55 protein-coding genes (2 of these 55 cut by a window edge) are annotated in these 56497 nt (G+C 64.4%); 24 read left to right on the forward strand and 31 right to left on the reverse strand.

Annotation, left to right across the window (positions count from 1 at the left end):
* Positions 1 to 361, reverse strand: the start of a protein-coding gene (locus QX128_RS18445; RefSeq protein WP_316238165.1) for an AIPR family protein. The gene continues 1463 nt to the left of window position 1, outside the view; 361 of the gene's 1824 nt are visible here — the first part of the coding sequence; its start codon is at positions 359 to 361; its stop codon lies beyond the left edge, outside the window.
* Between the two features lie 1143 nt (positions 362 to 1504).
* Between QX128_RS18445 and QX128_RS18450 the strand changes: the two genes are divergently transcribed.
* Positions 1505 to 3667, forward strand: a complete 2163-nt coding sequence (locus QX128_RS18450) for a malate synthase G (RefSeq protein ID WP_316238166.1) — start codon at positions 1505 to 1507, stop codon at positions 3665 to 3667.
* Between the two features lie 64 nt (positions 3668 to 3731).
* Here the strand turns inward: QX128_RS18450 and QX128_RS18455 are convergent, their stop codons facing one another.
* Positions 3732 to 3887: a Thivi_2564 family membrane protein gene (locus QX128_RS18455; protein WP_315804721.1), complete on the reverse strand. Its 156-nt coding sequence runs from the start codon at positions 3885 to 3887 to the stop codon at positions 3732 to 3734.
* 175 nt (positions 3888 to 4062) lie between these two features.
* On the opposite strand from QX128_RS18455, the gene QX128_RS18460 reads away from it, so the two are divergent.
* Positions 4063 to 6156 carry a methyl-accepting chemotaxis protein gene (locus QX128_RS18460; protein WP_316238167.1) on the forward strand — a complete coding sequence of 698 codons (2094 nt, stop codon included), beginning with the start codon at positions 4063 to 4065 and terminating at the stop codon, positions 6154 to 6156.
* Between the two features lie 13 nt (positions 6157 to 6169).
* Here QX128_RS18460 and QX128_RS18465 read toward each other — a convergent pair whose 3' ends face one another.
* Positions 6170 to 6829: a DUF2865 domain-containing protein gene (locus QX128_RS18465; protein ID WP_316238168.1), complete on the reverse strand. Its 660-nt coding sequence runs from the start codon at positions 6827 to 6829 to the stop codon at positions 6170 to 6172.
* A gap of 15 nt (positions 6830 to 6844) precedes the next feature.
* Positions 6845 to 7597, reverse strand: a complete 753-nt coding sequence (locus QX128_RS18470; protein WP_316238169.1) for a L,D-transpeptidase — start codon at positions 7595 to 7597, stop codon at positions 6845 to 6847.
* 222 nt (positions 7598 to 7819) lie between these two features.
* On the opposite strand from QX128_RS18470, the gene QX128_RS18475 reads away from it, so the two are divergent.
* From QX128_RS18475 to QX128_RS18485, 3 genes are all read left to right on the forward strand, one after another.
* The gene (locus tag QX128_RS18475) at positions 7820 to 8938 is read left to right on the forward strand and encodes an AI-2E family transporter (RefSeq protein WP_316238170.1); all 1119 of its coding nucleotides are present in this window, start codon (positions 7820 to 7822) and stop codon (positions 8936 to 8938) included.
* An 80-nt stretch (positions 8939 to 9018) separates the two neighbouring features.
* Positions 9019 to 9390 carry a YqjD family protein gene (locus tag QX128_RS18480; protein WP_316238171.1) on the forward strand — a complete coding sequence of 124 codons (372 nt, stop codon included), beginning with the start codon at positions 9019 to 9021 and terminating at the stop codon, positions 9388 to 9390.
* 103 nt (positions 9391 to 9493) lie between these two features.
* Positions 9494 to 9937 (forward strand): hypothetical protein, encoded by a 444-nt coding sequence (locus QX128_RS18485; protein ID WP_315804715.1) that lies wholly within the window; start codon positions 9494 to 9496, stop codon positions 9935 to 9937.
* 57 nt (positions 9938 to 9994) lie between these two features.
* Here the strand turns inward: QX128_RS18485 and QX128_RS18490 are convergent, their stop codons facing one another.
* A complete protein-coding gene (locus QX128_RS18490; protein ID WP_316238172.1) occupies positions 9995 to 10435 on the reverse strand; it encodes a hypothetical protein in 441 nt (146 codons plus the stop codon).
* A 200-nt stretch (positions 10436 to 10635) separates the two neighbouring features.
* Between QX128_RS18490 and QX128_RS18495 the strand changes: the two genes are divergently transcribed.
* Positions 10636 to 11265 carry an energy transducer TonB gene (locus tag QX128_RS18495; RefSeq protein WP_316238173.1) on the forward strand — a complete coding sequence of 210 codons (630 nt, stop codon included), beginning with the start codon at positions 10636 to 10638 and terminating at the stop codon, positions 11263 to 11265.
* 81 nt (positions 11266 to 11346) lie between these two features.
* Here QX128_RS18495 and QX128_RS18500 read toward each other — a convergent pair whose 3' ends face one another.
* Complete coding sequence (locus QX128_RS18500; protein ID WP_315713838.1) at positions 11347 to 12150, reverse strand: response regulator; 804 nt, start codon at positions 12148 to 12150, stop codon at positions 11347 to 11349.
* A gap of 195 nt (positions 12151 to 12345) precedes the next feature.
* On the opposite strand from QX128_RS18500, the gene QX128_RS18505 reads away from it, so the two are divergent.
* Positions 12346 to 12582 carry a NepR family anti-sigma factor gene (locus QX128_RS18505; protein ID WP_315713837.1) on the forward strand — a complete coding sequence of 79 codons (237 nt, stop codon included), beginning with the start codon at positions 12346 to 12348 and terminating at the stop codon, positions 12580 to 12582.
* Positions 12583 to 13131 carry a sigma-70 family RNA polymerase sigma factor gene (locus tag QX128_RS18510; protein WP_006612137.1) on the forward strand — a complete coding sequence of 183 codons (549 nt, stop codon included), beginning with the start codon at positions 12583 to 12585 and terminating at the stop codon, positions 13129 to 13131.
* 126 nt (positions 13132 to 13257) lie between these two features.
* On the opposite strand, the gene QX128_RS18515 is transcribed toward QX128_RS18510, so the two are convergent.
* The 15 genes from QX128_RS18515 to urtA all read right to left on the reverse strand — a co-directional run bounded on the left by QX128_RS18515 (position 13258) and on the right by urtA (position 27255).
* Complete coding sequence (locus QX128_RS18515) at positions 13258 to 14913, reverse strand: HWE histidine kinase domain-containing protein (protein WP_316238174.1); 1656 nt, start codon at positions 14911 to 14913, stop codon at positions 13258 to 13260.
* Between the two features lie 293 nt (positions 14914 to 15206).
* Positions 15207 to 15830 (reverse strand): urease accessory protein UreG, encoded by a 624-nt coding sequence (gene ureG, locus QX128_RS18520; protein WP_315804711.1) that lies wholly within the window; start codon positions 15828 to 15830, stop codon positions 15207 to 15209.
* Between the two features lie 69 nt (positions 15831 to 15899).
* Positions 15900 to 16622: an urease accessory protein UreF gene (locus tag QX128_RS18525; protein WP_316216665.1), complete on the reverse strand. Its 723-nt coding sequence runs from the start codon at positions 16620 to 16622 to the stop codon at positions 15900 to 15902.
* Positions 16609 to 17220, reverse strand: a complete 612-nt coding sequence (locus QX128_RS18530) for an urease accessory protein UreE (RefSeq protein WP_316216465.1) — start codon at positions 17218 to 17220, stop codon at positions 16609 to 16611. The genes QX128_RS18525 and QX128_RS18530 overlap by 14 nt, the downstream gene beginning before the upstream one ends.
* Positions 17221 to 17262: 42 nt before the next feature.
* The gene (locus tag QX128_RS18535; protein WP_316177246.1) at positions 17263 to 17562 is read right to left on the reverse strand and encodes a putative quinol monooxygenase; all 300 of its coding nucleotides are present in this window, start codon (positions 17560 to 17562) and stop codon (positions 17263 to 17265) included.
* Positions 17563 to 17609: 47 nt separating this feature from the next.
* Entirely contained in the window at positions 17610 to 19325 is a 1716-nt protein-coding gene (gene ureC, locus QX128_RS18540; protein ID WP_316238175.1) for an urease subunit alpha, read from the reverse strand.
* Positions 19326 to 19379: 54 nt separating this feature from the next.
* Positions 19380 to 19919, reverse strand: a complete 540-nt coding sequence (locus tag QX128_RS18545; RefSeq protein ID WP_315804708.1) for an HD domain-containing protein — start codon at positions 19917 to 19919, stop codon at positions 19380 to 19382.
* A 3-nt stretch (positions 19920 to 19922) separates the two neighbouring features.
* A complete protein-coding gene (locus tag QX128_RS18550) occupies positions 19923 to 20228 on the reverse strand; it encodes an urease subunit beta (protein WP_315804707.1) in 306 nt (101 codons plus the stop codon).
* 131 nt (positions 20229 to 20359) lie between these two features.
* Positions 20360 to 20662, reverse strand: a complete 303-nt coding sequence (locus QX128_RS18555) for an urease subunit gamma (RefSeq protein WP_015669637.1) — start codon at positions 20660 to 20662, stop codon at positions 20360 to 20362.
* 48 nt (positions 20663 to 20710) lie between these two features.
* Positions 20711 to 21547, reverse strand: a complete 837-nt coding sequence (locus QX128_RS18560; protein WP_315804706.1) for an urease accessory protein UreD — start codon at positions 21545 to 21547, stop codon at positions 20711 to 20713.
* Positions 21548 to 21605: 58 nt separating this feature from the next.
* The gene (gene urtE / locus QX128_RS18565) at positions 21606 to 22301 is read right to left on the reverse strand and encodes an urea ABC transporter ATP-binding subunit UrtE (protein ID WP_315804705.1); all 696 of its coding nucleotides are present in this window, start codon (positions 22299 to 22301) and stop codon (positions 21606 to 21608) included.
* A 3-nt stretch (positions 22302 to 22304) separates the two neighbouring features.
* A complete protein-coding gene (urtD, locus tag QX128_RS18570) occupies positions 22305 to 23066 on the reverse strand; it encodes an urea ABC transporter ATP-binding protein UrtD (protein ID WP_316238176.1) in 762 nt (253 codons plus the stop codon).
* Between the two features lie 4 nt (positions 23067 to 23070).
* The gene (gene urtC, locus QX128_RS18575) at positions 23071 to 24234 is read right to left on the reverse strand and encodes an urea ABC transporter permease subunit UrtC (RefSeq protein WP_316238177.1); all 1164 of its coding nucleotides are present in this window, start codon (positions 24232 to 24234) and stop codon (positions 23071 to 23073) included.
* The gene (gene urtB, locus QX128_RS18580) at positions 24231 to 25829 is read right to left on the reverse strand and encodes an urea ABC transporter permease subunit UrtB (RefSeq protein WP_410053161.1); all 1599 of its coding nucleotides are present in this window, start codon (positions 25827 to 25829) and stop codon (positions 24231 to 24233) included. Before urtB ends, urtC begins: the two co-directional genes overlap by 4 nt.
* Positions 25830 to 25932: 103 nt before the next feature.
* Positions 25933 to 27255: an urea ABC transporter substrate-binding protein gene (gene urtA, locus QX128_RS18585; protein ID WP_315804702.1), complete on the reverse strand. Its 1323-nt coding sequence runs from the start codon at positions 27253 to 27255 to the stop codon at positions 25933 to 25935.
* Between the two features lie 508 nt (positions 27256 to 27763).
* Between urtA and QX128_RS18590 the strand changes: the two genes are divergently transcribed.
* From QX128_RS18590 to QX128_RS18600, 3 genes are all read left to right on the forward strand, one after another.
* The gene (locus tag QX128_RS18590; RefSeq protein ID WP_316238217.1) at positions 27764 to 29173 is read left to right on the forward strand and encodes a DEAD/DEAH box helicase; all 1410 of its coding nucleotides are present in this window, start codon (positions 27764 to 27766) and stop codon (positions 29171 to 29173) included.
* A gap of 24 nt (positions 29174 to 29197) precedes the next feature.
* On the forward strand, positions 29198 to 29488 hold the full coding sequence (infA, locus tag QX128_RS18595) for a translation initiation factor IF-1 (RefSeq protein ID WP_315804701.1): 291 nt from the start codon (positions 29198 to 29200) through the stop codon (positions 29486 to 29488).
* 301 nt (positions 29489 to 29789) lie between these two features.
* Entirely contained in the window at positions 29790 to 30002 is a 213-nt protein-coding gene (locus QX128_RS18600) for a cold-shock protein (protein WP_006612155.1), read from the forward strand.
* A gap of 171 nt (positions 30003 to 30173) precedes the next feature.
* Here the strand turns inward: QX128_RS18600 and QX128_RS18605 are convergent, their stop codons facing one another.
* The 4 genes from QX128_RS18605 to QX128_RS18620 all read right to left on the reverse strand — a co-directional run bounded on the left by QX128_RS18605 (position 30174) and on the right by QX128_RS18620 (position 33345).
* Positions 30174 to 30734, reverse strand: coding sequence for a TadE/TadG family type IV pilus assembly protein (locus tag QX128_RS18605; RefSeq protein ID WP_315804700.1), 561 nt, complete (start codon positions 30732 to 30734; stop codon positions 30174 to 30176).
* 68 nt (positions 30735 to 30802) lie between these two features.
* Positions 30803 to 31348: a TadE/TadG family type IV pilus assembly protein gene (locus QX128_RS18610; RefSeq protein ID WP_315804699.1), complete on the reverse strand. Its 546-nt coding sequence runs from the start codon at positions 31346 to 31348 to the stop codon at positions 30803 to 30805.
* Between the two features lie 534 nt (positions 31349 to 31882).
* A complete protein-coding gene (locus tag QX128_RS18615) occupies positions 31883 to 32383 on the reverse strand; it encodes a pilus assembly protein N-terminal domain-containing protein (RefSeq protein ID WP_315804698.1) in 501 nt (166 codons plus the stop codon).
* Between the two features lie 134 nt (positions 32384 to 32517).
* Complete coding sequence (locus tag QX128_RS18620; RefSeq protein WP_315804697.1) at positions 32518 to 33345, reverse strand: sterol desaturase family protein; 828 nt, start codon at positions 33343 to 33345, stop codon at positions 32518 to 32520.
* Between the two features lie 451 nt (positions 33346 to 33796).
* On the opposite strand from QX128_RS18620, the gene QX128_RS18625 reads away from it, so the two are divergent.
* The 10 genes from QX128_RS18625 (at position 33797) to QX128_RS18670 (ending at position 44046) form a co-directional block, all read left to right on the forward strand.
* On the forward strand, positions 33797 to 33961 hold the full coding sequence (locus QX128_RS18625) for a Flp family type IVb pilin (protein WP_231317342.1): 165 nt from the start codon (positions 33797 to 33799) through the stop codon (positions 33959 to 33961).
* 326 nt (positions 33962 to 34287) lie between these two features.
* Positions 34288 to 34812, forward strand: a complete 525-nt coding sequence (locus QX128_RS18630) for a prepilin peptidase (protein WP_315734617.1) — start codon at positions 34288 to 34290, stop codon at positions 34810 to 34812.
* Positions 34813 to 34938: 126 nt separating this feature from the next.
* Entirely contained in the window at positions 34939 to 35739 is an 801-nt protein-coding gene (gene cpaB / locus QX128_RS18635; RefSeq protein ID WP_316177237.1) for a Flp pilus assembly protein CpaB, read from the forward strand.
* 17 nt (positions 35740 to 35756) lie between these two features.
* On the forward strand, positions 35757 to 37238 hold the full coding sequence (locus tag QX128_RS18640) for a type II and III secretion system protein family protein (protein ID WP_315804839.1): 1482 nt from the start codon (positions 35757 to 35759) through the stop codon (positions 37236 to 37238).
* Positions 37239 to 37260: 22 nt separating this feature from the next.
* Entirely contained in the window at positions 37261 to 38001 is a 741-nt protein-coding gene (locus tag QX128_RS18645; RefSeq protein WP_316238178.1) for a CpaD family pilus assembly protein, read from the forward strand.
* Entirely contained in the window at positions 37998 to 39266 is a 1269-nt protein-coding gene (locus tag QX128_RS18650) for a CpaE family protein (RefSeq protein WP_315804695.1), read from the forward strand. Before QX128_RS18645 ends, QX128_RS18650 begins: the two co-directional genes overlap by 4 nt.
* 21 nt (positions 39267 to 39287) lie before the next feature.
* A complete protein-coding gene (locus QX128_RS18655) occupies positions 39288 to 40751 on the forward strand; it encodes a CpaF family protein (RefSeq protein WP_316177231.1) in 1464 nt (487 codons plus the stop codon).
* Positions 40752 to 40762: 11 nt separating this feature from the next.
* On the forward strand, positions 40763 to 41737 hold the full coding sequence (locus tag QX128_RS18660) for a type II secretion system F family protein (RefSeq protein ID WP_316238179.1): 975 nt from the start codon (positions 40763 to 40765) through the stop codon (positions 41735 to 41737).
* Positions 41738 to 41745: 8 nt separating this feature from the next.
* Positions 41746 to 42720: a type II secretion system F family protein gene (locus QX128_RS18665; protein ID WP_315753445.1), complete on the forward strand. Its 975-nt coding sequence runs from the start codon at positions 41746 to 41748 to the stop codon at positions 42718 to 42720.
* An 84-nt stretch (positions 42721 to 42804) separates the two neighbouring features.
* Positions 42805 to 44046: a Zn-dependent hydrolase gene (locus tag QX128_RS18670; protein ID WP_316238180.1), complete on the forward strand. Its 1242-nt coding sequence runs from the start codon at positions 42805 to 42807 to the stop codon at positions 44044 to 44046.
* A 25-nt stretch (positions 44047 to 44071) separates the two neighbouring features.
* On the opposite strand, the gene QX128_RS18675 is transcribed toward QX128_RS18670, so the two are convergent.
* A complete protein-coding gene (locus QX128_RS18675; RefSeq protein WP_315804691.1) occupies positions 44072 to 44878 on the reverse strand; it encodes a tetratricopeptide repeat protein in 807 nt (268 codons plus the stop codon).
* Positions 44879 to 45071: 193 nt separating this feature from the next.
* Here QX128_RS18675 and QX128_RS18680 point away from each other — a divergent pair, with 193 nt between their 5' ends.
* From QX128_RS18680 to QX128_RS18690, 3 genes are all read left to right on the forward strand, one after another.
* Positions 45072 to 46454: a leucyl aminopeptidase family protein gene (locus QX128_RS18680; protein ID WP_316238181.1), complete on the forward strand. Its 1383-nt coding sequence runs from the start codon at positions 45072 to 45074 to the stop codon at positions 46452 to 46454.
* A complete protein-coding gene (locus QX128_RS18685; protein WP_316238182.1) occupies positions 46447 to 47286 on the forward strand; it encodes an NlpC/P60 family protein in 840 nt (279 codons plus the stop codon). The genes QX128_RS18680 and QX128_RS18685 overlap by 8 nt, the downstream gene beginning before the upstream one ends.
* Before the next feature lie 1220 nt (positions 47287 to 48506).
* On the forward strand, positions 48507 to 49523 hold the full coding sequence (locus QX128_RS18690; protein ID WP_316238183.1) for a DUF4268 domain-containing protein: 1017 nt from the start codon (positions 48507 to 48509) through the stop codon (positions 49521 to 49523).
* 219 nt (positions 49524 to 49742) lie between these two features.
* Here QX128_RS18690 and QX128_RS18695 read toward each other — a convergent pair whose 3' ends face one another.
* The 5 genes in view from QX128_RS18695 to QX128_RS18715 are tightly spaced (at most 5 nt apart) and all read right to left on the reverse strand, a layout consistent with a single transcriptional unit that may run on beyond the window.
* Positions 49743 to 51380: an ABC transporter ATP-binding protein gene (locus tag QX128_RS18695; protein WP_315805768.1), complete on the reverse strand. Its 1638-nt coding sequence runs from the start codon at positions 51378 to 51380 to the stop codon at positions 49743 to 49745.
* 5 nt (positions 51381 to 51385) lie between these two features.
* Entirely contained in the window at positions 51386 to 52564 is a 1179-nt protein-coding gene (locus QX128_RS18700; protein WP_315805767.1) for an ABC transporter permease, read from the reverse strand.
* Entirely contained in the window at positions 52564 to 53676 is a 1113-nt protein-coding gene (locus QX128_RS18705) for a microcin C ABC transporter permease YejB (protein WP_315805766.1), read from the reverse strand. Before QX128_RS18705 ends, QX128_RS18700 begins: the two co-directional genes overlap by 1 nt.
* A 3-nt stretch (positions 53677 to 53679) precedes the next feature.
* A complete protein-coding gene (locus QX128_RS18710; RefSeq protein WP_316238184.1) occupies positions 53680 to 55557 on the reverse strand; it encodes an extracellular solute-binding protein in 1878 nt (625 codons plus the stop codon).
* Positions 55554 to 56497, reverse strand: the 3' portion of a protein-coding gene (locus QX128_RS18715; protein WP_316238218.1) for an extracellular solute-binding protein. It continues 901 nt past the right edge of the window; 944 of the gene's 1845 nt are visible here — the last part of the coding sequence; its start codon lies off the right edge, out of view; the stop codon is at positions 55554 to 55556. The genes QX128_RS18710 and QX128_RS18715 overlap by 4 nt, the downstream gene beginning before the upstream one ends.

A 56497-nucleotide genomic window follows, 5' to 3' on the forward strand; every position in this document is an offset into this window, starting at 1 on the left:
GGTTCTGTGCCCCGAAAATTTGCTCCATACCGAAATCAGTCAATCGCTTGAACGAAGACTTAAACTGTTCGTATGATTGCGACCACTTGAACTGGAACAGATAAAAATTCCGCTTCGCCTGGTCAAAGTGGAAGCCGTCTACCCCATAGTCGTTCCCGCCGAACGCCACTTGCTCGATGGCGATTTCCCGATCGAGTCCAAACTCGTTCATTAAATACAGAAGAGCGAAGTAATCATTGCGGTTACCTCCACAAATACGTCTAAGGTCAGAAAAAGCTTGATCAATGTTCTGGTCCGTTATCGCCACCGTAAGGCTCCAAGTCTCTATTGTCTGTTTGATCAAACGGCTGAAGTCGAGCAAGGTCCCCTTATCTTCTATCTCTGATTTTGCGTTCTCATCATTTTTGGCCCGCTCAGGCGCCCCTTAAATGCTGGTCCAAGCAATCGGGCAACAACGTTTGGCCGAGGATCGCCGGCCTATAGAAACCATGCAGCGCCCATGATCGATTTGATTATCTAAAACAAGGCATCCGAAGGCAACTCCCCTGAGTATACTCATCCTTCGAACATCTCTCGGCCGAGCCGTCAGAGCCGACGCGTAAGCTCCGGAGAATCGCCCCGACAAGTCCTTTTGTGAAGCCTTCAAGCGCAGTACCCGAACGGGCCCTCACCACGAACTTTTTTCTTTCTTTTTTTCAGAATTCGTGCTTTACTCTTCCGTATCCCGTCCCACACGAGGGACAGTTCGCGACCGTCACGGACGTCGGGTGCGGGATGCGGTGGGCGTCTTGGGCTGCGGCGTGAGCGATCATGCTGGCGGACAGTCCCAGGCGCACGGCCAAGCCGTGGGGTCCTGGCATCCCGACGCTGATGCCACGCCTGCGATGACGCTCACGCGTCGCGCGGGCAACGGTGACCAGAAAGCCCGGCGCACCGGGGAGACCACGGAGCAACCGTAAATCCATCGCGCGGGGAAGGCCGGATGTCCGGCTCGTACCTGTGGTGACTGCCGCCTGCATTTTTTTCTGCAGGCGGGCCATGGGTGCAGCCTGCACCCGGCCTTCCCTGCGCCTCTCGTTAGCAGAGGCGTTCAACTGGCAAAGCTCGGACGCCAACAGGCGCCGCGAGAACGTTGGCGACTGTTCGCAAGCGCACGATCCAAATGAGCAGCGAGATGCAACCTCAGGCGTCGTTGCGAGCGAAGCGAAGCAATCCAGACCATCTCCGCAGCGACAGTCTGGATTGCGTCGTCGCTTCGCTCCTCGCAACGACGGCGGAGGCCGGAGCAAATGCCGCGGACTTCCGCAACACCGGATCGACAGGATCGGCCCCTCGCCCCCGATCTCGGAACCGACGCCCTCCCCCGACCAACTGCGATACCCCTCCCCCCTTTCGTGACCTCCGCTTTGGCGCTAAATGCACTGCACACGCCGCCTTCGAGGCGGCCATTCAGCATGCCCAATTCGCGCGCAACGTCGCCCTTTTTCGAGAGAAACGTCTCATCATGACCCGTATCGACGCCCATGGACTGAAGATCGCCCCCGTTCTGTTCGACTTCATCGCCAAGGAGGCCGCGCCGAAGACCGGGATCGATCCGGACGCGTTCTGGGCCGGCCTTGCCGCGATCCTGCGCGATCTCGGCCCCCGAAATCGCGAGCTGCTCGCCTTCCGCGACGCCCTGCAGGACAAGATCGACGCCTGGCACCTCGCCAACAAGGGCAAGGCGTTCGACCTCGGCGCCTACACGGCGTTTTTGCAGGAGATCGGCTACCTCTTGCCCGAGCCGGCCACGCACAAGGTCGAGACCGCCAATGTGGACGAGGAGATCGGCAAGATCTGCGGGCCGCAGCTGGTGGTGCCGCTGACCAACGCCCGCTACGCGCTGAACGCGGCCAATGCGCGCTGGGGCTCGCTGTACGACGCCTTCTACGGCACCGACGCCATCCCGCATGACCCGAGCGAAGCGGGCAAGGGCTACAACAAGGCCCGCGGCGACAAGGTGATCGCCAAGGCCAAGGCCTTCCTCGATACGGCCGCGCCGCTCGCCACCGGCAGCCACACCGACGTCACCGCCTACAGCGTCATTGCCGGCCAGCTCTCGGCCAAGCTGAAGAGCGGCAACGCCACCGCGCTGAAGGACGCCGCGCAGTTCGCCGGCTATCAGGGCTCGGCGGAGACGCCGTCCGTGATCCTGCTCGCCAACAACGGCCTGCACGTCGAGGTCGTGATCGACCGCAGCCATGTCATCGGCAAGGACGATCCGGCGGGGGTCTCCGACATGATCCTGGAAGCCGCGGTCTCGACCATCCTCGACATGGAGGATTCGGTCGCCGCCGTCGACGCCGAGGACAAGGTGCTGGTCTACCGCAACACGCTCGGCCTGATGAACGGCACCCTGTCGGCCGATTTCGAGAAGGGCGGCAAGACGCTCACCCGCGCGCTGAACAGCGACCGCAGCTACACCACGCCGTCCGGCGGCAGCCTCACGCTGCACGGCCGCAGCCTGCTGCTGATCCGCAATTGCGGGCACCACATGTTCACCGACGCCGTGCTCGACTCCGAGGGCAAGGAGGTGCCGGAGGGCATTCTCGACGCCGCCGTCACCGGCCTGCTCGCGATCCACGACCTCAAGGGCAACTCCAAGGTCAAGAACAGCCGCACCGGCTCGATCTACATCGTCAAGCCGAAGATGCACGGCCCGGACGAGGTCGCGTTGACGGTCGAGCTGTTCGCGCGCGTCGAGAAGATGCTCGGCCTGCCGGAGAACAGCATGAAGGTCGGCATCATGGACGAGGAGCGCCGCACCACGGTCAACCTCAAGGCCTGCATCCAGCAGGCGTCGAAGCGCATCGTCTTCATCAACACCGGCTTCCTCGACCGCACCGGCGACGAGATCCACACCTCGATGGAAGCGGGTCCGATGATCCGCAAGAACGAGATGAAGGCGCAGCCCTGGATCAAGGCCTATGAGGACTGGAACGTCGACATGGGCCTGATCGACGGTCTCCCCGGCCACGCCCAGATCGGCAAGGGCATGTGGGCGGCGCCCGACAAGATGGCGGACATGCTGGCGCAGAAGATCGGCCATCCCTCCGCCGGCGCCACCACGGCGTGGGTGCCGTCGCCGACCGCGGCCACGCTGCATGCCCTGCACTATCACCAGGTCAACGTGCACGCCCGCCAGGCCGAGCTCACCAAGGGTGGCCCGCGCGCCAAGCTCGGCGACATCCTCACCATCCCCGTGTCGAACTCGAATTGGGCGCCGGACGACGTCCGCCAGGAGATCGACAACAACTGCCAGGGCATTCTCGGCTACGTCGTGCGCTGGATCGACCAGGGCGTCGGCTGCTCCAAGGTGCCGGACATCCACGATGTCGGCCTGATGGAGGACCGCGCGACGTTGCGCATCTCCAGCCAGCATCTCGCCAACTGGCTGCACCATGGCGTGGTCAGCAAGGACCAGGTGATGGACTCGCTGAAGCGCATGGCCGTCGTGGTCGACAAGCAGAATGCTGCCGATGCGCTCTATCAGCCGATGGCGCCGTCGTTCGACGGCGTGGCGTTCAAGGCGGCCTGCGACCTCGTGTTCGAAGGCCGCACCCAGCCGAACGGCTACACCGAATACATTCTCACGGCGCGGCGCCGCGAAGCGAAGGCAAACGCCTGATGCGAAAAGCCCCGGCCATCCGCCGGGGCTTTTTTTGATCAGTCGGAGGTAACATGATGCCGTATCATATCACCGCGATGAAGCGGAGCAGCGAGATCACACCGAGCACGATGACGATCACGCGGCAGATCTGCTTGGCGCGGCCGTCGATCGGCAGCAGGTTGATCAAATAGAGAATGAGGATGACGACGAGAAAGGTGACGAGTGCACTGATCAGCATGAAGAGCCCCTTGGCGAGAAAGATGCGCTGGCGTTGGTCAGCTAACCCGCTCGCGGGCTGGTAGTTCCGCGCCCGGAACCGTGAGCGCCCTGGGCCGTCTCCGTAGTTCCACGGAGCCACCCCTCATCCAGATTTTTACCGGTTTGCGGTCGAATGCGGTGAATCGGAGATCAACATGCTGAACCGCCTGACCATTTCCACGACGTTGAAGGCCATCATCCTGGTGACGGCGTGCCTGTTTGTCGGCCTGTTCGCCTCGCGGGCCTATTATTCGTGGCAGCAGCTCAAGCTCACCGCGCGCATCACCTCGATCGTCGATGCCTCCGGAAGCATGTTCAAGGCGATGGACAAGCTGCGGGCCGACCGCTCCACCTCGAACCGCATGGTGACCGTGGACGAGAAGGTCGAACCGGAGACCGAGCGATACGTCCGCGCCCTGCGTGACGTTGCCATGCCGTCCATGGGCCGCGCGCTCGGCATCCTTCCGGGCATCGAGTTTGCCGACAAGGCGGCGCTGCTCTCGCAATTCCAGCAATTGCTGACGACGCTGAGCGATCAGCAGAAGGAATTCTGGCTGGAGGTCGCCAAGCCGAAGGCGTCGCGCCGATTGGCGCTCGGCAAGGAATACATGCAGACCGAGGACAGGCTGCTGGAGACGCTGGAGAAGATCCAGGCCATCCTCGCCGCCGAGGTCAACCATGCGGACCCGACCATCGATCAACTGCTGCAGATCAAGCAGATCGCATGGCTGCTGCGCAACACCGCCGGCGACGCCTCCTTCCTGGTTTCGAACGGGCTCGCCGCAGGCAAGATCACGCCCGAGGCGCGGCTGAACTATACCAAGGCGGTCGGCGGCGCCGAGGCCGCATGGAAGGCGCTCGAACTGGCGACCACCGGCGCAAAATGGCCGGCCGCGATGACGGCGGCGCTGGAGGCCACGCGCAAGGCCTATTTCGACGCAGAATACACCGCATTGAGGGATCGCCTCGTCAACGCGGTCGCGAGCGGCGAGACGCCGGAGATGGTCGCCAACAAATGGAGCCCGTTCACGGTCGGGCGCCTCAATGCCGCGGTTGCGGTCGCCGAGACCGCGCTTGAAACCGCAAGGACCTATATCGAGGAGCAGCATGCGGCCGCCATGCGGACCCTCGGCATCGAACTCTGCCTCCTCATCGCGGCGACCGGGATCGGCGGCGCCGCGCTGATGCTGGTGAGCCGCCGGGTGATCCAGCCGCTCAACAGAATGCGCGATGCCATGCTGGCGGTTGCGGGCGGCGACCTCAGCGTCGAGACGGGCTACATGCAGCGCCAGGACGAGATCGGGGCGCTGGCGGGCGCGCTCGAAACGTTCAAGCAGCAGGCCAAGGACAAGCTCGCGATCGAGGCCCAGGAGCGCCAACGCAACGAAACGACGGTTGCGCGCCAGCGGGCGATCGAAAGCTATGTGAGCGAATTCGAGGGGCTGGTGCGCGATTCGCTCGAGCAGCTTGGCCGCGCCTCCACCGACATGCAGGCGACGTCCGCCGGCCTGACCAACGTATCGCGGCAGACCAACGCCCGCGCCGAGGAGGCCTCGAAGGCCTCCAGCGATGCGTCGATGAGCGTGCAGACGGTCGCCTCCGCCGCGGAGGAGCTGAATGCCTCGATCGCCGACATCAGCAAGCAGGCGTCGCATGCGGCCGGGATCGCCAGCCGCGCGGTGGAGCAGGCCCGCATGACCGACGGCACCGTGCAGGGGCTGGCGCAGTCGGCGAACCGGATCGGCGAGGTGGTCGGGCTGATCAACAGCATCGCCTCGCAGACCAACCTGCTGGCGCTGAACGCCACCATCGAGGCGGCGCGCGCCGGTGAGGCCGGCAAGGGTTTTGCCGTCGTCGCCTCCGAGGTGAAGACGCTGGCGAGCCAGACCGCAAAGGCGACCGACGATATCTCGGAGCAGATCGCCGACATCCAGCGTGTCGCCAATGACGCGATCGACGCGATCAAGCGCATCGGCGGCATCATCGGCGAGGTCAACGAGGTGGCGACCGCGATCGCCGCGGCGGTGCAGGAGCAAGGGGCGGCGACGCAGGAAATCTCGCGCAGCACCCAGTTCGCGGCCGACGGCACCAAGCACGTCTCCGACAACATCACAGGCGTGAAGTCGGACGCCGATGCGGCTGCGGCGGCCGCCGACAACGTGCGCAATGCCTCAGAGACGCTGGAGAGCCAGAGCAGGAACCTCGGTCATCAGGTCACGGACTTCCTCGGCAAGATCCGCGCGGCCTGACGACCTCGCAGGATCAGTCGGACGCCATCACCGGCGCGCGCTCGTATTTCGCGCGCAGTGCCGCGGGCGCCGGCGAGAAGTTCAGCTCGGCACGCTTGCCGCTGCCGGTCCGGTTGGCGACCTTGAGGCCGTCGTCGCTCGCGACGACGTCGCCCTTGCGCAAGGTGGGGTCGTTGTCGATCGACACCTTGGCAAGGCCGAATTGGTCCTTGCCGTTGCAGGTGCAGCCGTCGACGATCTCGGTGCGATACTTGAAGGCGTTGGGCAGCGCCGAATATGGCTTGCCGCCATCCGTCTCGGCGGCGTCGATCGAGCTGCCGTAGACGATCTCGGTCTTGGACGCCGGGCAGAAGCTGTTGCAGGCGGCTTCCTTGCTCTGGTCGCCGGTGGCTCCGAGCGGGAAGTAGCGCCCGTCGCAGGTGCGCACGCACCAGGCGACGCTGCTGCTGCCGCCGCGATAGCTGACATCGCCCCGCGGGGCCGGCCGTGGCGCCGGTGGCGCCTCGTCGGCGAACGGCATCCGGATGTAGGGCGCCTGGCGCTGCGGCGCGTTGAAGCCGCCGAACAGCGCGGAGAAGAAATCCTGCGCCCCCGCCGAGGTCGGCGCCGCCAACGCACCCGCGGTTGCCATGGTTGCCACTGCGATGGCGGCGAGTGCACGTCGACCCTTCATCGTCCCACTCCCAGATCAGTTGATGGCCGAGACCGGCAGCGACATCGCCTGACGCCCCGACGGCAGCGAGGTCACGCGCGGCGCCCGGGCGGAATTCGCGCTCGCCTGCAGCGATGCGGCCTTCGGCAGCACGACGACCTTCGTCCCCACCTGCACGCGGCTGAACAGGTCGCTCACGTCCTCATTGGTCAGGCGGATGCAGCCCGAGGACACGAACTTGCCGATCGTGGTCGGATCGTTGGTGCCGTGGATGCGATACTCGCTGGAGCCGAGATACATGGCCCGCGCGCCGAGCGGATTGCCGGGACCGCCAGCCATGAAACGCGGCAGATAGGGCTGGCGCGCGATCATCTGCGCCGGCGGATGCCAGTCCGGCCATTCCGCCTTGCGGGTCACCGTCTGCACACCCGACCAGGTGAAGCCCTCGCGCCCGACGCCAACGCCATAGCGCAGCGCGCGACCGCCGCCGAGCACGTAGTACAGGTAGGTATTGGCGGTATCGATGATGATCGTCCCCGGCGCTTCCCGCGTATCCAGATTGACGATCGTGCGACGAAGCCGGTTCGGAAGCTGGCTGTCCTCGTCCTGCTCCACGGCGGGTGCAGTCGCCTGGTCGGGCGGGAAGGCCAGCTGCTGCTCGACCGGCGCATAGCCGAGGCTCTGCGCGTGAGACGCGGCGGGACCCGCGACGAGAAGAACCGCGACGCCGACGATCAGCGAAGCGGTCCGCCGCGAAAGGTTGCGATGGCCGGAAACGAGCTGTGTCATGGAGTGCCCCTGTCAGACGAGCATCGCGGTGCGATGCATGATTGCCTTCCAAACGCCGAACGGCTCGCCGCAGTTCCGGCTCCGCTGTGGTCGCCCTGCGTCAGTCAAGCGTAGCTGCTGTCACGTTCTCGCGACGGAACCCGGCGCCGTCTCGCCAGTTAGGCGAAAGAAGAACGTCATCACGCGAACTGTGCGCGAACGACCCGATCGGGGGGACCTATGGTGCGTGTACTTCCCACCGAGCGGCTGCTCGCGAGCGGGAGCGAAGGCGCGGCGCTGGATGAAAGCCGCCACGAGCTTCCTCCTGTGATCAGGCGGGCCGAAGTCGTCGCCATCGCGCTCGTGATTCTTACCGCGATCTGTGTCACCGGCGTTCTCTACGTCGCCCGCGGGTTCTTTCTGCCGATCGTGATGGCGTTCGTGGTCGGCACCATGCTGTCGCCGGCCGCCAACTTTCTCGAACGCCACCACGTGCCGCGCGGCGTCGGCGCCGTGCTGATCGTGATCGCCGTTGCCGCGGGACTGGCCTTCATCATCGGCCTGATCTCGGCGCCGGTCCTCGACTGGACCAATCGCCTTCCCGAGCTCGCCACGACGCTCAAGGCCAAGCTGCACGTCTTCGATCGGCCGCTGGCGCTGTGGCACGAAATGCAGGCGGCGATCGGCGGTGGAAGCGCGCAGGCCTCAACCAGCCTGGAGCTGCCCAAGTTCGAGTGGGTTCAACCGACGATCGAATTCCTGTCGCCGACCTTCACGGAATTCCTGCTGTTCTTCGCCACGCTGGTGCTGTTCATCGCGAGCTGGCGCGACCTGCGGCGCACCTTGATCATGACCTTCGGTGATCATGAGGCCCGGCTTCGGACGCTGCGCATCCTGAACGAGCTCGAACTGCACCTCGGCAACTATCTGCTGACGGTCACGCTCATCAACACCGGGGTCGGCATCGCCGCAGGCCTCGCCTGCGCCATCGCCGGCATGCCAAACCCCGCCGGGCTCGGCGCGCTCGCAGCGACGCTGAACTTCATCCCCATCATCGGCCCGATCGCAATGTTTGCGGTGCTCGTCCTGGTCGGCGCGGTCGCATTCCCGACCCTGAGCGCCGGCATGGTCGCGCCCGCCATCTTCGCCGTGATCACCTTCATGGAAGGCCATTTCGTCACGCCGACCATCATCGGCAGGCGGCTCGCGCTCAACGCACTCGCGGTGTTCATTGCGCTGGCATTCTGGACCTGGCTGTGGGGCCCGATGGGAGCCTTCCTCGCCTCGCCGCTGCTGATCGTCGCCCTCATCGTCAAAGAGCATCTGCTGCCGGACGATACGCCGCAACTGCCGGCGGACTAATTCGGTTTCCAGCGTCGGAACTTCGGCTGAGACCCCGCGTTTGTCGAGCAGACGCAATCACCTTGCTCCGGGAGCTTGCCATGCCACCGACTGACGGTGAGACCGCCCTGAAAGATCTCGTCGACAAAGCGAACTACGAACGCCTGCAGAAGGATGTCCACGCCGTGAAAAACGATATCGCAGCTCTCACCGAACAGATCACCGACGCGCTGAATGCTTTCGCCGGGCAGGCGAGCAAGCAGGCCCGCAGCGGCTATCGACAGGCGCGCGAGAACGTGGACCAGACGTTCGACGACATGTCCGAGCGCGGCACGGCCATGTTTGGTGCGGCCCAGGAGGCCGCGAACTCGCTGGAGGAGCGCCTCGAGGACGTGATCTCGCAGCGTCCGCTCGCCACCGTGGGTCTCGCGCTCGGACTTGGATTTCTCATCGGCGCCGCCTGGAGACGCTGAGGATTTGGCCCCTGAAATCCAGAGGCTTGTCTCGTTTCGGCGCCGCGTCTTCGGCGCCGATTTGAGTCTGTTGCGCAGATGAATGAGATCGGGAGGGAATGACATGCTGCAGCGCCTGATTGCGGACTTCCAGGAATCGACCGGGCATGCCGTTAGGCTCACGTCGCTCGCAATCGCTGCAGCGGTCGGACTGTTCGTAACCACGAGCTTTCTGTGCGCCGCCGCTTTCGTCGCCGTCCTGGATCGATACGGGCTCGTGGCCGCGTGCCTCACCGGTGCCGCCATCTTCTTCGTGGTGACGTTGATCGCCGCGATCAGCTACATGGCGCGCAAGCGCGCGATCGAGAGCCGTGCCGCGCGAAGCGCGGAAACGGCGCGGTCGGCGGTCCAATCGGCTTTTGCAGACCCGATGCTGCTGGCCAGCGGCTTGCAGATCGTCCGCATGATCGGCATCAAGCGGCTGATTCCCATTCTGGCCGTCGGCGGTCTGGCGCTCGGATTCATGGTCAGCCGCCCAGCGGCGGAGGAGCAAACGCCCGCAGAGTGAGGATCCAAGGCGTTGATCGAGTGCTTAGGCGGCGGATCGGGTGCAAGCTGCTATCAACTAAGTCACACACCGTCCCGGTTGCAGGCGCTTGGCGATCTCCGTCAGCACCGACACCGACGGCTCGCACGCCACCGGATGCTTGACGCCCTGCCGCTCGTTGCCGGTGGTGATGAGCTGCGATCCCTGCGGCGACGGCAACGAGCCCGCGCTCACAGCGGCGGGGTTGACGGGAAGCCGCACCAGGAAGGACGTCTCCGCGAAGGCTGCCAGCTTGATCGACACAGTTTGTGACGGCGCCACAGTACCGCTTTGTTGCGCGCGGTCAGACTTGGCGGCCCGGTTCACGTCGTTCGCGGTCGCGACGATCGTCTCGCGGGCGGAGTTCTGGAGCGGCAGGTTGGCGCCAAGATCATGGCCGGAGGCCAGTTGCATTGCACCCACGAGCATTGCGGAAGCCGCAAGCGAACCCAAAACGATAACCTTCCTGGTCTGCGACATGTCTCTGCTCCCCTCGCCGCAAGGCGATCGGCATACCAACGTAAGTCGCAGGAACTGGGTTCTCGGTCGGGCAAATCACTTAACCGTGTGTAAACTGCGGCGACATTCTTCAAATTCGTGGCGTCAAAAAATTCGATCTCACGCGGAACGACTTTTTGGGTCGCGCGTCATCTTGGCAGCCGGTTATTCCCCCTGCCCCATTGACCGGCGACGCGGGGCACCGCCGTGGTGATGCCGGCGGTGCCCCGCATTCTTTTCTGATCCATCTGCTCGATCGGATCCCAGCCCGACATTCCCGGCGCTTTATCCGCTTTCCCCTGAGGTATATGTGGCAGTGGCGCGGCCACGTTCATCGTCCGCGCATGGGGGCGGGGATGCTGAGCTCGTTGGATGGCGTGCGGAAGGGGCTTGGGCTGGCGCTGGCTCTCCTGTGCCTGTTTCCCGCGATGGGAGCGGCTGAGAGCGCCAAGGATACCTGGATCAAGAATCTCGTCGCACAATTGAAGATTCAGCGCCGTTATCCACTGCGGGCTTCGGATGAGGGCGGGACGGCCAAGGTCCTGTTCCACATCGACCGCGAGGGTCATCTCATCTCGGCGGTGCTGGCGGAAACGACCGGCGATCCCGCGCTTGACCAGGAGGCGCTCGCCATGGTCCGGCGCGCCCAGCCATTCGCCCCACCTCCGCCGGAGCTGGCGGATGGGGATCTGACGTTTCTCGTGCCGATCGTTTTCGCGCCCCGGCGGACGTCGCAAATCTTGCAGACGGACATCGATCCGAGTGACGCGGTCCTGAAGGCACGACTCGGCGGGGTGTGCCGCGGCTGCTGATCTCGCAATTCGATGCTGCAAAAGAAGCCGGCGCGCTCCACGAGGAACGCGCCGGAACAGGATCGTGCACGCGTGGCCTGATCAGGCTGCCGGCTTCGGCATCCGGTTGCGCGAATTGCGCTGGAAGAACAGCGCCTGGCTCGCCACCGCCGACACCATGGCCGGCTGGAACGGCTTGGAGATCAGGAACGCCGGCTCGGGCCGCTCACCGGTGAGGAAGCGCTCCGGATAGGCGGTGATGAAGACCACCGGTACCTCGAAGGTGCGCAGCAGCTCGTTGACAGCGTCCAGGCCGGACGAACCATCGGCGAGCTGAATATCAGCCAGGATCAGACCGGGCTTCTTGTTCTTTGCGAGAGCCACCGCATCGGCATGAGTGCGGGCCACGCCGATGACGTTGTGGCCGAGATTCTTGACGAGGCTCTCGAGGTCCATCGCGATAAAGGTCTCGTCCTCGATGATCAGCACATCGGTAGCGATTTCGGCGGCGAGCTCCCGTCCGGCAGCATCCGCCAGCCGGCGGGTTTCAGCGACGTCGATGTCGAGGATGAAGGCCACTTCCTCCTCGGGAAAACCCTCGAGCGAGAGCAGCAGGAAGGCCTGGCGTGGTAAGGGGGTGATATTCGAGAGCCGCCGTTCCGGCGGCATCGGCAGGGTCGCCACTTCTGCGTCGTCGTTGAGCGCCACCGAATTCCAGATCTGCGTGAACAGGCGGAACAGGGCCGCCCGCGGTCCATAGCGCTCGTCCAGCAGCGCCGGATCCTGAATCAGGGCCTCGAGCATCGCTCCGACATAGGCGTCTCCGGAACCCTGGCTGCCGGTGAGGGCCCTCGCATACCGGCGCAACAGCGGCAAATGTTCAGCAACAAGCTGTGATCGGCTCATCCCCACTCCATTCGGTCATCTGGGCTTCCGCCCGGGTTCCATAATGCGCTGATTACGCCTGAAGCGACGAAAAGTTCCCCAAACGCGTGGAACTTTTATCGCCCCGTCGCATTAGTTCCCGACAGACCCTCTCGGTGGCGAGAATAATTCTTGAAGCTTCAGGGACTTAACTCTCGGGGAAACGTGGAAAAGGTCATGAAAGATGTAAAGTCTCAAGCCAGCAAGAATGCGGCACCGCGCAAGCCCGGCGGACTGAACGCGGAAATTCAATCCAGAATCGGTCATCAACTCCGCGCGATGTACGACGACGTCGTCCGTCAGGGAGTGCCGGACCGCTTCGCGGATCTGGTGCGGAAGCTTGATGCGCCGGCAGCACAGTCCCACGTGGAGAACGGCGGGGGATCCAACGACCAAACCGACGGGAGGGAGTGAATGCCTCTCACTGATTCCTTGCGGGACGATATCCTCGCGGCCGTCCCCAGCCTTCGCGCATTTGCGATTTCCTTGAGTGGTAACAGCGATCGTGCCGACGACCTCGTGCAGGAAACCCTGCTCCGGGCGCTGGCCAACATCGACTCGTTTCAACCGGGATCGAATCTGCCTGCCTGGCTGTTCACGATCCTGCGCAACCTGTTCCGATCCGACTACCGCAAACGTCGGCGCGAAGTGGAAGATGCCGAAGGCAACTACGCCAAGACGCTCAAGACACATCCCTCGCAGGGCGCGCATCTCGAGTTCGAGGAGTTCCGCGCGGCGCTCGAGAAGCTGCCTCAGGACCAGCGCGAGGCACTGATCCTGGTCGGTGCATCGGGCTTTTCCTACGAGGATGCGGCAGCGATCTGCGGCTGCGCGGTGGGCACCATCAAGAGCCGCGTGAACCGCGCGCGCTCGAAGCTGGCAGCGCTGCTCTACGTCGAAGGCGCCGAGGATTTCGGCCCGGACGAGACCGTGCGGGCGGTGATCGGCGGCAGCGGCGGCTGATAAGCCAAGCCGTCGCAAACGAACCAGCAAAGAGGCGGCTCCTCAGCGAGCCGCCTCTTCTTGTTGTTGATCTCTTGTGCCCGGGATCGTACGCCCCGGCAGCCTGTTCGCCGACCAGCGCTGCGGCTATCGCGCCGGATGCAGTGGTGCGGAGAACTGCTCGGTCCGATCGCGCTCGGTCATGTCGATGACCGTCTCCATCGGCGCGCTCAGCTCATAGACATAGCTCGCCTCGGTGAAGAAGCGCTTTGACGTGCCGCCGAGCGCCTCCGGCGCAACGCGATCGAGCAGGATCAGTCCGAAATCGCTGTCCGGCCGCCGCGTTGCTTCACTGGTGTTCAATTCCTCCCAACGGAAGTGGAAGACGGCATTCGGCTCCTCGCCAGTCACCTCCCATTTGGCGGTGATGTGCGGGTGCTTTCCCACCAGCGAGAGGCCTTCGTCCGAGTGCGAGGCGAGTTCAAAGAACAGCAGCGACAGGCTCTGCGCGGCACGCGCGCTCACGGTGATGTCGGGTCCGTTGACCGCAATCCTGTCGGCATGCGGGATGGCGCGAGCTTCGAACAGTCCGCGCAATTGCACGCCCTGCCATTGACTCTCGCTGAGCAGCGTGACGACGTTCGACATCGCATGGATCCGCCCGATCAGCAGCTCGCGCGCGACATCGATGTCGCTGCCATGACGCAGCGTGCGCGTCACAATGGACTGGATCACCGCCAGGATGTTCTTGACCCGGTGGTTCAGCTCGTCGATGACCGCCGTCAGTCGGCGCTCGAAGCCGATCCGCACCTGGATTTCGCGACTCAGGCGCAGATTATTGTAGGCGACGTAGCCGAACAGGCCGCAGATGATACCGGTCAGCGCCATCCCGATGACGCCGACGATCGCCGCGGTCTGTTGCGCACGCCGGACCGCATTGCTCTTGGCGTAATAGACCAGCGACCAGTCGTGATTGCCGAAGGCTACGGTGCGGGTCGACGACGGAGCAGGATCGTCCGGCCCCCGGGTCCGGCTCGTCACCGCGCCCTGATCATTGGCAACCAGCTCGTCCGAGGCGTTGCGCGGATCCTTCAACGCCACCGAGAACAACGACAGATCGTCATTGGTGAGCAGCAGCGGCCCGATCTCGTAGGAAAACGTCACGAAGCCCGCCGGCGCAGTGGCACCTTGCGGGACGACCGGGGCTGCCAGCACGATCCCGATCGGACCGTCGCTCCGCACCAGCGGGGTGGGGTCGGAAGCGACCGGCTTGCCCTCGGCCATGGCGCGCGCAAGCATCGGTCCGACGATCGGCTGCCGGTCGAGTGCGATGCCGGGAAGCCTGGAGGTCTCGGCATTGCGTGGCTCGAGATCCATCAGAACGTCCAACGGACGATCGACGTTCGGCCCCAGCGGCGTGTCGTCGAAATTGCGAATGGTTGGATTCGGGAAGCCAGTCTGGCGCAGCTCGGTTTGCGCGATGGAGAGCTCATCCGGCCGCAGCCGCGCGATCCACGATGCCACCACGAAGTCGGTCTTGAACGCGTAGATCGACGATCGCAGCGGCTCCAGCATATTGGCCTTGATCACCGAGGGAGCGCGGAACAGCCCGGAGGCCACCCGGGCCAGCAGCTCACGTTCGGTCAGCCGGTCCTGGACGAGGCTGGCATGGACGTCGATGGCACGGGCGAGCGCAATGCGATCGAGCGCCAGCTCCTGGTCGTGTACGCGATAGGCGGCCAAGCCGGACAGCGCCGTCCCGACCAGCGCGATCAAACCGATGATGACACCCAGCCGGAGCACTCGTTTACTCTGAAGTAAAGGGTTGGCGAAGGAGGAGACGAGTCATCCAATAACCGGGCCTGCAACTCAAGGACGCACCTCGGGGCGATCGGAAGTGATCGGAGCGATCAGTGGATAGCGATCCCAGGATACCGGTGGATCGGCGCCGAGACGCCTTGGGCAAGGCGCACCCCGGGTCGAGGAAACACCCGAGGGCTCAAGTTGTTCCGGCCGGATGAGGCTTTTTTGCGTCTGTCATTGCAGCAGACGCATCGAGCAACGAAGAACGTTGCGACGCAGATCAGTCCCGGCGCTCAGGCCGACGGCTTCAGACCGCCCTTGGCTTCGATGAAGCCGATAATCCGGTCAAGCCCTTGGCTCTTCTTCAGATTGGTCATGACGAAGGGCCGTGCGCCGCGCATGCGCTTGGCATCCGTCTCCATCTTCTCCAGAGAAGCGCCCACATGGGGTGCCAAGTCAATCTTGTTGATCACCAGAAGGTCGGAGCGGGTGATACCCGGTCCGCCCTTCGACGGGATCTTGTCGCCCGCCGCGACGTCGATGACGTAGATCGTGATATCGGCGAGTTCCGGCGAGAACGTTGCCGCGAGGTTGTCGCCGCCCGACTCGATCAACACCAGGTCGAGTCCGGGAAACTTGGCCCGCATGTCGGCCACTGCGGCGAGGTTCATGGAAGCGTCCTCGCGGATCGCAGTGTGCGGGCAGCCGCCGGTCTCCACGCCGGCGATACGATCCGGGGTGAGCGATCCCGAGCGAACGAGAAACTCCGCGTCCCACTTGGTGTAGATGTCGTTGGTGATCGCGGCGATGTCGTAGCGCTCCCGCATCGATTTGCACAGGAGATCCATCAGCGCAGTCTTGCCGGACCCGACCGGGCCACCGACGCCAACGCGGAGCGGACCGTGAGACGATGCCATGTCATTTACCCTTCTGTCGTACGCGTAACCGCGCGGGGCCGTGATCGGAGCAGCCGTTGCCCCGCTTCATCACGACCGAAACAGCCTTGTATATTGCGTCTCGTGATGAAGGCTTGCGAGATCGGCGCGGAATGTTGCGCCGCCGATGTCGTCGAGCGAGGCGAGCAGGGCGCGGTCCGCCGTCGCAGCGACGACAGGCTCCAACGCGGCGAGCACGCGCTGGCTGTCGGTCTGCCCCAACGGTACGAGACGACTGCCGGCGGAAATCCAGTTCGACGTCAGGGCGTGCAGGAAGCCGTGCAGCAGGGGTCCCAGAGGAACGCCGTGAACAGCGCCGACCAGCCCCACGGCGACCGGATAGACGATGCTCGCACATCGTGCCACCGCCTCGTCGAGGCCTGCGCAGTTCCAGGCGGACCGCGCGATCTCGATGAAGGCACGGCCCTGCGCCGTGGTTTCGAGCTGACGCTCGCGCGACGGCACGAAAGCAGCCGCAAGCTCGGCCACCTCGCGGAGGCTGGCCATATCGTCGAGCTCAACCGCGCGATAGGCGTGCGCGAGGAAAGCCGCGTCGCAGAAGCCGGAACCGTTCGTCAGCATCGTCGCGAGCCAGCCGCGCAGCGCCGCCGCATCGCCGATGTCGCCCGCCTCGACCGCCCATTCGATGCCGCTCGAATAGGAGAAGCCGCCGATCGGAAACGCCGGCGACAGCCACGTCAGCAGCCGATACAGCGCAGCCGGATCCGTGGCGCTGATCGCATCCGGCCGAGCCCCCTCCTCACTTGTGCTCATGAGCATGGGAATGACCGTGATCGTGATGGTCATGGCCGCAGTGCTCGTCATGCACGTGATGATCATGTGCATGGCCGTGGTCGTGATGCGCGTGATCGTGCCCGTCATGATCGTGATGATGATCGTGGCCGTGGTGATCATGATCATCATGGCCATGCGCATGGCTGGGCTCGGCGTACGCACCGCCCTCCGGATCGAACGGCGCCTCGATCTCGATCACGCGGGCGCCGAGGCCCTTGACCATGGCCTCGATCACGTGGTCGCGGCGAATGCGCAGGCTCTTGGGCATGAGCTGCGTCGGCAGGTGCCGGTTGCCGAGATGCCAGGCGAGCCGCACCAGATGATGCGGATCGGAAGCCCGGATCTCGAGCAGCGGCTCGGCCGCCGCCACGACCTCGATCAGCCGGCCGTCCTCCAGCACCAGGGCGTCGCCACCGCGCAAGGCGGTGGCGTGCTCGAGGTCCAACAGAAACTCCAGCCCGCGCGTTCCGGTCATCACCAGCCGCCGCCGGTGCCGGTCATCGAAATCGAGCAGGACGGAATCGGCGGCGGCCTCTTTCCAACGATGCTGCCCGAGCACGCGTGTCGCGCGGATCATGCTGAAACTCTCATTCTCTTATTCCGCTCACTCTTATTCCGCTCAGCGGACATCGACCTTCTCAGGCGTAATGATCTCGATCTTCGGCGGCGCCGCCATGCATTTCACCGCGACGCGCCCGAAGGTCTTCATGTGCTCGGTCGCACGGTGCGGCACCAAGGCCTCGGCGTTCTGCCACTGCTCGACGAAGACCATCTTGCTCGGGTCGGTGACGCTCTCATGCAAATCATAGGCGATATTGCCGGGTTCTTTGCGGGTCCCTGCAATGCAGGCAGTCGCGGCGGCGATGAATTCCGCACGGGTTTCGGGCTTGATGGTCAAGGTGGCAACGACATAGATCACGCAGCAGTCCTCCCGGTACGTTTCTGGTTCTGGGTACCGGGCGGAGCTTAGAACATGAAGTAGCGCTGCGCCATGGGCAGTACCTCGGCCGGCTCGCAGGTCAGGAGCTCGCCATCGGCGCGGACCTCATAGGTCTCCGGATCGACCTCGATCTTCGGCGTCGCGTCGTTGTGGATCATGCTCTTCTTCGAGATCCTGCCGCGGGTGTTCTGCACGGCGTAGAGCTTCTTGGACAGGCCGAGCTTGCGCGCGAGCCCGCCGGTGACGGCAGCCTTCGAGGTGAAGATCACCGAGGAGGCCGTCAGCGACTTGCCGAACGCGCCGAACATCGGCTGGTAATGCACCGGCTGCGGCGTCGGGATCGAGGCGTTGGGATCGCCCATCGGAGCTGCGACGATGGTGCCGCCCTTGATGACGCAGTCGGGCTTGACGCCGAAGAAGGCGGGCGACCACAGCACGAGATCGGCGAGCTTGCCCTTCTCGACCGAGCCGATCAGCTTCGACACGCCATGCGCAATCGCCGGGTTGATCGTGTATTTGGCGATGTAGCGCTTGACGCGAAAATTGTCGTTGTCCTGGCCCTTGTCCTGCGGCAGCGCGCCGCGCTGCTTCTTCATCTTGTCGGCGGTCTGCCATGTGCGGATGATGACCTCGCCGAGCCGGCCCATCGCCTGCGAATCCGATGACATCATCGAGAGCGCGCCGAGATCGTGCAGGATGTCCTCGGCCGCGATCGTCTCCTTGCGGATGCGGCTTTCGGCAAAGGCGAGATCCTCGGCGATCGACGGATCGAGATGGTGACACACCATCAGCATGTCCAGATGCTCATCGATCGTGTTGCGCGTGAACGGCCGCGTCGGATTGGTCGACGACGGCAGCACGTTCTTCAGGCCCGCGACCTTGATGATATCAGGCGCGTGGCCACCGCCGGCGCCTTCGGTGTGGAAGGCGTGGATGGTGCGGCCCTTGAACGCCTTGATGGTGTCCTCGACGAAGCCGGACTCGTTGAGCGTGTCGGAGTGCAGCATCACCTGCACGTCGTAATCATCAGCAACCGACAAGCAGTTGTCGATCGCAGCCGGCGTCGTGCCCCAATCCTCGTGCAGCTTCAGCGCGCAGGCGCCGGCCTTGATCATCTCGACCAGCGCCGCGGGCCGCGAGGCGTTGCCCTTGCCGGAAATACCGAGGTTCACCGGAAAGGCGTCGAACGACTGCATCATCCGCCCGATGTGCCATGGGCCGGGCGTGCAGGTCGTCGCGAAGGTGCCGTGCGACGGACCGGTGCCGCCGCCGAGCAGCGAGGTGACGCCACTCATCAGCGCATGCTCGATCTGCTGCGGGCAGATGAAGTGGATGTGGCTGTCGAAGCCGCCGGCGGTGAGGATCTTGCCTTCGCCCGCGATCACGTCGGTGCCCGGGCCGATCACGATGGTCACGCCAGGCTGGATGTCGGGATTGCCGGCCTTGCCGATCGCTGAGATCATGCCGTCCTTGATCGCGACGTCGGCCTTCACGACCCCCCAATGATCGACGATCAGCGCATTGGTGATGACGGTGTCGGCGGCGCCCTGCTTGTTGGTCGCCTGCGACTGGCCCATGCCGTCGCGGATGACCTTGCCGCCGCCGAACTTCACCTCCTCGCCATAGACGGTGAAGTCCTTCTCGACCTCGATGACCAGGTCCGTGTCGGCGAGCCGGACCTTGTCGCCGGTCGTGGGACCGAACATGTCGGCGTAGACGGAACGCTTGATCTTGACGGACATCGTTGGCCCCCAATTAGCTCTGCTTGTCTTGTTCTCGCAACGCCGACGGTCCGCTCACAGCGTCCCCCGCGCGTTCGCAACGGTCTCGTCGAACAGCGCGTCCAGCGCCACATTCACACCGCGGCAGCCTGCGACGACCTGCTCGGCCCAGCCAAGATACTCCATCAGCTCGAGCTGCTGCTCGAGATCCGGCTCGAACACAATGCGGGCGCGGATGTTGCTGATCTTGTCGGCGATCTTGATCTGCTTGGCGCCATCAGACTTGCCGGGAGCCGCGATGACCTGGACCGCGCGCCGCTCGCTCTTCGGCAGGGTCATGTCGTCGGTGACCTCCTCGACCAGCCCGGCGACGCGCGAGCCGAAACGCTGCATCAGCTCGTCGTGGCTGGTGTCAGTGTCCTCGATGCTGTCGTGGAGCCAGCCGGCCGCGACGAGCTCGGCGTCCTCGCCGTTGCAGGCGACCGCGAGGATGTTGGCGACCTCAGCGAGATGATTGATGTACGGCTCCTCGTCGCGGCCCTTGCGCTGCTGGCCGGCATGACGGCGCGCCGCCAGCTCGGCCGCTTCGGAGACGAGGCGCAATCCGGTCAGCATCGTCTACAGCTTGCCCATCACGTCGCCGCGGAAGCCGTAGACCGTGCGCTTGCCGCCGAGCGCGACCAGCTGCACCTCGCGGGTCTGGCCGGGCTCGAAGCGCACCGCGGTGCCGGCGGCGATATCCAGCCGCATGCCCCTGGCTTTCTTGCGGTCGAACTTCAGCGCCGGATTGGTCTCGAAGAAATGGTAATGCGAGCCGACCTGGATCGGCCGGTCGCCGGTGTTGGCGACCGACAGCGTCACGGTCTTGCGGCCGGCATTGAGCTCGATCTCGCCGTCCTGGATGAAAAATTCGCCGGGGATCATGTGTTACCTCGCCTATGTCAACTGCGTCATAACCGGGCTTGACCCGGCCATCCACGTCTCACCGTTTGGAGCAAGGCGCATGGATGCCCGGGTCAAGCCCGGGCATGACGACCGAAAGAGTCGGGCTCGCCTCACCGGATCGGCTCGTGCACCGTGACCAGCTTGGTGCCGTCCGGAAACGTCGCCTCGACCTGGATGTCGTGGATCATCTCGGGGATGCCCGGCATCACCTGATCGCGGGTCAGGACCTGGGCGCCGGCCTGCATCAGCTCGGCCACGGTGCGGCCGTCACGCGCGCCTTCCAGAATGAAGTCGGAGATGATCGCGACCGCTTCGGGATGGTTCAGCTTGACGCCGCGCTCGAGCCTGCGGCGGGCCACGATGGCGGCCATCGAGATCAGGAGCTTGTCCTTTTCGCGGGGAGACAGGTTCATGCGGACTCTCTGGTGATCGTCTTCTAATGATCGTCAGTTGGTAAACGTCTAGTTGAGCCACAGCCGCGGCAGCGGTCCGGCCGATGCGCAGCCGAGCACCGCCATCATGTCGGCGCGCAGGCTCGCGGCATCTTGGGCACAGAAGCGCGCCATTGCAAATCCATTCCAGGCGGACAGTCCGGCCTCGCCCCGAAACGCCGGCAGGCTCTCCCTGATGCGCTCCACCAGCGCGGCGTCGCCGGGCACGATCAGCGCAGTCCCGATGGCCGCGGCGCCCTTGGCGATCGCGGGCTGCGCCAGCTTGTCGCCGATGTCGCCGTCGAGGCGGACCGTCTCGGCGAACACCAGCTTGCCGCCGCGCTTGAGCCGCCAGCGATCGACGAACTCGCCCTCGCGCATGCGCTCGCCCATGGCCGTGCGGCCGAACACGACGATCTCGCACAACAGGAGAGAGGCGGTGTCGGCGAGGTCGATGTCGATGCGGCGATGAATGCGGGCGCGGTCGAACAGGATGGTCTCCTGCGGCAGCCACGAGATGTGCGCGCCGGCATGAGCCGTCAGCGCGATATCGAGCTCGGCTGGCTTGCCCGGCGCGCGATAGACCTTCTCGGCCGCGGCGCTCGACAGCGTGACTCGGCTGCCTTCGCCGGCCGCGACCTCGATCGCGAAATGGTCGCCGCCGGCGATTCCGCCCGCGGTGTTGACGAACATAGCCGAGAGACCGTCGTCCTCGGGCGAGGGAAAGCGGACGCGCAGCGAGCCGGATTCATGCAGGTGATGGCGCCGCGTCACGTCGTCCTGCAGCCGCACGTCGAAGCGCACCGCGCCGCGGGCGCGGTTGGCCTCGAAGATGTCGGCAGCGGCGTTGGCGGGATCGGCCCGCATCGATCCCCTCCCCTGGGACCAGACGCGGGCGAGACCGCGTCGAGAAGCTACGTGATGATCACAGCGCCATCTGGCGGCTGATCTCGGCCTGGTCGAGATTGGCGCGGGTGCAGGTGAACTTCACCGCGCCGCGATCCATGACGGCGAAGTTGTCGCCGAGTTCGCAGGCAAAGTCGAGATATTGCTCGACCAGGACGATGGCGATGTTGCCGAGATTGCGGAGGTACGAAATCGCCCGGCCGATGTCCTTGATGATCGACGGCTGGATGCCCTCGGTCGGTTCGTCCAGCAGCAAGAGCTTCGGCCGCATCACCATGGCGCGGCCGATCGCAAGCTGCTGCTGCTGGCCGCCGGAAAGATCGCCGCCGCGGCGGCCGAGCATCGATTCCAGCACCGGAAACAGCGAGAATACGTCGTCCGGGATGCTGCGATCGGCCCGCTTCAGCGGCCCGAAGCCGGTCTTGAGATTCTCCTCGACCGTGAGCAGCGGGAAGATCTCGCGGCCCTGCGGCACGAAGCCGATGCCCTTGCGCGCCCGCTCATACGGCTTCAGGCGGGTGATGTCGGCGCCATCGAAGGTGATGCTGCCCGACGCCAGCGGATATTGCCCGACCAGCGCCCTCAGCAGCGAGGTCTTGCCCACGCCGTTGCGGCCGAGCACGCAGGTGACCTTGCCCGGCTCCGCCGCGATCGAGACGCCGCGCAGCGCCTGGGCGGCGCCGTAATAGAGGTTGATGTCCTTGACGTCCAACATCGCCTAGCGTCCCAGATACACTTCGATCACCCGATCGTTCGACGACACCTGATCGATGGTGCCCTCGGCCAGCACCGTGCCTTCGTGCAGGCAAGTGACCTTGACGCCGAGCTCGCGAACGAAAGTCATGTCATGCTCGACGACCATGACGGTATGATCCTTGTTGATCTCTTTGAGTAGCTCAGCCGTCTGATGCGTCTCGACGTCGGTCATGCCGGCGACCGGCTCGTCGACCAGCAGCAGCTTCGGGTCCTGTGCCAGGAGCATGCCGATCTCCAGCCACTGCTTCTGGCCGTGCGAGAGGCTGCCGGCGAGCTTGCGTCGGGCATCCTTGAGCCGCACCGTCTCGAGCACTCGATCGATCTGCTCGGCCTCGCCCGTCGAGCCGCGCCAGAACAGCGTGCCCTTGACGCTGTGATCGACATTGAGCGCAAGCAGCAGATTGTCCTCCACCGACTGGCTCTCGAACACCGTCGGCTTCTGGAACTTGCGGCCGATGCCGAGCTCGGCGATCCGCGTTTCGTCGAGACGGGTCAGGTCGGTCTTGCCGTCGAACAGCACCGTGCCCTCGTCGGGCTTGGTCTTTCCGGTGATGATGTCCATCATCGTGGTCTTGCCGGCACCGTTCGGGCCGATGATGGCGCGCATCTCGCCGGGCTCGAGCGTCAGCGAAAGATTGTTGATGGCGTGGAAGCCGTCGAACGAGACGTGCACGCCGTCGAGATAGAGTAGCGACGACGTCGCGCGGGTGTCCATCACGTTCATGCGCTCACTCCGCCATCTTGGGTTCGGTGACGCCGTCCTCGCGGGCGGCGCTCTCGGCGTTCAGCCTCCTGCTGCCGAGCTGATCCCACCAGGAATTGAAGGTGCCGATAATGCCTTTGGGCAACAGCAGAGTGACGAGCACGAACAATGCGCCGAGCATGAACAGCCAGTAGGGCGCCAGCACGCCCGAAGTGAAGAAGGTCTTGGCGTAGTTCACGACGACGGCGCCAAGCGCAGCCCCGACCAGCGTGCCGCGGCCGCCGACCGCGACCCAGATCACGGCCTCGATCGAATTGCCGGGCGCGAACTCGGAGGGGTTGATGATGCCGACCTGCGGGACGTAGAGCGCGCCGGCGACGCCGGCCATGCAGGCCGACAGCGTGAACACGAACAGCTTGTAGGACTCGACGCGGTAGCCGAGGAAGCGCGTCCGCGACTCGGCGTCGCGGATCGCTATCAGCACCTTGCCGAGCTTCGATGACACGACCGCCCGGCAGATCAGGAACGCCAGAATGAGCGAAAGGCAGCTCAGCGCGAACAGCGCGGCGCGGGTGCCTTCCGCCTGGACGTTGAAGCCGAGAATGTCCTTGAAGTCGGTCAGGCCGTTGTTGCCGCCGAAGCCGAAATCATTGCGGAAGAAGGCGAGCAGCAGCGCGTAGGTCATCGCCTGGGTGATGATCGACAGATACACGCCGGTGACGCGCGAGCGGAAGGCGAGCCAGCCGAAGCAGAAGGCGAGCAGGCCGGGCACCACGAGCACCATCAAAGCTGCAAACCAGAACATGTCGAAGCCGTGCCAGTACCAGGGCAGCTTGGAATAGTTCAGGAACACCATGAAGTCCGGCAGGATCGGGTTGCCATAGACGCCCCGGGTGCCGATCTGGCGCATCAGATACATGCCCATCGCGTAGCCGCCGAGCGCGAAGAACGCGCCATGGCCAAGCGAGAGAATGCCGCAATAGCCCCAGATCAGGTCGATCGAGAGCGCCAGGATCGCGTAGCAGACATATTTGCCCCACAGCGCGACCAGATAGGTCGGCACCTGCAAGGCCGAGCCGGCCGGCAGCAGCAGGTTGGACAGCGGGATCAGCACGCCGCAGGCGGCGACCACGAGCACGAAGATGGTTGCGGCGCGATCGAGCGACCGGGTGAGGACGTGCGGCATCATGCTTCCACCGCCCGGCCCTTGAGCGCGAACAAGCCGCGCGGGCGCTTCTGAATGAACAGGATGATCAGCACCAGGATCGCGATCTTGCCGAGCACGGCGCCGGCGACCGGCTCCAGGAACTTGTTGGCGATGCCCAGCGTGAAGGCGCCGACCAGCGTGCCCCAGAGATTGCCGACGCCGCCGAACACCACGACCATGAAGGAATCGATGATGTAGCTCTGGCCGAGGTTCGGGCTGACATTGTCGATCTGCGACAGCGCCACGCCGGCGATGCCGGCAATGCCTGAGCCGAGCCCGAAGGTGAGCGCATCGACCCGCGAGGTCGCGATGCCCATCGAGGCCGCCATGCGCCGGTTCTGTGTCACCGCGCGCATCTCCAGACCAAGCGCAGTGTAGCGCAGCATCGCCAGCAGGATCGCGAACACGGCCATCGTGAAGCAGAGGATCCAGAGCCGGTTGTAGGTGATGGTGATCTGGCCGAGCTCGAACGCACCGCTCATCCAGGAGGGATTGCCGACCTCGCGGTTGGTCGGACCGAACGCCGTGCGCACCGCCTGCTGCAGGATCAGCGACAGGCCCCAAGTCGCGAGCAAGGTTTCCAACGGACGCCCGTAGAGGAAGCGAATGATGGTGCGCTCGATCAGCACGCCGATGGCGCCGGCGACCAGGAAGGCGAGCGGGACGGCAATCAGCAGCGAATAGTCGAACAGCGCCGGGTACCGCGTGCGGATGACCTCCTGCACGACAAAGGTGGTGTAGGCGCCGAGCATCACCATCTCGCCATGGGCCATGTTGATGACGCCCATCACCCCGAAGGTGATGGCGAGGCCGATGGCGGCGAGCAGCAGCACCGAGCCGAGCGACAGGCCGTACCAGGCGTTCTGCACGCCGGACCAGATTGCGAGCGAGCTCTGGATCGATGAGATCGCGCTGGCAGCAGCCTTGGTGACGGTGGCCGGCTGGTCGCCGCCGCTGATCTCGGTCAGCAGCGCAAGCGCCTCCTGGTCGCCGCGCGACCTGATGGTGGCGACCGCTTCAAGCTTGTCCACCTCGCTCGCGTCGGACTTGAACAGGAGGATGGCAGCCCGCGCCTCGGTCAACGCCTGCTTGACCGCGCGATTGGTTTCCTTGGCGAGCGCCGATTCCACCGTCGGCAGCGTCGCCTCCTCATGCGACTTGAACACCGATTTGGCGGCGGTCAGGCGTGTGTTGGTATCCGGCGACAACAGCGTCAGGCCACCCAGCGCAGCATCCACGCTGCGCCGGAGCCGGTTGTTGAGGCTGACCGCCGCGGCATTGTCCGGAAGCTTGTCGACGGCAGCGCCGGTCGCGGCATCGATGATCTTGCCGTCGGTCTGCTTGACATAGACCTTCTTGGTTTCGGCATCGAACATCAGCCGCTCGTCCTGGAGCGCGCTGATGATCGGAAAAGCCAGCGGGTTGCCCGACACCGCGATCTCGCCGACGGCCTCGTCCGTGTCCGAGAAATCATCGTTCGCGAGCTTCGCGACCGACTCTTCGAAACTGGCTGCGAAGGCGGGAACGGAAACGGCGATCAGGGCGAGCAAAACAAGCAGACGGCGAATGATCGCCAGAAAAACAGCAGGCACTGGACAACCCCGGCAGGAGTTCAGGAGGTCAAGAGAAGGCGGCAACATCGCCGCCTTCTCCTGTCGTCATGGTCGCGTCAGGTCGGGATCAGGAGCCCGAGCCCAGGCACTTGTTGGTCTTGACGTTGAAGTTGCCGCACTTCTTGCCGACCCAGTCGCCGATCAGGTCCTTCGAGCCCTCGAGCTCCTTCGACCAGGCGTCGCCCGGGACGAGATCCTTGGTCTTGTAGACGACGCTGAACTGGCCATCGCCCTTGATCTCGCCGATGAACACCGGCTTGGTGATGTGGTGGTTCGGCAGCATCTTCGACACGCCGCCGGTCAGGTTCGGCGCCTCGATGCCCGGGAGCGCGTCGATGACCTTGTCCGGATCGGTCGACTTCGCCTTCTCGACCGCCTTCACCCACATGTTGAAGCCGATATAGTGGGCTTCCATCGGGTCGTTGGTCACGCGCTTCGGATTCTTGGTGTAGGCCTGCCACTCCTTGATGAACTTCTCGTTCGCCGGGGTCTTGATCGACTCGAAATAGTTCCAGGCAGCGAGATGGCCGACCAGCGGCTTGGTGTCGATGCCGGCGAGCTCTTCCTCACCCACCGAGAACGCGACCACCGGGATGTCCTTGGCCTTGATGCCCTGGTTGCCGAGCTCCTTGTAGAACGGAACGTTGGCGTCGCCGTTGATGGTCGAGACCACGGCGGTCTTCTTGCCGGCCGAGCCGAACTTCTTGATGTCGGCCACGATCGTCTGCCAGTCGGAGTGACCGAACGGCGTGTAGTTGATCATGATGTCGTCCTGAGCCACGCCCTTCGACTTCAGGTAGGCTTCGAGGATCTTGTTGGTGGTGCGCGGATAGACGTAGTCGGTGCCGGCCAGCACCCAGCGCTTCACCTTCTCTTCCTTCATCAGGTAGTCGACCGCCGGGATCGCCTGCTGGTTCGGCGCCGCACCGGTGTAGAACACGTTGCGCTCGCTCTCCTCGCCCTCGTACTGGACCGGGTAGAACAGGATGCTGTTGAGCTCCTTGAACACCGGCAGCACCGACTTGCGCGACACCGAGGTCCAGCAGCCGAACACGACCGCGACCTTGTCCTTGGTGATCAGCTCGCGCGCCTTCTCGGCGAACAGCGGCCAGTTCGAGGCGGGGTCGACCACGACGGCCTCGAGCTTCTTGCCGAGCACACCGCCCTTCTTGTTCTGTTCGTCGATCAGGAACAAGATCGTATCCTTCAGCGTGGTCTCGCTGATGGCCATGGTGCCGGACAGAGAATGCAGAACGCCAATCTTGATGGTGTCGTCAGCGGCCTTGGCCGGGCCAAAGCCGGCTGCGCCGAGCGCCAGGCCGGCAGCAGCAGCCAGCCAGCGACGGCGGCTGAACGGCGCCGTTAATTCCTGAGTGAGTCGAGTAAGCATGAGGTAATATCTCCCTGACGCAGACGTGCTTCGCAGCCAAGGCGGCCGGCGGTCTGCGGCGGAAGAATCGCAAGAAGTGTGCCATGCCGTGCACATCTGGTAAGGCATTGACACAGAAGTGGAACTTCGCGTTCTCGTGGCGCGAGGTCGCAGCCTTCTGCTATCGAATTAAGCAAGCTCGATGATTAATCAGATAGCATGTAGCGCAGGATTTGTGCACTTTGTTTTGAATGGCTAAATTTAAAGCAGCCAGGTACCACCCGGAAAGCCGATCCGTTGCGCAGCGGCCTTGCATGTGCCGTCCACCTGTTCCATATATCCGGTAGATCGAGGCGAATCGGCCGGATCTTTGCAAGCCGCGTGTTCTTTAGCTCGACCTGAGCTTCTGGCTTTGCATTCTCACCCATCCAATCTAGGCGCTCCAAACACGCGGGTGTCTCTCAACCACCCACCCGCGTCCGGCTGCCTGCCGACACGGGCCTTATCCTCTTATGGAAAGCCCAATCTTTTGACATCCTTCCAGGATTTTAACCTCGCCGACGCGCTGACGCGCGCGCTGAAGGAAGAGAACTACACCACCCCCACCCCGATCCAGGCCCAGACCATCCCGCTCGCGCTCGAAGGCCGCGACGTGATCGGCATCGCCCAGACGGGAACCGGCAAGACGGCTTCGTTTGCGCTGCCGATCCTGCACCGCCTGCTGCAGAACCGGATCAAGCCGCAGCCGAAGACGGCACGCGTGCTGGTGCTGAGCCCGACCCGCGAATTGTCGGGTCAGATCCTCGACAGCTTCAACACCTACGGCCGGCACATCCGCCTGAGCTCGGCGCTCGCGATCGGCGGCGTGCCGATGGGACGCCAGGTCCGCGCTGTGATGCCCGGCCTCGAAGTGCTGGTTGCCACCCCTGGCCGTCTGCTCGATCTGGTCCAGAGCAACGCTTTGAAGCTGACCCATGTCGAGTTCCTGGTGCTCGACGAAGCCGACCGCATGCTCGACATGGGCTTCATCAACGACATCCGGAAGATCGTGGCCAAGCTGCCGATCAAGCGCCAGACGCTGTTCTTCTCGGCCACCATGCCTAAGGACATCGCCGAGCTCGCGGACGCCATGCTGCGCGACCCCGCGCGGGTCGCGGTGACCCCCGTCTCCTCGACGGTCGAGCGCATTGCCCAGCGCGTGATCCACGTCGACCACTCGGCCAAGCCGAACCTTCTGGCTCAGTTGCTCAAGCAGGAGCCAGTCAACCGCGCGCTGGTGTTCACCCGGACCAAGCACGGCGCCGACAAGGTCGTGAAGAGCCTGGAAAAGGCCGGCATCCCGTCCCAGGCGATCCACGGCAACAAGTCGCAAAATCACCGCGAGCGCACTCTGGCCGCCTTCCGCTCCGGCGAGATCCGCACCCTCGTCGCGACCGACATCGCGGCGCGCGGCATCGACGTCGACGGCGTCAGCCATGTCGTCAATTTCGACCTGCCGAACGTGCCCGAAACCTACGTCCACCGGATCGGCCGCACGGCGCGCGCCGGTGCCGAGGGCGTTGCGATTTCGCTCGTGGCGGGATCGGACGAGCTGTCCTATCTTCGCGACATCGAACGGCTGATCAAGATCTCGCTGCCGCGCGACGATCGCCGCACGCCCGGCCTCCGCGAAGCTGCAGCACCGGCCAAACCGCCTCAGCGCGGTGGCCGTCCTGGCATGCAGAATGCGCGGACCAACGAGGGTGGCACCGCCGCAAAAGGCCCTCGCCGTCGCCGTCGTTCCAATGCTAAGATGGCGCCTCTGCCAGGCAATCGTCAGGAGCCCCAGCGGCCGTCGCAAGGCGGCGGCAAGGCCGGGTCGATTCAAGGCGTTGCTTTCCTGCATCGCGAGGGCAGACCCAAAAACCACGCTCACAACCGCAACCAACGGCCAAACTAGACGTCTATCGATCTGGAGAAAGACATGGCTAAGGAAGAGCTGATCCAGTTCGAAGGGCTGGTCACCGAAATCCTTCCCGATGCACGCTATCGGGTACAACTCGACGCGGGGCACGAGATCGTTGCCTACACCGCCGGCAAGATGAAAAAGAATCGCATCAAGACGCTCGCGGGAGACCGCGTGACCGTCGAGATGTCGCCCTACGACCTCGAAAAGGGTCGGCTGATCTTCCGCCACAAGGACGAGCGTCCCAGCTCGCCCGGCGGTCCTCCGCGTGGCGCAGCGCAGCGCGGCGGCCAGTTCCGTCGGCGCTAGGGGGATTGGGCGGAGCAATGTTCCGCCCGGCCCGGCGGATTGATCAAGCCTTGCGCAATCAGCGACAATTCAGCGCGTCGGCATCAAGCCGGCGCGTCAAAAAATCATGCACTCTCGCGCAGCTCAGGATTGTTTTGCGCGGGCATTTCCAATAATATATCCCGCAATCGATTTTCGGCCGGACGAGATTAGCTATTACCGGTACAGCCGGTTCAGACGCTGACGACCCTTCCAAAAATTCGATCTAACCAGCCCAGGAGACTGGGTTACGCATTTGGTATCTGAGAAGGGAACTACCCCCGTGAGCATGGGAACCGTGAAGTGGTTTAACGCAACCAAGGGCTATGGCTTCATTCAGCCGGACGACGGCGGCAACGACGTGTTCGTGCACATCAGCGCCGTCGAGCGCGCTGGTCTCGGCACGCTGCGCGAAGGCCAGAAGATCTCCTACGAGATCGTGGCGGACCGCCGTTCGGGCAAGTCGTCGGCCGACAATCTCCGCGCCGCCAATTGAGCGACGCCAGGGCAATCGCCTACGATTGCCCACCTGGACAACGAAAGGCCGCCTTGTGCGGCCTTTTTTATTTGCCGGCTGTTCGCCGTCGGATTGTGATCGCCTGGAACGCGGTCTGTTGCCCGCGCGCAAGCGGACCCGGCGCCGCGCAGGATTAGTCCGGCGCTCAGCTCAGCAGGAGGTCGCCGGGCTATACATCACACAGGTCGACTGCCGCGGCCGGGTATAGGCGACGTCGCTGAGATTGACGCCCGTCTTGCCCATGACGTAGCCGATCGTCGGAACGTATTGGTAGTTCACCTCGCTGAAGATCAGATAGGTGCCGGACACCAGCAATTCAGCCGGCACGCCGACCGTCATGCCCACGGTCCGCGGCGTCGACCCCTTACTCCACTTCACCGTCGCCTGCATGGTGGTGGGATCGACATAGAGTTCGGTGATCGTCGCATTCACCGGCGTGGTCGAGTACGGATACATGATGCCGGTCGAGGCGGCGAAGAAGTTCGACATGTCGCTGTCGCCGACCGTGGTCGACTGCGACGTCAGATCGGACAGGGTGCGCGCCATCAAAGTGACCTTGCGGTCGACGGCGATGGCCGAGCAGAATTCGACCGTGCCGAAGAACATCACCAGCATCAGCGGCACGATGAATGCGAACTCGGTGGCCGCGACACCGCGACAATCGGCAGCGAAGGCGTCGATGCGACGCCACAGGCGCAGGCGCGAAGACATACCCGGCATTCTTCCCAACGGCATGATGAATTCCTGGTGTCCCTCAGAAGCAGCTCGCGAGGTCCGTGTTATGAATACGGCTCGTTCTTGAATGCGGCCGTACCCACCAGCAGCCGCTTGCTGCCGCTCAGGTTGGCGATATTGTAGCCGAGGCCGGTCACGAAGATCGGCCACTGATAGAACAGCCTGACGACGACAATGTCTCCGGCGGCGCCCGGACTGTAGGTCATGTTGTTGACGAAGTTGCCGCTGTTGTCGATCTGGTTGCTGATCGAGACGCTCCCGAACGAGGAGTAGCTCTTCACGTCGATATAGATCTTGTTGCAGTCGAACAGCGCGGGAACCTGGGTGCAGACGTAGCTCGCGAATTGCGACTGCGTATAGGAGCCCTGTTGCGCCTGTCCGGTCAGGATCATGCGCGCCGAGTCCTGCGTGATGGTCTCGAGCACCTGGCCGGCAAAGAACATCAGCGCCGTTTCGATGATCGCGAACAGCAGCGCAAAGAAGACCGGCGCGACCAGCGCGAATTCGAGCGCGGCCGATGCCCGCCTGTTGCGCCGGAAGCGGCGCAGCAGCCGGCGCATCGAAGCGGTCGAGGAGACGGAGGCTTGCATGGGGTCATCCGGACTGGAAAGGCACATCAACCTGAGTGAAACGAATAGCGGAAACTCCTTGGGAAAGAGTTTCCTACGATACGGACAGTATGGCCCGCCGCATCAACCTCCCGCTAACCATGCTTGGGCAGGGCGATCGCATATGGTGAAAGAGGCTGGGCGCGCAGTCTTTTCGCGACCATCCTTCGAGACGCCCGCCTTCGGCGGGCTCCTCAGGATGAGGGCCTTTCTCCGCCGCAAAGCTGTTGATCCTCATGGTGAGGAGCGTCGCTCTTGCGACGCGTCTCGAACCACGAGGCCATGAAAGTTCCGCCCGGGAAAACCATATGCGATCGCCCTGCATGCTTGGGGGTGGCTCGCAGTCAGCCCTTCGAGGCAGCGCGCCACCTGTCCGACCCGATCATCGAAACCAAACGAATCGGGCTATCGAGCCGCAGCGCCAGCGGCAAGGCTCACCGCATCGTCGGTGCGGACGCGCGTGGAGAAGCGGTCAGACGTCGCCATCGACCCGGCCAGGCATGGCCAAGCCAGCGCTCAGTTGGTCTTCGACGCCGCTGCCGCGTTGCCGCTCGCCGTGCTGGACATCGTTCCAGCCTGGTCGAGCACCGATTTGAAGTAGTTGTCGCCGTCACCCAGGGTCACCCGGCGCTGGCAGATCGGCATGCAGCTATAGGTCTCGCGATCGACGCCGCGATACACCGTCACGAGCTGGTCGGTGGGCCCGGCGACCTGGATCTGGCGATCGATCAGCACCTGTCCGCCGCGATCCATCGCAATGAAGTTGGTGGCACCGTAGCTCTTGCCGGTGACGACGATGATGCCGCCGCTCTGCAAGGTCACATCGGCGATCATCGGATTGCCGACGACGAGGGTCGCGACCCGGTCGGGCAATTTGACCAGCTTGGCCTGGTCGACATTCACGGCGATGGCAGGATCGGGTTCCGCCGAGGCGGCAGCCGGCCACAGCAGCACGGCGGCGACAGCCGCCCGCAATGCGAAGGAAACAGAAGGACGACGTGATACACAGAACGACATACTCAACCCCGGGACCTTGACGAGCCGTCTCAAGCGATACGCAGCGGTGACGGCGCCCGACGCGGCAAATCTGCGCTCAATTGGTGAACGTTCTGCAAACGCCGCCATCTCAGCTCGGGCGGTTGCAGAACACGTCATCTTCGGAACGGAAACGCGAGCTGACCGCCGAACTCACCGGGCATCGTCGCCTCGTCCTTGCCGTAGGCCATGGGCAACTGCCCCTCCGGCATCCGGAACGTGCCGAACAGGATGTCCCAGATCGGGAACGTGCCGGCGAAATTGGTGTTGCCGCCCTGCTCCATCGACGTGTGGTGCCAGCGATGGAAGACGGGCGTGGCGAGGACATATTTCAGCGGGCCCAGCGTCCAGTTGAGATTGGCGTGGACGAAGGCCGAATGGAACGTCGTGAACGGTCCAACCCAGATCATGACATTGGGCGAGATGCCGGCCATCAGGAGGATGACGTCGACCGCGATCGTGCCGAGGATCAGGTTGATGGGATGGAAGCGGGCCGCCGAAATCCACTCCAGATCTTCCGAGGAGTGGTGGACCGCGTGGTATTTCCAGAACTCGCCGCCATGGAACAGACGATGCGTCCAGTACAGCATGAAGTCGGAGAGCACGAGAAAGAGCAGCCCCTGCAGCCATTCCGGAAGCTGCGCCAGCGGGCCGTGCCCGTTCTCATAGAAGGCGATCAACTCGTCGGCGTCGCGGATCTTGAAGAGAACGCTGGCGCCGAGCACGAGAAAGCCGATGCGGAGCACCCGCGCGAACACCGGCACGAAGAACCAGTAGACCACGTCGGTGACGAGCTCGCGCTTCTGCCACCACGGCTTGCCGGGATTGCAGGCCCAGAAGTGGCTGAGCACCGAGAACACCACTGCCAGCACCAAGGTGATCGGCAGCACCTTCTCGATGGTCTGGCCGAGCATCAGCGCGACTTCCCATGGCAGACCGGACATCACATTCCTCATCTCATGAACTGTTCCGAGGGGTACTCCTTGGCGCTTAAGGAGCCGTGAACCTCGTGGCCGGCCGAGCTGGGCTGCCGATCGGTCCAGCACGATCGACGCGGAGCCAAGGGCTCGCCGGCCAGGTCGACGGGACCATATGCCTATGGTGCGGAATGCGGCGCAGGCTCCTGCGCTGGAAACATTGGGCGCGGCAGTGGAAGCTCGCGCTCATCTTTTCAGCGAGATTGGCACGGCGCGTGCCGTGGATCATTTAGAATGATCACGGTCCGCTTCATCCTACGTTTACTCTGCACAATAACAGCCATTTGTCGCCGGGTTTCGGCGACCGAATTAACTACGCCGAAATTCCTGCCCCCTAGGGTGGCCGCATGGTCACGGTGCTGAGAACGCCGCAACGACCAGAGTTTGTTCGACCAGCCACGTGTACATGGAGTTACCTATGAAGAATCTTCTTGCTCGCTTCGTGAAGGATGAATCCGGCGCGACCGCGATCGAATACGGTCTGATCGCCGCCGGCATCTCGCTCGCGATCATTGCCGCGGTGAACGGTCTCGGCTCCAGCCTGAGCTCCAAGTTCGGCGCGATCAACACCTCGCTGAAGTAAGCGGTCGTCACGGCCGAGCAAAGAAGGCCCCGGACATCCGGGGCCTTTATCATTTCCACCTTCAGCTCCGCGGCGTTCAGTGATGCGTAACCACGTTTTGTCCGCAGCCGCGTCCCGGCCTCCGCCCAGCGGGACCGACGTCGCCTTGCGTTGGATCTGCGGCGGCCTCGGCCTGTCCATCCTCGCTCTGGCGGCCCGCATCGTCAGCGTCTGGTGAGATCGACAACCGGCCGGCCATTCCGGCCGTTTCCCGATCATTTATTTCTTGCAGCTAGACTCTGGCGCAGCGGCGCACCCATGCCCCGCGTCGATGCCATTGAGAGCCCATGACCCTCGATCTCGCGCGCCTCCTGCTGTTTCCGGCCCTGATGGCCTTTGCCGCGGCGAGCGACCTGTTCACGATGACCATTTCGAACCGGGTCTCCCTGGCGCTCGTCGCCGGCTTCCTGGTTCTGGCGCCGCTGAGCGGGATGAGCATGGCAGACATGCTGATGCATCTCGGTGCCGGCGCGACCTTGCTGGTGATTGCGTTCACGTGCTTTGCATTCGGCTGGATCGGCGGCGGTGACGCCAAGGTTGCATCCGCCGCCGCCCTGTGGTTCGGCTTCGCCCACCTGATGAACTACCTGTTGTACGCCTCGATCTTCGGCGGCGTGCTCACCCTCGCTCTCATGCAGTTCCGGCAATGGCCGTTGCCCTACATGCTGGCGGGGCAACCCTGGCTTGCACGCCTGCACGCCAAGGAGAGCGGCGTGCCCTATGGCATCGCGCTCGCCCTGGGCGCTCTGATGGTCTATCCGGAGACCGATTGGGTGAAGGCGATCGACGCTGCGCGTCTTGCATTGCTCTGAACACACCGTGTCAACGCGGTGTTAAGGCGATTTAGATACGCCTCATTAACCATGCTTTGACGAATAACTGCTCAACTCCCATCACGGCGGCGGAAACGTCGCGGCGTCATGTGGAAAGTGAAGCGTATGAATACCGCACGCATTGTGGTTCTGACCATCGCTGTAGGCGCTGGCGGCGTGGCCGCATATCTCGCGAGCGGGTCCGACGACCGGCCGGCTCAAGTCGCCGCGCCCGCGCCGCAGATGCCGACCGTCGACGTTCTCGTCGCCAAGGGCGACATTGCCCTCGGCCAATCCCTCAAGCCCGAAGATCTGCAGTGGCAGAGCTGGCCGGCGGCCACGGCCAGTTCCAGCTTCATCCGCCGCAACGAGCGGCCCGAAGGACAGACGCAGATCACCGGCACGATCGCGCGGGCGCCGTTCATTGCCGGCGAGCCCATCCGCGAACAGAAGCTCGTCAAGGCCGACGGCTCGGGCTTCATGGCCGCGATCCTGCCGGCCGGCATGCGCGCCGTGTCCACCGAGATTTCGCCGGAAACCGGCGCCGGCGGCTTCATCCTGCCGAACGATCGCGTCGACGTGATCCTGTCCAAGCGCGAACGCAATCCGGATCAGCCCAACGCGGGCGACGTCGTCAGCTCCGATATCATCCTGTCGAACATCCGCGTGCTGGCGATCGATCAGGCTCCGAAGGAAAAGGACGGCCAGACCACGGTGGTCGGCAAGACGGTCACGCTGGAGCTGAAGCCAGAACAGGCCGAGACGCTCGCGCGTGCCCGTCAAACCGGAACGCTGTCCCTGGCGCTCCGCAGCATCGCCGACGTCAACGTGGCCGAGCGCCGCACGGACGAGACCAGCCGCAAGCGCAGCGACAGCGTTGCCGTCGTCCGCTTCGGCATCCCCAGCACGATGACGACGCAGAAGTGAGCAAGAGGACCACCAAGATGACCTGCAGCGAAAATCAGCGGAAGATGCGGACCCTGCTGGTCCGCGCGCTGTCGTTTTCGGCCGCCGCTGCGCTGACCCTCAATCCGGCGATCGCGCCGGTGATCGCGGCAGACTATCGCCCGGCGACTGCAGCCGCCGCCGCGGACGGTCAGATCAATGCACGTTTCCTTGCGCTCGGCATCGGCAAGTCCGTCGTCATCGATCTGCCGCGCGATATCAAGGACGTTCTTGTTGCCGATCCGAAGATCGCGAATGCCGTCGTGCGCTCCTCTCAGCGCGCCTACATCATCGGTGCGGCGATCGGTCAGACGAATATCGTCTTCTTCGACGCGCAGGGCCAGCAGATCGCGGCCTACGACATCGCGGTCAAGCGCGACCTGAACGGCGCGCGGGCGGCGCTGAAGCAGTTGCTGCCGAATGCCGATATCCAGATCGAGGGCCTCGCCGACAGCATCGTGCTGACCGGCTCGGCGTCGAGCCAGATCGAAGCCCAGCAGGCCGGCGAACTGGCCGCCCGGCTCGCCGGCGGCGCCGACAAGGTCGTCAACTCGATCACCGTGCGCGGCCGGGACCAGGTCATGCTGAAGGTGACTGTCGCCGAGGTACAGCGCTCGGTCGTCAAGCAGCTCGGCATCGATCTCTCCGGCCAGCTCAACTACGGAACGGCTGTTATCAAATACGCGAACTCCAATCCGTTCACCGCCTACGGCAGCAATCTCGTCTCCAACAACGCCGTGACCGCGTCGTTAGGCGGAGCGACCCCGACGGTGCAGGCGACACTGCGCGCGATGGAGAACGCGGGCGTGATCCGTACGCTCGCCGAACCCAATCTGACCGCCATCTCGGGCGAGTCCGCGACCTTCATCGCCGGTGGCGAGTTTCCGGTTCCCGCCGGTTACTCCTGCGATCCGACGACCCATGTCTGTACGACGCAGATCAGCTTCAAGAAGTTCGGCATCTCGCTCAACTTCACGCCCGTCGTGCTCAGCGAGGGCCGGATCTCGATGCGGGTGATGACCGAGGTCTCCGAGCTCTCAAACGAGAATTCGATCACGCTGTCGCAAGCCGTCAGCGCGTCGACGGTCAACTCGTTGACGGTTCCCTCGATCAAGACCCGCCGCGCCGAGACCACGCTGGAGATTCCTTCCGGCGGCGCCATGGCGATGGCCGGCCTGATCCAGCAGCAGACCAAGCAGGCGATCAGCGGCATGCCGGGCCTGATGCAGCTGCCGGTCCTCGGCGCGCTGTTCCGCAGCCGCGACTACGTCAACAACCAGACCGAGCTGATGGTTCTGGTGACGCCGTTCGTCGTCCGCGCCGTGGCACAGAAGGATCTCTCCCGCCCAGACGACGGCTTTGCGGCCGCCTCCGATCCCCAGGCCGATCTCCTGGGCAGCATCAACCGCATCTACGGCGTACCCGGCCGGGTCGAACCCGGACGCAACTATCGCGGCACCTATGGCTTCATCACGGACTGAGCCGGGACAAGGACCTGCAACGATGACCACGAAACCCAGCCCCGCTCGACACCGCCGACTGCAACTTGCCGTGGCCCTGGCCGGCGCAGCGGTCCTGCTCGGCGCTTGCAACTTCCGCAGAGATCCGGCCGTCACGGCCAGCATCCCCGACGACTACCGGCTACGCCACCCGATCGCGATCCAGGAGGCCCCGGACTCCCTGGTGGTCTTCGTCGGCCAGGGCCGTGGCGGCCTGACGGCCGAGCAGCGCGCCGACGTGATGGGACTGGCCCAGAGCTGGATTCGCCAGGGCACGGGCGCGATCAGCGCCGACGTGCCGAGCGGCACCCCCAACGCACGGGCGGCTGCCGACTCGATGCGGGAGATCCACTCCCTGCTGGCCGCCGCCGGCGTCCCGCCGCACGGCATCACCGTACGCAACTATCAGCCGAAGGACCCGCGCCAGATGGCCGCGATCCGGCTTAGCTATCCAAAACTGTCGGCCACGGCGGGGCCCTGCGGGATCTGGCCGGACGACCTCGGGCCATCGATCAAGAACAAGAACTGGTTCGACAACAAGCCTGACTGGAACTACGGCTGCGCCTACCAGCGCAACATGGCGGCAATGGTCGCAAACCCGTCGGATCTCGTGCAGCCGCGATCCGAAACGCCGTCCTATACCACCCGCCGCACGGCGTTATTCGACAAATATCGCAAGGGACAATCAACCGCGATCACGTATCCAGAGGCCGACAAGGCCAAACTCAGCGACACAGGCAAATGATCAGCTACGCCCGACAGACCCAAGAGGAGCAGCCTGACGTCGTGCCGCCACCGGCCGACGATCACATCGCGCCCGCGCCGCGCGTGTCCGTGCAGGCGTTCTGTGAGACGGTGGAAACCGCCGCCACGGTTCAGGCCGCCGGTGAGGACCGGCGCCTCGGCAAGGCCCATCTGAAGGTTCAGATGGGCGGCATGGCGGCGGCGATCGAGGCCTACCGATCTGCCCCGACCCCGAACGTCATCATCCTGGAGACGGATGCGCGCACCGACATCCTGGCCGGCCTGGATCAGCTCGCTACGGTTTGCGACCCCGGCACGCGCGTCGTCGTGATCGGCCGCGTCAACGACGTCACGCTGTATCGCGAGCTGGTTCGGCGCGGCGTCAGCGACTATGTGCTGTCGCCAGTGACGCCGATCGACGTCGTCCGCTCGATCTGCAACCTGTTCTCGGCGCCGGAAGCCAAGGCTGTCGGGCGGATCATTGCCGTCGTCGGCGCCAAGGGCGGCGTCGGAGCCTCGACCCTGGCCCATAACATCGCCTGGGCGATCGCGCGCGACCTGGCGATGGACTCCGTGGTGGCAGATCTTGATTTGGCGTTCGGCACCGCCGGCCTCGACTACAACCAGGATCCTGCGCAGGGCATCGCGGACGCCGTGTTCTCACCGGACCGGATCGACATCGCCTTCATGGACCGGCTGTTGTCGAAATGCACCGATCATCTGAGCCTGCTGGCCGCGCCTGCGACGCTCGACCGGGTCTATGATTTCGGCGCTGAGGCATTCGATGCGGTGTTCGACACGCTGCGGGCCTCGATGCCCTGCATCGTGCTCGATGTTCCGCATCAATGGGCAGGCTGGACCAAGCGGGCGCTGATCTCCGCGGACGACATCCTGATCGTCGCGGCGCCGGATCTCGCCTCGCTGCGCAACACCAAAAACATGTTCGATCTCCTCAAGGCCGCCCGGCCGAACGATCGCATGCCGCTCTACTGCTTGAACCAGGTCGGCGTTCCCAAGCGACCCGAGATCAATGCGAGCGAGTTCGCCAAGGCGATCGAAAGCCCGCCGATCGCAACGATCCCGTTCGAGCCGCAGATCTTCGGCGCGGCCGCCAACAACGGCCAGATGATTGCGGAAATGTCTCCCAGCCATCGGACGACGGAGATGTTTCTCCAGATCGCGCAGCGGCTCACCGGCCGCAGCGAGACAAAGAAGCCGAAAGGCTCCTTCCTGTCGCCCCTGCTGGACAAGCTGAGGGCGAAGTAAGCACGCGTGGAGTTCTAAGTCGTGTTTGGTAAGCGTAGCGGATTGGACAACGATACCAGAGCCCTCAGGCCGGCCGCGCCGGCGCCCGAGCCGGCGCCGGCTGCGCCACGCGCGGCGGCTCCGGCCGTGCCGTCGCCACCTCTGGCTCCGACCCGGCAGGCTCCGCCGCCGCCGCCACCGGTTGTCGAGGCCCGGCGCTCGGACAGTTACTATCAGGTCAAGGCGACGATCTTCGGAGCGCTGATCGAAGCGATCGATCTCGCTCAGCTGGCCAAGCTCGACGGCGAATCCGCGCGCGAGGAAATCCGCGACATCGTCAACGAGATCATCGCGATCAAGAATATCGTGATGTCGATCGCCGAGCAGGAAGAGCTGCTCGACGATATCTGCAACGACGTGCTCGGCTATGGCCCGCTGGAGCCGCTGCTGTCGCGCGACGACATCGCCGACATCATGGTCAACGGCGCCGGCACGGTCTTCATCGAAGTCAACGGCAAGATCCAGCGCACGGGCATCCGGTTCCGCGACAACCAGCAGCTCCTGAACATCTGCCAGCGCATCGTCAGCCAGGTCGGCCGCCGCGTCGACGAATCCTCGCCGATCTGCGACGCGCGTCTCGCCGACGGCTCGCGCGTCAACGCCATCGTTCCGCCGCTGGCGATCGACGGCCCCGCGCTCACCATTCGTAAGTTCAAGAAGGACAAGCTGACCCTCGATCAGCTGGTCAAGTTCGGCGCGATTTCGCCGGAGGGCGCGGAGATCCTGCAGATCATCGGTCGCGTCCGCTGCAACGTGCTGATCTCCGGCGGTACCGGTTCGGGCAAGACCACGTTGTTGAACTGTCTGACCAACTACATCGATCACGACGAGCGCGTCATCACCTGCGAGGACGCCGCCGAACTCCAGCTGCAGCAGCCACACGTGGTTCGCCTCGAAACCCGCCCACCCAACATCGAAGGCGAAGGCCAGGTGACCATGCGTGAGCTGGTGAGAAACTGCCTGCGTATGCGGCCCGAGCGCATCATCGTCGGCGAGGTCCGCGGCCCCGAGGCATTCGACCTGCTGCAGGCCATGAACACCGGTCACGACGGATCGATGGGCACGCTGCACGCCAACAACCCGCGCGAAGCGTTGTCCCGCTGCGAATCCATGATCACAATGGGCGGCTTCTCGCTGCCGTCGCGGACCATCCGTGAGATGATCTGCGCCTCGATCGACGTCATCGTCCAGGCGGCGCGCCTGCGCGACGGCTCCCGCCGCATCACGCACATCACCGAGGTGATGGGCATGGAAGGCGACACCATCATTACCCAGGACATCTTCCTCTACGACATGATCGGCGAGGACGCGAACGGCAAGATCATCGGGCGCCACCGCTCGACCGGAATCGGCCGGCCGCGGTTCTGGGAGCGCGCGCGCTACTACGGCGAAGAGAAGCGGCTTGCGGCTGCGCTCGACGCCGCCGAAGTCGCGAGCAAGGACTGAGGAGAGACCCCATGAAGCTGCAGGCTCTCGCCCTTGCCTTCCTCGCCGCCACCGCGATCGGCGGCATCGCCTGGGTGTTCCTCTACCCCCTGCTGTCTGGCGAGCGGAAGGCCGAGCAACGGCGCAGCACCGTCGCCAAGTCCGAGCCGGTGGTCCGCCAGGCCGAACGCAGTCAGCGCTCGCGCCGCGAGCAGGTCGAATCTTCGCTGAAGGATCTCGAGGCGAAGGCCCAGAAGCAGAGCAAGGTGCCGCTGAACATGCGGATCTCGCAGGCTGGGCTTGACTGGACCGTGCAGAAATTCTGGATCGTTTCCGGGATCCTCGGCTTCGTCGTCTGCGCCGTTGCCTTCTTCGCCGGTGGCGGCCCGCTCGGCGCGCTCGGGCTCGGCTTCGCCGCCGGTCTCGGTCTGCCGCGTTGGATCCTCGGCTACCTCAAGAAGCGGCGCGAGAAGAAATTCCTGGCGGCATTGCCGGACGCCGTCGACGTGATCGTGCGCGGCATCAAGGCGGGGCTGCCGCTGTTCGAATCCATCAAGGTCGTCGCCGCCGACGCGCCAGAGCCTTTGCGCAGCGAGTTCCTCGGGATCATCGAGACCCAGGCGATCGGCATGCCGCTCGGCGAGGCTTGTGCGCGGCTCTACGAACGGATGCCGCTTCCCGAAGCCAACTTCTTCGGCATCGTCATCGCGATCCAGCAGAAGTCGGGCGGCAATCTCTCCGAGGCGCTCGGCAACCTCTCGAAGGTGCTGCGCGACCGCAAGAAGATGAGCGAGAAGATCCAGGCGATGTCGATGGAGGCCAAGGCGTCCGCGGGCATCATCGGATCGCTGCCGCCGATCGTGATGCTGCTGGTCTATCTGAGCACGCCCGAGTACATCTCGTTGCTCTGGACCCATCCGACCGGCCAGCTGATGCTGGTCGGCTGCGTGATCTGGATGTCGATGGGCATCCTGGTCATGAAGAAGATGATCAATTTCGATTTCTGAGGTGGACCATGGTCGACATTCTGGTCTCCAAGCTGCACGACCCGCACTTCATGACGATGTTCTTCGCCGCCATCGCGGCGACGGCCACCGTCTATACGCTGATCATGCCGCTGTTCGCAGGCGAGAACCTGAACAAGCGCATGAAGGCGGTCGCCAGCGAACGCGAGCGGATCAAGCAGCGCGAGCGCGAGCGGTTGAACGCCGGCGAGAAGGTCTCGCTGCGGCAGACGCCGAAGCAGCTCATCTCTCGCGTGGTGGAGGATTTCAACCTCACCAAATGGCTCGCCCAGGAGGCGGCCCGCGAGAAGCTCATCATGGCGGGCTACCGCGGCCAGGCGCCCTACATCACCTTCCTGTTCGCGCGCCTGGTGACGCCGCTGGTGCTGTTCGTCGGGTCCGTGCTGTACGTCTTCGTGATCGCGCATCTGCAGAAGTCGATGCCGGTCAAGATCGGCATCTGCGTCGGCATGGCCTATCTCGGCCTGCAGGCGCCGATGCTGTTCCTCAGCAATGCGATCTCCAAGCGCCAGCTGTCGATCAAGCGCGCGTTTCCCGACGCGCTCGACCTGCTGCTGATCTGCATCGAATCCGGCATGTCCATCGAAGCCGCCTTCCGCAGGGTTGCCATCGAAATCTCGAGCCAGTCGATCGCATTGTCGGAGGAGTTCACGCTGACCACCGCGGAGCTCTCCTATCTGCAGGACCGCAAGGTCGCCTATGAGAACCTCGCCCGCCGCACCGGCCTCGAGGGCGTGAAGTCGGTCTGCCTCGCGCTCCAGCAATCGGAGCGCTACGGCACCCCGCTCGGGCAATCGCTGCGCGTGATGGCGCAGGAAAATCGCGACATGCGCATGAACGAGGCCGAGAAGAAGGCCGCGGCGCTGCCGCCGAAGCTGACGGTGCCGATGATCCTGTTCTTCCTGCCGGTGCTGTTCGTGGTCATTCTGGGACCGACCGGCATCAAGGTCGCGGCCATGCAGTAGACGTAGACCGCTCGCGAGAAATTTCGCTTGCGGTCAGGGCTCTACCCTGGAAGCTAGGCGGAGCATGATCGAGGTCTCCGCCTGATGTCCGACAAGCTCCGCCGCGCCGACGGCGCCCGCGTCCTGGCCGATCTGAACGCACTGCGCGCCTTCGGCACCTACAAGACCGGCGTGCACCGGCCGACCTTCTCCGACGCCCATCGTCAATCGCTCGCTTGGCTCGCCGAGCGCCTGCCCGATGCGCGGCTGACGCCTGATATCGACGGCATCGGCAACGTGCTGGGCACCAGCGCCAAGCCCGGCCCCAAGCTGCTGGCCGGATCGCATCTGGAGAGCCAGAATCAGGCTGGCTGGCTCGACGGCCCGCTCGGCGTCGTCTACGCGCTGGAGGCGGCGCGCGTGCTCAATCCCGATCCGTCTATTGTCGGTGCGGTGGAGGTCGCCTCCTGGTGCGACGAGGAGGGCCATTTCGGCAGCATGCTCGGCAGCCGCTCCTATGTCGGCGACGTCAGCGAGGCCGAAATCGATGCTGCCCGCGACCGCAGCAGCCCGCGCACGCTGCGGGAGGCGCTTGCCGAGATGGGCCTTGCCGGACGGCCGCGCCTGCAGGCCGAGCCCGGCCGGCATATCGGCTATCTCGAAGCTCATATCGAGCAGGGCGACACGCTCGAGGCGGGCGAGCTCAAGATCGGCGTCGTCACCTCGATCGTCGGCATCTGGCAATACCGCATCACCTTCACCGGCGAGCAGAACCATGCCGGCACGACGCGGATGGCGGTGCGCAAGGATGCCGGGCTCGCGCTCGCCAAGTTCTGCGTCGCGATCGACGCGCGCTTTCCGGCCGCCTGCGGCCCGCGCACGGTGTGGACCACGGGACGCATCACGCTCGATCCGGGCGCACCGAGCATCATCCCCGGCCAGGCCGAGATGCTTTTCCAGATCCGCGACGACAATGCCGCCGTGGTCGACCGGCTCGAAGAGCTGCTGCGCGAGATGGCTGCGCAGGCGTCAGACGCAGGTCCCTGCCATGTCGCCGTCGAGCGCATCCGTACCGGCGCGCCAGCCATGATGGACGGCACGTTCCAGGATGCGGTCGGGGCCGCCAGCCGCGATCTCGCCGCCGGCAGGTCGCTGCGGATGCCGAGCGGCGCCGGACACGACGCGCAGGTGCTGGCCACCATCATGCCGGCGGGCATGCTGTTCGTGCCGTCGATCGGCGGCATCAGCCATCACTGGACCGAGAACACCGCCGATGCCGACATCGTCACCGGCGCCGACGTGTTCGTCGATACCTGCCGCCGCCTGCTGGCGGGCGCCACACGATAAGGCCCGCGATCAGCGAGGCACGTCGTCAGTCCGGCGGATTGAGCGCGGCCATCGGCGCCGCGTTGCGCGCCTTGCCCTTGCTTTGGCTCTGCCCCTGGATCATCTGCTTCAGGTAGGCGACGTTGGCGGCGGCCTCGTCCGGCGGCAGATCGGCCCGCGCGATCTGCTCGGCCTCCGCGAAGCGTCCCTGCAGGCCGACGACGAGCGCGAGGTTCTGACGCACCCGTGCGTCCGCCCGCTGCGAGCCGTAGGCCTGGCGCAGCACCTCCTCGGCCTTCGGCAGCTCCCGCGTCAGCATGTAGGACAGGCCGAGATTGGAGAGCACCGAGGGCTCGCCGGGCACGATCTTCAGCGCGCTGTCGTAATAGCGCCGCGCCTCCTCGTGGCGGCCCATCTGGTCCAGCGCGGTGCCCTGCACCGACAGCAGTTTCCAATCGGGATTGTCGGGCGAATGCGCGCGCGACAGCACGTCGAATGCGAGCTTGAAATTGCCGTTGTCGGCCAGCGCTCGGCCATAGGCCGCGAGCACGGTCTTGTTGCCCGCGTTGGCGAGCGTGGCCTGCTCCAGCACCGCAACCGCCTGCTCACGCTGGCCGTTGTTGCGCAGTGCCTGGCCATAGGCGACGGCAATGGCCGCATCCTTGGGATTGGCGCGGTAGCGCTCGCCATAGACCTCGACCGCGCGCTGCGGGGTCGCGGGCGGCGGCTCGGCGCGACTGCCTAGCGAGCCCGTGACGTCGGACATGGTCTGGCAGCCGCCGAGTCCCGCAGCGACGAGCGCGGCGAAGGCGACGGACGCGAGGAGCCGGGGAATGGAAGGCGGTTGACGCATGTCACTTGGACTCGACCGGGCGAATTGAACGCGCCAGCAATAAACTGTTAACGCTAACAGCCGGTTAATGGCGCGATCCCGGCGGAGACGTCACATTTGCGTCGGCTTGCGGGCGAGGCGCCCGGCGCGATTGCGGCGGCCTTCAAACTCTGCGAAGTCTGGCTCAAGCGCGCCAGTTAGGGAACCATTAGGCATGCCGTCGATGTTCGAGACCGCCTCCACAACGTCCGCCATCCCGATCACCTTCGTGACGAAGGCGAGCTGGCCGTGGATCAAGGAGAGCCTGTCGGCTGAAGCGCGCAACTTCGCCGAGGCCAACGTCTACACCGCCAAGCCCGGCAGCTATCTGGCGCTGCCCGGCGCGGACGGGCGCATCGCTCAGGTGCTGTTCGGCATCGAGGACGACGACGCCAAGCACCTTGACCTGTTCCGGCCGGGCGCCCTGCCCGGCCTGCTGCCCGCCGGCACCTACCGCTTCGCCAATGCGCCGCATGATAGCAGGCTCGCTGCGCTGGCGTTTGCGCTCGGCAGCTACCGCTTCGGCCGCTACCGCAAGGCCGAGACGCCGGAGGTCCGCCTCGTTCCGCCGGACGGCGTCGACGCCGCCGAGCTGAGCCGCCTGGCCGACGCGGCGACATTGGCGCGCGACCTCGTCAACACGCCGTCGAACGACATGGGACCCGAGGAGCTCGAGGCCGCCGCGAAGCAGGTCGCCGACCGCTTCGGCGCGCGCGTCACCAGCATCGTCGGCGACGACCTGCTGCAGGCGAACCATCCGCTGATCCATGCCGTCGGCCGCGCCTCGACGCGCGCGCCGCGGCTGATCGAGCTGGTTTGGGGCGACGCATCGCATCCCAAGGTCACGCTGGTCGGCAAGGGCGTCTGCTTCGACACCGGCGGGCTCGACCTGAAGCCGTCGAGCAGCATGCTGCTGATGAAGAAGGACATGGGCGGCGCCGCCAATGTGCTGGCGCTGGCGCAGATGGTGATGGACGCCGGGCTCAAGCTGCATCTGCGCGTGCTGATTCCGGCGGTCGAGAACGCGGTCGCCGGCAACGCCTTCCGTCCGATGGACGTGTTTCCGTCGCGCAAGGGCATCACGGTCGAGATCGGCAACACCGATGCCGAGGGCCGGCTGGTGCTGGCCGATGCGCTGGCGCTGGCTGACGAAGACAAGCCCGATCTGCTGATCGACATGGGCACGCTGACGGGCGCGGCCCGGGTCGCGCTCGGTCCCGATCTGCCGCCGTTCTACACCCAGGACGAGGCGCTCGCCGCCGATGTCGCGCGCTGCGCTGCCGCCGAGAACGATCCGCTGTGGCGGATGCCGCTGTGGGCGCCGTATGACTCGTGGCTCGACTCCAAGGTCGCGACCATCAACAATGCGCCTTCGGGCGGCTTCGCCGGGTCGATCACCTGCGCGCTGTTCCTGCAACGCTTCGTCGAGCACGCCAGGAGCTGGCTGCATCTCGACATCTTCGCCTGGACGCCGTCGGCCAAGCCCGGCCGCCCCGAGGGCGGCGAGTGCCAGGCCGCGCGCGCGCTCTACAAGCTCTTGAGCGAGCGCTATGGCTGATCCGAGGCTCACGCCGGCACGCGGCGATATCGCGGCCAGGCATCTCCAGGGACAGGTGACGGCTGCGCGCTTCGTCGACGGCGAGACCCTCGTCGTCGTCGATCCGATCGCGCCACTGCGGCTGCAGCCGCATTCCGGCGCCGAGCAGGCGACGCAGGCGCTGAAGGGCGAGCGCGTCACGGTCTACGACCGCAATGGCGAGGGCTGGGCCTGGGGCCAGCTCGAAAGCGACGGCTATGTCGGCTGGCTGCCGGAGGCGGCGCTGGCGGCGCCCAGTGCTGCGCCGACGCACAAGATCAGCGCACTGCGCAGCTTCGCGTTTCCTGGACCGTCGATCAAGCTGCCGCCGCTCGAGACGCTGCTCATGGGATCGACCATCGCTGTGACGCGTGACGAAGCGAGCTTCGTCGTCACGCATGAATCCTGGTTCGTGCCGAAGCAGCACGTCGTGCCGCGCGATCAGCGCGAGCCCGATTACGTCGCCGTTGCCGAGCGCTTCGTCGGCACGCCCTATCTCTGGGGCGGCAAGAGCAGCCTCGGCATCGACTGCTCGGGGCTGGTGCAGGTGTCGCTGAATGCCGCCGGCGTGCCGTGCCCGCGCGACAGCGACATGCAGCTCGCGGCGCTGGGTCGCGTGCTCGACGGTGGCGACCCACTCCGCCGCGGCGATCTGATGTTCTGGAAGGGCCACGTCGCCATCGTGCGCGATGCCGATACGATGGTCCATGCCAACGCGTTTCATATGGCGACGGCGATCGAGTCGGTCAGCGCCGCGATTGCACGGATCAAGGCGAGCGGGAGTGACGTACTCGCCATTAAACGGCTCGTTTGAGAAGGCCGAAGCACCACACGTGATGACATCGACACATCAGCTTCAAGGTATGAGTCTTGCTGGGCTGCTCGTGAATGGGCCCTCTCCCCTTGTGGGGGATGGCCTGTAGGACAGAGCAGCAAGCTCGGTCGGGTGAGGGGTCTGTATCCACGAGCACCTTCTTTGAAGAGACAACCCCTCACCCAAGCGAGTTCGCGGAGAGGCCGAAGATGCCCTCTCCCACAAGGGGAGAGGGCGCTGTATTGGCCATCAACGAGCCTAAGCAATAGAGACGCGCGTCTCCTCCTAACCAAGAGACTCGCATGCTCTCTCCTCCGTCATTGCGAGCGCAGTGAAGCAATCCAGGGCCGCGCAAGGACTCTGAATTGCGTCGCTGCGCTCGCAATGACGTGGAGGGAGGGGCGCAAGGATCCAATACACCTGTCAAACAGCATCAGGCCGGGCCAAACAGCACCGCGCGAGCGTCCGCGCTCTCGCGGCCTCGTCGGCCCGAGCTGTGCGACATTCATCCGCCCTCGAAAACATGAGAGGGCGCAGGGAAGGCCGGGTGCCGGTCGCACCCGTGGTTGCGTGCAAGAAAGCACGCGGTAGTCACCACAGGTACGGGCCGAACATCCGGCCTCCCCTGCGCGATGGGCTGCGTCTTATACGTGCTCTCCCCAGGGACCGGCGTTCTTGCCCCTGTCGGCCACGGGCTCATCGACCCGCAACCTTGACGCCAGCATCGGGGCGCCAGGACCACACGACTTCGTCGCCCGCCTGATGCCGTTCGTCCGTGCGCACATGCACACGCAGCATCAAAGCGGCCATCGCATCCCGCACCCGACGCCCGTGACGACGCGTACGTCCCTCTCGTGGGGCAGGACGGGGCGGAGTATGCACGAATTCCGAAAATAAGAAACCGGAATATTTTAACCGCGAGGGCTGGACAGATATTTGCAGACGCTGCCCGTCGGGCAAATCAATTCGCAATCATGCGACACATGAAAGAGCTAAAGAGCAGGTTCTACCTTGCTGGTTTTTCCATCCGCGCTGCTCGGCTCGGCTTAAAAAACTCCCCTACCCGGTCGGCTGTTCCAAAGAATCCCAAATTCGCACTGAAGCAAGCTGCCGTCAGCCCCTCGTATTCCCGCAGGATAATTAGTACGATATACGTATTCGACATTCTGATTCCCGTTCTGCTCATTTGATGACCACCACCGCAACGGCGAGTACTGACGATGAATTCCATCATCCCCCTTGGAAAATTTGAGAATGTACCCGTTAGAGAGGCTTGGCCAGCTGAGGACGATAACTTCACGCCGTGGCTTGCACAGCCGGACGCCATTACGATCCTTGGCAAAGCCTTAAACCTCGAACTGGAGGTTGAGGCGGTTGAACACTGGGTTGGCGCCTTCAAGGCGGATATTCTTGCGCGCATCGCAGATGAGCAAGACGACCATCGCGTGATCATCGAGAACCAATTCGAGCGAACAGATCACAAGCATCTAGGACAAATCCTGACCTATCTTGCCGGCATTGAAGGAGCAAAGACCATAATTTGGATTGCCGAGGTGATTCAGCCCGATCATCGCGCTGCAATAGATTGGCTCAACACGAACACCGCCGAGGACTTTTCATTCTTTGCGGTCGAGGTTGAACTCTGGCGTATTGGCAATTCGCCGCCGGCTCCTCGCTTCAACGTAATCGCTAGTCCGAACGACTGGACTCGATCGGCGCGGACAGCAACCCGCCAAGTCGCAGGGGCCGTTCGAGCGCAGAGTGATGCTGTTCGTCTGGGCTACTGGTCTTCATTTTCTGAGTATCTCAAGAAAAATGGCTCGGCATTTCAGCTCAAACGCCCCAATAGTAGACACTATTACAATTTTCCAACCGGACGATCTGGAATCCCGATCACCGTCACGTTCAGTACCGACAAAGAGAGAATCGGGGTCGAGCTGTACGTCTACAACGACGTAGAGAAGGCCGTCTTTCGCACTTTGCTCGCGGACAAGCAGACAATTGACGCAGAATTTGGGGAACAGCTCGATTGGCAGGAGCTCCCCCAGAGAAAGGCCTCGCGCATCGCGCTATTTCGTTCGGACATCAATCCTACGGACGAGAAGCAATATCTAGAACTCCATGCTTGGATGCTCGACAAGATGAATCGGTTCTGGAGAGTCTTCGTCCCCCGCGTGAAGTCAATGCGGCCAAGCGGCGAGGCCGGCTCGGTCGGACAGGAAGCAGAGGACGATTAGCCGTCAGGCTTCGGTCTTCCCCGGTCAAATTTCCGTCCCCAGCACGGGCGCCAATGGGGGTGAGTAACGGGCCAAAGGGGACGCCACTGAGAACAGTACTCAAGGCTCTGCCCGGCTTCGCTGATCGGAATCCGATCGAGGACGGCCTACCCAGCTTCATCAGTAAGTCAGTAGCCGCTCAGTCTCAAAGCGCTGAACGAACCGACCGCGCTCCATCCCCTAGCTCGCTGCCGCCCCATTCCCCGCCGTCTCGTTCCTGAACGCGGCCGCGAACAGTGCGCGGGTGTAGTCGGTCTTCGGCGCCTTGAACAATTGCGCGGCCGGCCCCTCCTCCACCACCTTGCCATGGCGCATCACGATGAGATGGCTGGCGAGGGCGGCAACGACGCGGAGGTCGTGCGAGATGAACATGTAGGTCAGCTCGCGCTTGCGCTGCAGCTCGCGCAGCAGCTCAACCATCTGCGACTGGAACAGCATGTCGAGCGCCGAGGTCGGCTCGTCCAGCACGACGAAGCTCGGCTCCAGCACGACCGCGCGGGCCACTGAGATGCGCTGGCGCTGGCCGCCGGAGAACTCGTGCGGATAGCGGAAGCGCGTCTCCGGATCGAGCCCGACATCGGTGAGCGCCTTGACGACCTTCGCCTCGGACTGCTCCTCCGACAGGTCAGGCTGATGCACGCTCAGGCCTTCGGCGATGATGTCGCCGACCGACATGCGCGGACTGAGCGCGCCGAACGGGTCCTGAAAGACGATCTGCATGTCGCGGCGGAACGGGCGCACCTGCTTGAAGGTCAGCCCCTGGATCTCGTTGCCAAGAAACACGATCGGACCGTCGGAGGAGATCAGCCGCAGCAGCGCCAGCCCCAGCGTGGTCTTGCCGGAGCCGGATTCACCGACCACGCCGAGCGTCTCGCCCTTGCGCACGGCGATGCTGACGCCGTCGACCGCCTTGATGTGGCCGACGGTGGAGCGGAACAGGCCGCGCTTGATCGGAAACCAGACCTTGAGATCCTTGGCCTGCATCACCACCGGTGCGTCGGGCCGCGGCGGCGCGGGGTCCGGCTTCGGCTCGGCGGCGAGGAGCGCCCTGGTGTAGGGATGCGACGGCGCGGTGAACACCTGCTCGACCGGACCCTGCTCGACGATCTTGCCACCGTTCATGACGCAGACACGATCGGCGATGCGGCGGACGATGCCGAGGTCATGGGTGATGAACAGCAGGCTCATGCCGAGCCGGGCGCGGATGTCGGCGAGCAGCGCCAGGATCTGCGCCTGCACGGTGACGTCGAGCGCGGTGGTCGGCTCGTCGGCGATCAGCAGATCGGGCTCGTTGGCGAGCGCCATCGCGATCATCACGCGCTGGCGCTGGCCGCCGGAGAGCTGATGCGGATAGCTGCCGAGCCGCGTCTCCGGCTCGGGGATGCCGACTTGCGTCAGCAGTTCGAGCACGCGCGCCCGCGCCGCGCCGTTCGAGATCGGTCGGTGCAGATGCAGAATCTCGCTGATCTGCCGCTCGATCGTGTGCAGCGGATTGAGCGAGGTCATCGGCTCCTGGAAGATGATGGAGATGTCGCTGCCCCGGATGCCGCGCATCTCGCCTTCCGACAGCGGCAGCAGATCGCGGCCCTTGAAGCGGATGCTGCCCGACGGATGCGAGGCGACCGGATAGGGCAAGAGCTTCAGCACCGACAGCGCGCTGACCGACTTGCCCGAGCCGGACTCGCCGACCAGGGCGACGCACTCGCCGCGCTTGATGTCGAACGAGACGTGGTCGACGGCGGTCGACAGGCGGCCCTGCTGGTGGAAGGCCACCGAGAGATCGCTGACCGAAAGCAGCGGCTGGCTGATCGCATCCATGTCGGTCACCTGAACGTCTTGCGCGGATCGAACGCGTCGCGCACGGCCTCGCCGATGAAGATCAAGAGCGACAGCATGATCGCGACCGAGAAGAAGCCGGTGAGACCGAGCCACGGCGCCTGCACGTTGGACTTGGCCTGCGACAGCATCTCGCCCAGCGACGGCGATCCCGGCGGCAGGCCGAAGCCGAGGAAGTCGAGCGCGGTCAGGGTCATCACCGAGCTCGACACGATGAAGGGCAGGAAGGTCATGGTCGCGACCATCGCGTTCGGCAGGAGATGGCGGACCATGATGACGGCGTTGGAGACGCCGAGCGCGCGCGCCGCCTGGATGTACTCGAAATTGCGGCCGCGCAGGAATTCAGCGCGCACCAGGCCGACCAGCGAGACCCAAGAGAACAGCAGCATGATCCCGAGCAACGTGAAGAAGCCGGGCACCAGCACAGCCGACAGGATCAGGAGCAGATAGAGATAGGGAATCGCGTTCCAGATCTCGATGAAGCGCTGGAACAACAGATCGACCCAGCCGCCGAAATAACCCTGCACGCCGCCGGCGGCGATGCCGATGATCGAGGAGAAGAACGTCAGCGACAGGCCGAACAAAACGGAGATGCGGAAGCCGTAGATCAGCCGTGCGACGACGTCGCGGCCCTGGTCGTCGGTGCCGAGCCAGTTGTATTCGAGATCCCGGCAGCTCTTCAGCCCCTTCTTCTCGACCACGGATTTGCACTGTGCCTCCGTCAGCATCCAGGTCGGCGGCGATGGCGCCGGCGTCGGCAGATCGAGATTGTGCGTGGCGTAGGAGTAGCGGACCAGCGGCCAGATCACCGTGCCGCCCTTGTCCGCAATCAGCTTCTGCAGATACGGATCACGATAGTCCGCGGCGGTCTCGAAGTCGCCACCGAATGCCGTTTCCGGATAGGTGACGAACGCCGGGAAGTACAGGTGGCCGTCGAACTTGATCAGGAACGGCCGATCATTGGCGATCAGCTCGGCGAACAGCGACACCACGAACAGGAACAGGAAGATCCACAGCGACCAGTAGCCGCGGCGGTTGGCCTTGAAGTTCTGCCAGCGGCGCTGATTGAGCGGCGACGGCCGGAAGCGGTGCCGCGTCGGCGGCACGGCCTCGCCGAGCGGGGCCTGCGCCTTGGTCTCGACCGGAGGGGTGGCTGTGATCGTCATCAGACCTCCCGCGCCTCGAAGTCGATCCGCGGATCGATCCACATGTAGGTCAGATCCGAGATCAGGTTGATCGCGAGGCCGAGCAGCGAAAAGATGAAGAGATTGCCGAACACAACGGGATAATCACGATTGAGAATGCTCTCGAACGAGAGCAGGCCGAGCCCATCCAGCGAGAAGATGGTCTCGATCAGCAGCGAGCCGGAGAAGAAGGCGTTGATGAAGGTGCCTGGAAAGCCGGCGATCACGATCAGCATGGCGTTGCGGAACACGTGGCCGTACAGAACCTGGTTCTCGCTGCAGCCCTTGGCGCGCGCGGTCATGACATATTGCTTGCGGATCTCGTCGAGGAACGAGTTCTTGGTCAGCAGCGTCATGGTCGCGAAGGCGCCGAGCGCCATCGATACCAGCGGCAAAGTGAGATGCCAGAAATAGTCGATGATCTTCCAGTACCACGGGAAGTCCGACCAGCCATCCGACGTCAGCCCGCGCAGCGGGAAGATGTTGAGAAACGAGCCGCCAGCGAACAGGATGATGAGCAGGATCGCGAACAGGAAGCCCGGAATGGCGTAGCCGATGATGATCACGGCCGAGGTCCAGACGTCGAAGCGCGAGCCGTCCTGCACCGCCTTGCGGATCCCCAGCGGGATCGAGATCAGGTAGGTCAGCAGGGTCATCCAGATGCCGAGCGACATCGACACCGGCAGCTTCTCCTTGATGAGCTGCAGCACGCTCGTGTCGCGGAAATAGCTCTTGCCGAAATCGAAGCGCGCGAAATTCCACACCATCAGCGCGAACCGCTCCGGCGCCGGCTTGTCGAAGCCGAACTGCTTTTCGAGCTGCTTGATGAAGGCGGGATCGAGCCCCTGCGCACCGCGATATTTCGAGTTCAGCTCGCCGCCGGATCCCACCTGTCCCGGCGGCCGCGCGCCGAAATCCGAACCACTGCCGCCCGAGATGCGCGAGGTGCCGCCGGTGTCGGCGCCGGTCAGTTGCGCGATGACGCGCTCGACCGGGCCGCCCGGCGCGAACTGCACCACGACGAAGGAGATGAAGAGGATCCCGAGCAGGGTCGGGAGCATCAGCAGGATGCGACGGGCGATATAGGCGGCCATGAACTACTTCGCCTGCTCCAGCTTTGCGGCTTTGGCGGCATCGTACCACCAGATGTCGGGGGCGCCGACGCCCGAGGCGTATTTCGGCGGCTTCGGCGGGTGGCTGAACTGATCCCAATAGGCGATCGGGTGGGTCTGGCGATACCATTGCGGTATCCAGTAGTGGCCGGCGCGGAACACGCGATCAAGCGCCCGGCAGGCCAAGGTCAGCTCGATGCGGGTCTCCGCCGAAATCGCCTTGTTGACCAGCGCGTCGATCGCGGGATTGCTGATGCCGCCGAGATTGTAGGAGCCCTTGGTCTTGGCCGCGTCCGAGGTGAAATACGGCCGCAGGCTGTCGCCGGGGGTCGGCGACATCGACAGCCGCTGCACCGTGATGTCGAAATCGAAATCCTCGACCCGGGCGCGATACTGCACGGCGTCGACGATGCGCAGATCGGCGTCGATGCCGAGCGTCTGCAGGTTCTTGATCAGGGTGCCGTGATGCGGCTTGAACGAGACCTCGTCGATCAGGAACTCGATCGCGAACACCTCGCCATTCGGTAGCAGCCGCTTGCCGTCCTTCACCGGCAGGCCGGCCTGCTGCAGCAGTTGCGTGGCCTTGCGCAGCAGCGTGCGATCCTGCCCCGAGCCATCGGAGACGGGAGGGACAAAGGGCTCGCCAAACACATCGTCGGGCACCTGGCCGCGGAACGGCTCGAGGAGCTTCAGCTCCTCCGGCGACGGCGGCCCGACCGCGACCATGTCGGAGTTCTGGAACGGCGACACGGTGCGCGCATAGGCGCCGTACATGATGGTCTTGTTGGTCCATTCGAAGTCGAACGCGTAGGTCAGCGCCTGGCGGACGCGCGGCTCCTTGAACTTGTCGCGGCGGGTGTTGATGAACCAGCCCTGTCCGCCGGACGGCGTCTCGTCCGGCAGCAGCTCGCGCTTGACGCGGCCGTCCTTGATCGCCGGGAAATCGTAGCGCGTCGCCCAGATGCGCGAGGTGAACTCCTCGCGGAACAGATAGCTCTTGGCGGTGAAGCCCTCGAAGGCGACGTCGCGGTCGCGATAGAACTCGTAGCGGACGATGTCGAAATTATACATGCCGCGGCTGACCGGCAGATCGGCGGCCCACCAGTCCTTGACGCGCTCGAACTCGACATAGCGGTTGATCTCGTATTTGCCGACCTTGTACGGGCCGGAGCCAAGCGGCACGTCGAGCGGGTTCTCGTCGAAGGCGCGGTTGGCGTACCAGGCCTTGGAGAAGATCGGCAGGGTCACGACATAGAGCGGCACGTCGCGCGCGCGCTTCTCGACGAAGCTCACCACGACGGTCGCATCGTCGAGCGCCTCGGCCTTGATGAAGTCGCGCAACTGCACGACGATCAGCGGGTGGCCCTTTTCCTTCAAGGTGTTCAGCGAGAACGCGACGTCATGTGCCGTGATCTTCGTGCCGTCGTGGAAGCACGCCTCGGGACGGAGCGTGAAACGATAGCTCAGCTTGTCCGCTGATATCGCGACGGACTTCGCGACCAGCCCATACACCGCGTCCGGCTCGTCGCTCGCGCGCACCATCAAGGTCGCGAACGTCATATCCATGCCCTGGGCGCCCTCGCCCTTGAGGACATAGGCATTGAACGAGTTGAACGTCTGGTAGGACTGGTTGTAGGCGCGCACCGAGGGGATCAGCGAGAACAGCCCGCCCTTCGGCGCGTCGGGATTGACGTAGTCGAACTGCCGGAAGTCGGCGGGATATTTCAAATCGCCGAACGCCGACATGCCGTGGGCCTCGGCGCCGAACTCCGCGGCCTTGGCCGGCGTGAGCAACGGCGCCGTGAGCGCGCCGAGCCCAAGCCCGAGCACGCCGCGCCGCGACAAATGAGAAAGCCGGCTCAAGAGCGCTTCACCTTGGCGGCCTTGTCGGCATCGTACCACCACAGATTCGGCCAGCCGGACCGCGCATATTTCGGGAATGGCGTGAAATGGCTGAAGCGGTCCCAGCGCGCGCTGCGCGAAAACGGATAGGTGAACTGCGGGACGACGTAGAAATTCCACAGCAGCACCCGATCCAGCGCGTGCGTCGCGGCTTCGAGCGAGGCGCGATCCTTGGCGTAGATGATCTTCTCGATCAGCGCGTCGACGGCGGGATTCTTGATGCCAATCGTGTTCTTCGAGCCGGGCTCGTCGGCGGCCTTGGAGCCCCAGAAATCGCGCTGCTCGTTGCCGGGCGACAGCGACTGCCCCCAGACGTCGATGATCATGTCGTAGTCGAAGGTGCGCACCCGGTTCTCATACTGGACGTTATCGACCTGGCGGACCGTCACCGCGACGCCGAGGCGCTCCAGCGACGGCTTGTAGAACAGCACGATGCGCTCGGACGACGGGTCCTGGACCAGGAGTTCGACCGTGACCGGCTTGCCGGCGGGATCGACGAGCTTGCGGTCCTTGATCTCGAAGCCTGCGTCCTTCAGCAGCCTGGTGGCCTCTCGCAGATTGGCGCGAACGTTCTCGGGATTGCCGCCCACCGGGGCCTGGTAGACCGTAGTGAACACGTCCGGCGGCACCTTGTCGCGCAGCTCCTCGAGGATCTGCAGCTCCTGGCCCTGCGGCAGCCCGGAACAGGCCAGATCGGTGCCTTCGAAGTAGCTGTTGATCCGCTTGTACTGGCCGTAGAACAGCTGCTTGTTCATCTCCTCGAAATCGAAGGCGTAGTTGAAGGCGCGCCGCAGCCGCGCGTCCTGGAATTGCGGACGCCGCAGGTTGAAGGCGAAGCCCTGCATGCGGCCGGAATCGCTGATCGGGAATTCGTCCTTGACCACGCGCTTGTCGTTGATGG

The sequence above is a fragment of the Bradyrhizobium sp. SZCCHNR1015 genome (assembly GCF_032489875.1).
Classification (GTDB): domain Bacteria; phylum Pseudomonadota; class Alphaproteobacteria; order Rhizobiales; family Xanthobacteraceae; genus Bradyrhizobium.

What these genes read in the sequence shown, in the direction of transcription:
- QX128_RS18450 (WP_316238166.1), top strand. Translation starts at nt 1,505, where the DNA reads ATGACCCGTATCGACGCCCATGGACTGAAGATCGCCCCCGTTCTGTTC.
- QX128_RS18455 (WP_315804721.1), bottom strand. Translation starts at nt 3,887, where the DNA reads ATGCTGATCAGTGCACTCGTCACCTTTCTCGTCGTCATCCTCATTCTC.
- QX128_RS18460 (WP_316238167.1), top strand. Translation starts at nt 4,063, where the DNA reads ATGCTGAACCGCCTGACCATTTCCACGACGTTGAAGGCCATCATCCTG.
- QX128_RS18465 (WP_316238168.1), bottom strand. Translation starts at nt 6,829, where the DNA reads ATGAAGGGTCGACGTGCACTCGCCGCCATCGCAGTGGCAACCATGGCA.
- QX128_RS18470 (WP_316238169.1), bottom strand. Translation starts at nt 7,597, where the DNA reads ATGACACAGCTCGTTTCCGGCCATCGCAACCTTTCGCGGCGGACCGCT.
- QX128_RS18480 (WP_316238171.1), top strand. Translation starts at nt 9,019, where the DNA reads ATGCCACCGACTGACGGTGAGACCGCCCTGAAAGATCTCGTCGACAAA.
- QX128_RS18485 (WP_315804715.1), top strand. Translation starts at nt 9,494, where the DNA reads ATGCTGCAGCGCCTGATTGCGGACTTCCAGGAATCGACCGGGCATGCC.
- QX128_RS18490 (WP_316238172.1), bottom strand. Translation starts at nt 10,435, where the DNA reads ATGTCGCAGACCAGGAAGGTTATCGTTTTGGGTTCGCTTGCGGCTTCC.
- QX128_RS18500 (WP_315713838.1), bottom strand. Translation starts at nt 12,150, where the DNA reads ATGAGCCGATCACAGCTTGTTGCTGAACATTTGCCGCTGTTGCGCCGG.
- QX128_RS18505 (WP_315713837.1), top strand. Translation starts at nt 12,346, where the DNA reads ATGAAAGATGTAAAGTCTCAAGCCAGCAAGAATGCGGCACCGCGCAAG.
- QX128_RS18510 (WP_006612137.1), top strand. Translation starts at nt 12,583, where the DNA reads ATGCCTCTCACTGATTCCTTGCGGGACGATATCCTCGCGGCCGTCCCC.
- ureG (WP_315804711.1), bottom strand. Translation starts at nt 15,830, where the DNA reads ATGGCATCGTCTCACGGTCCGCTCCGCGTTGGCGTCGGTGGCCCGGTC.
- QX128_RS18525 (WP_316216665.1), bottom strand. Translation starts at nt 16,622, where the DNA reads ATGAGCACAAGTGAGGAGGGGGCTCGGCCGGATGCGATCAGCGCCACG.
- QX128_RS18530 (WP_316216465.1), bottom strand. Translation starts at nt 17,220, where the DNA reads ATGATCCGCGCGACACGCGTGCTCGGGCAGCATCGTTGGAAAGAGGCC.
- ureC (WP_316238175.1), bottom strand. Translation starts at nt 19,325, where the DNA reads ATGTCCGTCAAGATCAAGCGTTCCGTCTACGCCGACATGTTCGGTCCC.
- QX128_RS18545 (WP_315804708.1), bottom strand. Translation starts at nt 19,919, where the DNA reads ATGCTGACCGGATTGCGCCTCGTCTCCGAAGCGGCCGAGCTGGCGGCG.
- QX128_RS18550 (WP_315804707.1), bottom strand. Translation starts at nt 20,228, where the DNA reads ATGATCCCCGGCGAATTTTTCATCCAGGACGGCGAGATCGAGCTCAAT.
- QX128_RS18555 (WP_015669637.1), bottom strand. Translation starts at nt 20,662, where the DNA reads ATGAACCTGTCTCCCCGCGAAAAGGACAAGCTCCTGATCTCGATGGCC.
- QX128_RS18560 (WP_315804706.1), bottom strand. Translation starts at nt 21,547, where the DNA reads ATGCGGGCCGATCCCGCCAACGCCGCTGCCGACATCTTCGAGGCCAAC.
- urtE (WP_315804705.1), bottom strand. Translation starts at nt 22,301, where the DNA reads ATGTTGGACGTCAAGGACATCAACCTCTATTACGGCGCCGCCCAGGCG.
- urtD (WP_316238176.1), bottom strand. Translation starts at nt 23,066, where the DNA reads ATGAACGTGATGGACACCCGCGCGACGTCGTCGCTACTCTATCTCGAC.
- urtC (WP_316238177.1), bottom strand. Translation starts at nt 24,234, where the DNA reads ATGATGCCGCACGTCCTCACCCGGTCGCTCGATCGCGCCGCAACCATC.
- urtA (WP_315804702.1), bottom strand. Translation starts at nt 27,255, where the DNA reads ATGCTTACTCGACTCACTCAGGAATTAACGGCGCCGTTCAGCCGCCGT.
- infA (WP_315804701.1), top strand. Translation starts at nt 29,198, where the DNA reads ATGGCTAAGGAAGAGCTGATCCAGTTCGAAGGGCTGGTCACCGAAATC.
- QX128_RS18605 (WP_315804700.1), bottom strand. Translation starts at nt 30,734, where the DNA reads ATGTCTTCGCGCCTGCGCCTGTGGCGTCGCATCGACGCCTTCGCTGCC.
- QX128_RS18610 (WP_315804699.1), bottom strand. Translation starts at nt 31,348, where the DNA reads ATGCAAGCCTCCGTCTCCTCGACCGCTTCGATGCGCCGGCTGCTGCGC.
- QX128_RS18615 (WP_315804698.1), bottom strand. Translation starts at nt 32,383, where the DNA reads ATGTCGTTCTGTGTATCACGTCGTCCTTCTGTTTCCTTCGCATTGCGG.
- QX128_RS18620 (WP_315804697.1), bottom strand. Translation starts at nt 33,345, where the DNA reads ATGTCCGGTCTGCCATGGGAAGTCGCGCTGATGCTCGGCCAGACCATC.
- QX128_RS18625 (WP_231317342.1), top strand. Translation starts at nt 33,797, where the DNA reads ATGAAGAATCTTCTTGCTCGCTTCGTGAAGGATGAATCCGGCGCGACC.
- QX128_RS18630 (WP_315734617.1), top strand. Translation starts at nt 34,288, where the DNA reads ATGACCCTCGATCTCGCGCGCCTCCTGCTGTTTCCGGCCCTGATGGCC.
- cpaB (WP_316177237.1), top strand. Translation starts at nt 34,939, where the DNA reads ATGAATACCGCACGCATTGTGGTTCTGACCATCGCTGTAGGCGCTGGC.
- QX128_RS18640 (WP_315804839.1), top strand. Translation starts at nt 35,757, where the DNA reads ATGACCTGCAGCGAAAATCAGCGGAAGATGCGGACCCTGCTGGTCCGC.
- QX128_RS18645 (WP_316238178.1), top strand. Translation starts at nt 37,261, where the DNA reads ATGACCACGAAACCCAGCCCCGCTCGACACCGCCGACTGCAACTTGCC.
- QX128_RS18650 (WP_315804695.1), top strand. Translation starts at nt 37,998, where the DNA reads ATGATCAGCTACGCCCGACAGACCCAAGAGGAGCAGCCTGACGTCGTG.
- QX128_RS18660 (WP_316238179.1), top strand. Translation starts at nt 40,763, where the DNA reads ATGAAGCTGCAGGCTCTCGCCCTTGCCTTCCTCGCCGCCACCGCGATC.
- QX128_RS18665 (WP_315753445.1), top strand. Translation starts at nt 41,746, where the DNA reads ATGGTCGACATTCTGGTCTCCAAGCTGCACGACCCGCACTTCATGACG.
- QX128_RS18670 (WP_316238180.1), top strand. Translation starts at nt 42,805, where the DNA reads ATGTCCGACAAGCTCCGCCGCGCCGACGGCGCCCGCGTCCTGGCCGAT.
- QX128_RS18675 (WP_315804691.1), bottom strand. Translation starts at nt 44,878, where the DNA reads ATGCGTCAACCGCCTTCCATTCCCCGGCTCCTCGCGTCCGTCGCCTTC.
- QX128_RS18680 (WP_316238181.1), top strand. Translation starts at nt 45,072, where the DNA reads ATGCCGTCGATGTTCGAGACCGCCTCCACAACGTCCGCCATCCCGATC.
- QX128_RS18685 (WP_316238182.1), top strand. Translation starts at nt 46,447, where the DNA reads ATGGCTGATCCGAGGCTCACGCCGGCACGCGGCGATATCGCGGCCAGG.
- QX128_RS18690 (WP_316238183.1), top strand. Translation starts at nt 48,507, where the DNA reads ATGAATTCCATCATCCCCCTTGGAAAATTTGAGAATGTACCCGTTAGA.
- QX128_RS18695 (WP_315805768.1), bottom strand. Translation starts at nt 51,380, where the DNA reads ATGGATGCGATCAGCCAGCCGCTGCTTTCGGTCAGCGATCTCTCGGTG.
- QX128_RS18700 (WP_315805767.1), bottom strand. Translation starts at nt 52,564, where the DNA reads ATGACGATCACAGCCACCCCTCCGGTCGAGACCAAGGCGCAGGCCCCG.
- QX128_RS18705 (WP_315805766.1), bottom strand. Translation starts at nt 53,676, where the DNA reads ATGGCCGCCTATATCGCCCGTCGCATCCTGCTGATGCTCCCGACCCTG.